42 protein-coding genes, 1 tRNA gene and 2 rRNA genes (2 of these 45 only partly in view) are annotated in these 42,500 nt (G+C 60.4%); 28 read left to right on the top strand and 17 right to left on the bottom strand.

The window, feature by feature from the left end; genetic code table 11:
- The 3 genes from I6L49_RS15280 to I6L49_RS15270 form a co-directional block, all read left to right on the top strand.
- A 23S ribosomal RNA gene (locus tag I6L49_RS15280) occupies nucleotides 1-1,515 on the top strand (it extends 1,375 nt beyond the left edge of the window).
- A 119-nt stretch (nucleotides 1,516-1,634) separates the two neighbouring features.
- Nucleotides 1,635-1,749 (top strand): 5S ribosomal RNA (gene rrf / locus I6L49_RS15275).
- Nucleotides 1,750-1,844: 95 nt separating this feature from the next.
- Nucleotides 1,845-1,921: transfer RNA gene (locus tag I6L49_RS15270), tRNA-Asp, on the top strand.
- Nucleotides 1,922-2,175: 254 nt separating this feature from the next.
- On the opposite strand, the gene I6L49_RS15265 is transcribed toward I6L49_RS15270, so the two are convergent.
- Nucleotides 2,176-4,758 carry a bifunctional acetate--CoA ligase family protein/GNAT family N-acetyltransferase gene (locus I6L49_RS15265; RefSeq protein ID WP_216949859.1) on the bottom strand — a complete coding sequence of 861 codons (2,583 nt, stop codon included), beginning with the start codon at nucleotides 4,756-4,758 and terminating at the stop codon, nucleotides 2,176-2,178.
- A gap of 73 nt (nucleotides 4,759-4,831) precedes the next feature.
- A complete protein-coding gene (locus I6L49_RS15260; protein ID WP_216949858.1) occupies nucleotides 4,832-5,023 on the bottom strand; it encodes a hypothetical protein in 192 nt (63 codons plus the stop codon).
- Between the two features lie 192 nt (nucleotides 5,024-5,215).
- On the opposite strand from I6L49_RS15260, the gene I6L49_RS15255 reads away from it, so the two are divergent.
- Nucleotides 5,216-6,076 carry a hypothetical protein gene (locus I6L49_RS15255; RefSeq protein ID WP_216949857.1) on the top strand — a complete coding sequence of 287 codons (861 nt, stop codon included), beginning with the start codon at nucleotides 5,216-5,218 and terminating at the stop codon, nucleotides 6,074-6,076.
- Here the strand turns inward: I6L49_RS15255 and ilvY are convergent.
- On the bottom strand, nucleotides 6,065-6,958 hold the full coding sequence (gene ilvY, locus I6L49_RS15250; protein WP_040069423.1) for an HTH-type transcriptional activator IlvY: 894 nt from the start codon (nucleotides 6,956-6,958) through the stop codon (nucleotides 6,065-6,067). The two genes, I6L49_RS15255 and ilvY, sit on opposite strands and share 12 nt — an antisense overlap.
- Before the next feature lie 253 nt (nucleotides 6,959-7,211).
- Here ilvY and ilvC point away from each other — a divergent pair, with 253 nt between their 5' ends.
- Complete coding sequence (gene ilvC, locus I6L49_RS15245) at nucleotides 7,212-8,693, top strand: ketol-acid reductoisomerase (protein ID WP_041210772.1); 1,482 nt, start codon at nucleotides 7,212-7,214, stop codon at nucleotides 8,691-8,693.
- A 160-nt stretch (nucleotides 8,694-8,853) separates the two neighbouring features.
- Here the strand turns inward: ilvC and pgi are convergent, their stop codons facing one another.
- The 5 genes from pgi to coaBC form a co-directional block, all read right to left on the bottom strand.
- Complete coding sequence (pgi, locus tag I6L49_RS15240) at nucleotides 8,854-10,503, bottom strand: glucose-6-phosphate isomerase (protein WP_005355982.1); 1,650 nt, start codon at nucleotides 10,501-10,503, stop codon at nucleotides 8,854-8,856.
- Nucleotides 10,504-10,842: 339 nt separating this feature from the next.
- Nucleotides 10,843-11,679 (bottom strand): mechanosensitive ion channel domain-containing protein, encoded by an 837-nt coding sequence (locus I6L49_RS15235; protein ID WP_041210774.1) that lies wholly within the window; start codon nucleotides 11,677-11,679, stop codon nucleotides 10,843-10,845.
- Nucleotides 11,680-11,844: 165 nt separating this feature from the next.
- A complete protein-coding gene (gene slmA, locus I6L49_RS15230) occupies nucleotides 11,845-12,441 on the bottom strand; it encodes a nucleoid occlusion factor SlmA (protein WP_005339495.1) in 597 nt (198 codons plus the stop codon).
- 68 nt (nucleotides 12,442-12,509) lie between these two features.
- Nucleotides 12,510-12,968: a dUTP diphosphatase gene (gene dut, locus I6L49_RS15225; RefSeq protein ID WP_005339498.1), complete on the bottom strand. Its 459-nt coding sequence runs from the start codon at nucleotides 12,966-12,968 to the stop codon at nucleotides 12,510-12,512.
- 81 nt (nucleotides 12,969-13,049) lie between these two features.
- The gene (coaBC, locus tag I6L49_RS15220) at nucleotides 13,050-14,252 is read right to left on the bottom strand and encodes a bifunctional phosphopantothenoylcysteine decarboxylase/phosphopantothenate--cysteine ligase CoaBC (RefSeq protein ID WP_216949856.1); all 1,203 of its coding nucleotides are present in this window, start codon (nucleotides 14,250-14,252) and stop codon (nucleotides 13,050-13,052) included.
- A gap of 147 nt (nucleotides 14,253-14,399) precedes the next feature.
- On the opposite strand from coaBC, the gene radC reads away from it, so the two are divergent.
- The 6 genes from radC to I6L49_RS15190 all read left to right on the top strand — a co-directional run bounded on the left by radC (nucleotide 14,400) and on the right by I6L49_RS15190 (nucleotide 18,062).
- Nucleotides 14,400-15,074: a DNA repair protein RadC gene (gene radC, locus I6L49_RS15215; RefSeq protein WP_216949855.1), complete on the top strand. Its 675-nt coding sequence runs from the start codon at nucleotides 14,400-14,402 to the stop codon at nucleotides 15,072-15,074.
- 136 nt (nucleotides 15,075-15,210) lie between these two features.
- Nucleotides 15,211-15,447: a 50S ribosomal protein L28 gene (gene rpmB / locus I6L49_RS15210; protein ID WP_005307492.1), complete on the top strand. Its 237-nt coding sequence runs from the start codon at nucleotides 15,211-15,213 to the stop codon at nucleotides 15,445-15,447.
- A gap of 11 nt (nucleotides 15,448-15,458) precedes the next feature.
- Nucleotides 15,459-15,626 carry a 50S ribosomal protein L33 gene (rpmG, locus tag I6L49_RS15205; protein ID WP_005307500.1) on the top strand — a complete coding sequence of 56 codons (168 nt, stop codon included), beginning with the start codon at nucleotides 15,459-15,461 and terminating at the stop codon, nucleotides 15,624-15,626.
- Between the two features lie 93 nt (nucleotides 15,627-15,719).
- Nucleotides 15,720-16,175 carry a hypothetical protein gene (locus I6L49_RS15200; protein WP_120415864.1) on the top strand — a complete coding sequence of 152 codons (456 nt, stop codon included), beginning with the start codon at nucleotides 15,720-15,722 and terminating at the stop codon, nucleotides 16,173-16,175.
- A gap of 24 nt (nucleotides 16,176-16,199) precedes the next feature.
- Nucleotides 16,200-17,012, top strand: a complete 813-nt coding sequence (mutM, locus tag I6L49_RS15195; RefSeq protein WP_021231536.1) for a bifunctional DNA-formamidopyrimidine glycosylase/DNA-(apurinic or apyrimidinic site) lyase — start codon at nucleotides 16,200-16,202, stop codon at nucleotides 17,010-17,012.
- 177 nt (nucleotides 17,013-17,189) lie between these two features.
- Nucleotides 17,190-18,062 (top strand): VirK/YbjX family protein, encoded by an 873-nt coding sequence (locus I6L49_RS15190; RefSeq protein WP_216951668.1) that lies wholly within the window; start codon nucleotides 17,190-17,192, stop codon nucleotides 18,060-18,062.
- 92 nt (nucleotides 18,063-18,154) lie between these two features.
- On the opposite strand, the gene coaD is transcribed toward I6L49_RS15190, so the two are convergent.
- Complete coding sequence (gene coaD / locus I6L49_RS15185; protein WP_111901322.1) at nucleotides 18,155-18,640, bottom strand: pantetheine-phosphate adenylyltransferase; 486 nt, start codon at nucleotides 18,638-18,640, stop codon at nucleotides 18,155-18,157.
- Between the two features lie 134 nt (nucleotides 18,641-18,774).
- Between coaD and I6L49_RS15180 the strand changes: the two genes are divergently transcribed.
- Nucleotides 18,775-19,812: a glycosyltransferase family 9 protein gene (locus tag I6L49_RS15180; protein ID WP_216949854.1), complete on the top strand. Its 1,038-nt coding sequence runs from the start codon at nucleotides 18,775-18,777 to the stop codon at nucleotides 19,810-19,812.
- A 51-nt stretch (nucleotides 19,813-19,863) separates the two neighbouring features.
- Here the strand turns inward: I6L49_RS15180 and I6L49_RS15175 are convergent, their stop codons facing one another.
- Nucleotides 19,864-20,640 carry a glycosyltransferase family 2 protein gene (locus I6L49_RS15175; RefSeq protein ID WP_216949853.1) on the bottom strand — a complete coding sequence of 259 codons (777 nt, stop codon included), beginning with the start codon at nucleotides 20,638-20,640 and terminating at the stop codon, nucleotides 19,864-19,866.
- Between the two features lie 276 nt (nucleotides 20,641-20,916).
- Between I6L49_RS15175 and waaF the strand changes: the two genes are divergently transcribed.
- From waaF to I6L49_RS15155, 5 genes are all read left to right on the top strand, one after another.
- Complete coding sequence (gene waaF, locus I6L49_RS15170; RefSeq protein ID WP_104016839.1) at nucleotides 20,917-21,951, top strand: lipopolysaccharide heptosyltransferase II; 1,035 nt, start codon at nucleotides 20,917-20,919, stop codon at nucleotides 21,949-21,951.
- Nucleotide 21,952: 1 nt separating this feature from the next.
- A complete protein-coding gene (gene waaA, locus I6L49_RS15165) occupies nucleotides 21,953-23,218 on the top strand; it encodes a lipid IV(A) 3-deoxy-D-manno-octulosonic acid transferase (protein ID WP_216949852.1) in 1,266 nt (421 codons plus the stop codon).
- A gap of 93 nt (nucleotides 23,219-23,311) precedes the next feature.
- On the top strand, nucleotides 23,312-24,292 hold the full coding sequence (locus I6L49_RS15160; RefSeq protein ID WP_216949851.1) for an MDR family oxidoreductase: 981 nt from the start codon (nucleotides 23,312-23,314) through the stop codon (nucleotides 24,290-24,292).
- Nucleotides 24,293-24,366: 74 nt separating this feature from the next.
- A complete protein-coding gene (locus I6L49_RS21115; RefSeq protein ID WP_005339521.1) occupies nucleotides 24,367-24,492 on the top strand; it encodes a hypothetical protein in 126 nt (41 codons plus the stop codon).
- Between the two features lie 137 nt (nucleotides 24,493-24,629).
- On the top strand, nucleotides 24,630-24,962 hold the full coding sequence (locus I6L49_RS15155; RefSeq protein ID WP_040069401.1) for a DUF2799 domain-containing protein: 333 nt from the start codon (nucleotides 24,630-24,632) through the stop codon (nucleotides 24,960-24,962).
- Nucleotides 24,963-24,982: 20 nt separating this feature from the next.
- Here the strand turns inward: I6L49_RS15155 and I6L49_RS15150 are convergent, their stop codons facing one another.
- Together I6L49_RS15150 and I6L49_RS15145 are read right to left on the bottom strand one after the other, a co-directional pair.
- On the bottom strand, nucleotides 24,983-25,147 hold the full coding sequence (locus I6L49_RS15150) for a hypothetical protein (protein ID WP_005339525.1): 165 nt from the start codon (nucleotides 25,145-25,147) through the stop codon (nucleotides 24,983-24,985).
- Between the two features lie 112 nt (nucleotides 25,148-25,259).
- On the bottom strand, nucleotides 25,260-25,694 hold the full coding sequence (locus I6L49_RS15145; protein WP_040069400.1) for a flagellar basal body-associated protein FliL: 435 nt from the start codon (nucleotides 25,692-25,694) through the stop codon (nucleotides 25,260-25,262).
- A 145-nt stretch (nucleotides 25,695-25,839) separates the two neighbouring features.
- Here I6L49_RS15145 and I6L49_RS15140 point away from each other — a divergent pair, with 145 nt between their 5' ends.
- Nucleotides 25,840-26,376 (top strand): chorismate lyase, encoded by a 537-nt coding sequence (locus I6L49_RS15140; protein WP_005357416.1) that lies wholly within the window; start codon nucleotides 25,840-25,842, stop codon nucleotides 26,374-26,376.
- Complete coding sequence (gene ubiA / locus I6L49_RS15135; protein ID WP_005356031.1) at nucleotides 26,373-27,242, top strand: 4-hydroxybenzoate octaprenyltransferase; 870 nt, start codon at nucleotides 26,373-26,375, stop codon at nucleotides 27,240-27,242. Before I6L49_RS15140 ends, ubiA begins: the two co-directional genes overlap by 4 nt.
- 69 nt (nucleotides 27,243-27,311) lie before the next feature.
- On the opposite strand, the gene plsB is transcribed toward ubiA, so the two are convergent.
- A complete protein-coding gene (gene plsB / locus I6L49_RS15130) occupies nucleotides 27,312-29,735 on the bottom strand; it encodes a glycerol-3-phosphate 1-O-acyltransferase PlsB (protein ID WP_019446525.1) in 2,424 nt (807 codons plus the stop codon).
- A 204-nt stretch (nucleotides 29,736-29,939) separates the two neighbouring features.
- On the opposite strand from plsB, the gene lexA reads away from it, so the two are divergent.
- The 4 genes from lexA (at nucleotide 29,940) to I6L49_RS15110 (ending at nucleotide 33,463) form a co-directional block, all read left to right on the top strand.
- A complete protein-coding gene (gene lexA, locus I6L49_RS15125; RefSeq protein WP_005339540.1) occupies nucleotides 29,940-30,563 on the top strand; it encodes a transcriptional repressor LexA in 624 nt (207 codons plus the stop codon).
- 483 nt (nucleotides 30,564-31,046) lie between these two features.
- The gene (locus I6L49_RS15120) at nucleotides 31,047-31,262 is read left to right on the top strand and encodes a hypothetical protein (protein ID WP_019446524.1); all 216 of its coding nucleotides are present in this window, start codon (nucleotides 31,047-31,049) and stop codon (nucleotides 31,260-31,262) included.
- A 210-nt stretch (nucleotides 31,263-31,472) separates the two neighbouring features.
- Nucleotides 31,473-32,099 (top strand): SCO family protein, encoded by a 627-nt coding sequence (locus tag I6L49_RS15115; protein WP_216949850.1) that lies wholly within the window; start codon nucleotides 31,473-31,475, stop codon nucleotides 32,097-32,099.
- A 74-nt stretch (nucleotides 32,100-32,173) separates the two neighbouring features.
- Nucleotides 32,174-33,463, top strand: coding sequence for an MATE family efflux transporter (locus I6L49_RS15110; protein WP_236767892.1), 1,290 nt, complete (start codon nucleotides 32,174-32,176; stop codon nucleotides 33,461-33,463).
- Nucleotides 33,464-33,476: 13 nt separating this feature from the next.
- Here the strand turns inward: I6L49_RS15110 and trmL are convergent, their stop codons facing one another.
- The 3 genes from trmL to I6L49_RS15095 form a co-directional block, all read right to left on the bottom strand.
- Entirely contained in the window at nucleotides 33,477-33,941 is a 465-nt protein-coding gene (gene trmL, locus I6L49_RS15105) for a tRNA (uridine(34)/cytosine(34)/5-carboxymethylaminomethyluridine(34)-2'-O)-methyltransferase TrmL (protein ID WP_005339545.1), read from the bottom strand.
- Between the two features lie 74 nt (nucleotides 33,942-34,015).
- Entirely contained in the window at nucleotides 34,016-35,386 is a 1,371-nt protein-coding gene (locus I6L49_RS15100) for an ATP-binding protein (protein WP_005357421.1), read from the bottom strand.
- Entirely contained in the window at nucleotides 35,368-36,063 is a 696-nt protein-coding gene (locus I6L49_RS15095; protein ID WP_005339549.1) for a response regulator, read from the bottom strand. The genes I6L49_RS15100 and I6L49_RS15095 overlap by 19 nt, the downstream gene beginning before the upstream one ends.
- 85 nt (nucleotides 36,064-36,148) lie before the next feature.
- Between I6L49_RS15095 and I6L49_RS15090 the strand changes: the two genes are divergently transcribed.
- From I6L49_RS15090 to I6L49_RS15075, 4 genes are all read left to right on the top strand, one after another.
- Nucleotides 36,149-37,060, top strand: a complete 912-nt coding sequence (locus I6L49_RS15090; RefSeq protein WP_042081837.1) for a cation diffusion facilitator family transporter — start codon at nucleotides 36,149-36,151, stop codon at nucleotides 37,058-37,060.
- A gap of 8 nt (nucleotides 37,061-37,068) precedes the next feature.
- Nucleotides 37,069-37,848 carry a serine O-acetyltransferase gene (gene cysE / locus I6L49_RS15085; RefSeq protein WP_005339552.1) on the top strand — a complete coding sequence of 260 codons (780 nt, stop codon included), beginning with the start codon at nucleotides 37,069-37,071 and terminating at the stop codon, nucleotides 37,846-37,848.
- A 20-nt stretch (nucleotides 37,849-37,868) separates the two neighbouring features.
- Nucleotides 37,869-39,149 carry a hypothetical protein gene (locus I6L49_RS15080; RefSeq protein WP_216949848.1) on the top strand — a complete coding sequence of 427 codons (1,281 nt, stop codon included), beginning with the start codon at nucleotides 37,869-37,871 and terminating at the stop codon, nucleotides 39,147-39,149.
- A gap of 246 nt (nucleotides 39,150-39,395) precedes the next feature.
- Nucleotides 39,396-39,605 carry a cell division protein ZapB gene (locus I6L49_RS15075; RefSeq protein ID WP_005339554.1) on the top strand — a complete coding sequence of 70 codons (210 nt, stop codon included), beginning with the start codon at nucleotides 39,396-39,398 and terminating at the stop codon, nucleotides 39,603-39,605.
- Between the two features lie 72 nt (nucleotides 39,606-39,677).
- Here I6L49_RS15075 and elbB read toward each other — a convergent pair whose 3' ends face one another.
- The gene (elbB, locus tag I6L49_RS15070; RefSeq protein WP_216949847.1) at nucleotides 39,678-40,328 is read right to left on the bottom strand and encodes an isoprenoid biosynthesis glyoxalase ElbB; all 651 of its coding nucleotides are present in this window, start codon (nucleotides 40,326-40,328) and stop codon (nucleotides 39,678-39,680) included.
- Nucleotides 40,329-40,729: 401 nt separating this feature from the next.
- Here elbB and polA point away from each other — a divergent pair, with 401 nt between their 5' ends.
- Nucleotides 40,730-42,500: the 5' portion of a DNA polymerase I gene (gene polA / locus I6L49_RS15065; protein ID WP_216949846.1), read on the top strand. It continues 995 nt past the right edge of the window; only the first 1,771 of its 2,766 coding nucleotides appear in the window; its start codon is at nucleotides 40,730-40,732; its stop codon lies beyond the right edge, outside the window.

Here is a 42,500-nt window from a genome sequence, read left to right as displayed (position 1 = left end):
GTTAATATTCCTGCACGACTTGTAATTGCGATGGGGGGACGGAGAAGGCTAGGTGGGCCAGGCGACGGTTGTCCTGGTGAAAGTGCGTAGGTGGTGTTTCTAGGCAAATCCGGAGACACAACACTGAGACACGAGACGAACGCACTACGGTGCGGAAGCCATTGATGCCCTGCTTCCAGGAAAAGCCTCTAAGCTTCAGATTACAAGTCATCGTACCCCAAACCGACACAGGTGGTCGGGTAGAGAATACCAAGGCGCTTGAGAGAACTCGGGTGAAGGAACTAGGCAAAATAGAACCGTAACTTCGGGAGAAGGTTCGCTCTTGACAGTGAAGTCCCTTGCGGATGGAGCAGTTGGGAGTCGCAGTGACCAGATGGCTGGGACTGTTTATCAAAAACACAGCACTCTGCAAACACGAAAGTGGACGTATAGGGTGTGACACCTGCCCGGTGCCGGAAGGTTAATTGATGGGGTTAGCGCAAGCGAAGCTCTTGATCGAAGCCCCGGTAAACGGCGGCCGTAACTATAACGGTCCTAAGGTAGCGAAATTCCTTGTCGGGTAAGTTCCGACCTGCACGAATGGTGTAACCATGGCCATGCTGTCTCCACCCGAGACTCAGTGAAATCGAATTCGCCGTGAAGATGCGGTGTACCCGCGGCTAGACGGAAAGACCCCGTGAACCTTTACTACAGCTTGGCACTGAACATTGAACCTACATGTGTAGGATAGGTGGGAGGCTTTGAAGGCGTGACGCCAGTTGCGCTGGAGCCGTCCTTGAAATACCACCCTTGTATGTTTGATGTTCTAACGCAGGGCCCTGAATCGGGCTCGCGGACAGTGCCTGGTGGGTAGTTTGACTGGGGCGGTCTCCTCCCAAAGAGTAACGGAGGAGCACGAAGGTTGGCTAATCCTGGTCGGACATCAGGAGGTTAGTGCAATGGCATAAGCCAGCTTAACTGCGAGACGGACAGGTCGAGCAGGTACGAAAGTAGGTCATAGTGATCCGGTGGTTCTGAATGGAAGGGCCATCGCTCAACGGATAAAAGGTACTCCGGGGATAACAGGCTGATACCGCCCAAGAGTTCATATCGACGGCGGTGTTTGGCACCTCGATGTCGGCTCATCACATCCTGGGGCTGAAGTCGGTCCCAAGGGTATGGCTGTTCGCCATTTAAAGTGGTACGCGAGCTGGGTTCAGAACGTCGTGAGACAGTTCGGTCCCTATCTGCCGTGGGCGTTGGATGATTGAAGGGAGTTGCTCCTAGTACGAGAGGACCGGAGTGAACGAACCTCTGGTGTTCGGGTTGTCACGCCAGTGGCACTGCCCGGTAGCTAAGTTCGGAATCGATAACCGCTGAAAGCATCTAAGCGGGAAGCGAGCCCTGAGATGAGTCATCCCTGACCCCTTGAGGGTCCTAAAGGGCCGTTGGAGACTACAACGTTGATAGGCGGGGTGTGTAAGTGCAGCGATGCATTGAGCTAACCCGTACTAATTACCCGTGAGGCTTAACCATACAACACCCAAGAAGTGTTCTAAGGCTTGTAGCAAACCTAAGCGAACTACGAATTCAGTGATAACGACAAGCAACGAGCAACATCGTTATTCACGTCAGCTTTCTAGATTAAGATTTTGCCTGGCGGCAATAGCGCCGTGGAACCACCTGATCCCATGCCGAACTCAGAAGTGAAACGCGGTAGCGCCGATGGTAGTGTGGCATTCGCCATGCGAGAGTAGGACACTGCCAGGCACCCAATTAAACGGTGATGTGAAAGACATAACCGGCTGCGAGGATGACACCTCATAAAGAAGCGGCAAAAGATTTAGCGCAAGCTAACCGAATGCGGAGCGGTAGTTCAGTCGGTTAGAATACCGGCCTGTCACGCCGGGGGTCGCGGGTTCGAGTCCCGTCCGCTCCGCCACTAATTTGAAGGCCTTCCCGGTTGGGAAGGCCTTTTTGCTATGGGCACTCTTTACCCAGCGACCCAAGACTTTCACACCAGAGCGAATACAAAAGCCCGGCTTCACGACCGGGCTTTTGTATTTTTAGCGCCTTAAACCACCAATATCTGGCTTTCTCTGCCAAGTAAGAGTGCCAGATAGCCGATTATTTCCACCATTTTCTGGCTATATCCGAGCCTTATCAGCCATTTGAGCGAGTTTACAGGCGGCCAAATCAGGCTTCTGTCGCTTGCTGGCTACAGAGCAGTTCCATATTGACCACCCCCTCTTCCATCTGCACGTCGATCTTGAAGCCAAGCCGTTTGGCGAGGTTGACCATGCCGCGATTGCTGGGCATGGTCATGCCGGATAACTGGCCAATCCCCTGCTCTTTGGCGTAACGGATGATCTTCTCCATCATCAATTTGCCGAGACCCACCCCTTTCAAGTCCGATCGCACCAGAATGGCAAACTCGGCATCGCTCTGGTCCGGGCTCGAAATGGCGCGTACCACGCCGAGGATCTGATCCTGCAGCTCGCCATCTTGCCCCACAGCAACGAAGGCCATCTCCCGGTCGTAATCTATCTGGGTCATGCGAGCCAGCTCTTCATGGCCCAGCTCGCCCACATCGGCAAAGAAGCGTTTGTACCTGTCTTCATCGGAGACCTGCAGCACGAACTGCTTGTGAGCCGGTTCATCTTCCGGCCGGATCGGGCGCAGCAGGATATGGCGCTGATCTTTAAGCCAGGCACCCTCCTCCAGTTCGGTAGGATAGGGGCGGATCGCCAGTCGGTTGCTGGTCGGGATGGCGGGGTCAGCCAGTGTGAGGCTGGCATCCAGCACCACCATCTCTGCACCGCACGCTTGCAGCGGATGAAGATCCAGCTCCTGAATTTGCGGGAAGGCGAGCAGCAGTTCGGATAGCTGGCAGAGCACCTGACCGAGGGCATCGATATCCAGCCGATCCGGAGTGGCATGTTCACGGATCTTGCGACTTTTGAGCGCACCGATGATCTGGTAACGGGCCAGTGCCTGATTGAGCGGCGGTAGTGCCGCGACCATCTCCTGTGGCTCCGCGCCCGATTCACCGAGCAGGATGACGGGGCCAAAGATGGCGTCTTGCTGAATACGTACCCGCAGCTCCAGACCGCCACTGCGCCGCGCCATGCGCTGTACCAGCAACCCTTCAATACGGGCGCCGGGATCGTGCTGTTTCACCCTGTCGAGAATGGCGTCGGCAGCCTGTGCTACTTCGGCCGAGGTGCGCAGATTGAGCACCACACCATGCACGGCAGATTTGTGCAGGATGTCGGGCGAACGGAGTTTGACTGCCACCGGGTAGCCGATCTGCTCGGCGGTGAGGGTCGCCTCGATGGCGTCGGTGACGATCCAGGTTGGCAGGGTCGAGAGACCGGCGGCTTGTAAAATCGGGTGTACCAGATGGGTATCCAATCTTAGCTGTTTGCGCTCCTGCGCTTGGCGGATCAGCGGCTGGCACAGCTCGACATTGAGCTGGTTGCCGTGCAGTGACGCTGGGGTTTCCATCAGTTGCTTCTGGTTGCGACGGTATTCCACCATGTGCATGAAGGCCGCCATGGCGCTTTCCGGCGTGCGGTAGGTCGGGAAGCCCGCCTCGGTAAAGAGCTTGCGCCCCTCCTGCGCCGAGTACTCGCCCGCCCAGTTGGTGAGGATATTGAAACGGCGCGCTCTGGGATGCTGTTTCAGATGGGCAATAAGATGGCTGGCCAGCGGCGCGCTCGGTGCCGTGAGCGAGGGGGCGTGGATGATCAGGATGGCGTCGATGCCATCCTCCTGCAACACGTTGTCCAGCGCCTCCTGATAAGTGGTGATGGTGGCATCGCTGCCGATATCGAGTGGCGGGCGAGCCAGCTTGCCGCCCCGCTCCAGCAGTACATCTACCGCCATATTGGCCAGCCCTCGGCCGTTGGAGATGATGGCGAGCCGCTCTCCCTTGAGGGTCATGGAGTGGCTGAGGGTTTCTACCGCGGCGAATAGTTCGTGGGTATCCCGCACCCGTAACATGCCGGCGCGGCGGATGGCGGCATCATAGACATTGTCGAGACCGTGCGCCGGTTCGTGGCGCCCGCTTTTCAGTACCAGGATCGGCTTGTTGCGCGAGGCTGCTCGCGCTGCCGAGAGAAAGTGGCGGGCGTCGTGCAACTTGTCCATATAGATCAAAATGGCGCGGGTCACGCTGTCGCGGGAAAGTTGATCCAGCAGCTGGCCGAAGTCGATATCGCAGTGATCCCCCAGGGAGATGAAGGCGGAGAAGCCCAGTTCATGCTGCTTGGCCCAATCCAGAATGGTGGTGCTGACGGCGGCGGATTGCGACAGAAAGGCGACCTGCCCCGGCTTGGCGGCAATGGGTGAAAAGCTGGCGTTAATCCCCTGGCCGGGCAGCAGCATCCCCATGCTGTTGGGGCCGAGCAGGCGAATGCCATATTGCTGGCAGACCCGTTTCAGCTCCAGCCGCTCCTCGGGGGAAAAGTCGGCGGCCAGTATGATGGCAGCCCCCGCGCCCTTTTGGCCGAGCGCTTCCAGCAACGGCAAGACTCGCTCCCGCCTGGTGCAGATGATGGCGAGATCCGGAGCCAGTGGCAGGCTGGCAATGTCGGGATAGGCCAGCACGCCAGCCACTGCCTTGCTGCGCGGGGTGACCGGCAGGATGGGCCCTTTGAACTGGCCTGCCAGCAGGTGGCGCACGATCACATGACCCGCCTTGAGCGGATCGGTCGAGGCGCCGATCACGGCGATTGATTGGGGTTTGAACAGCCGATCCAGACCGCTTGCGTTCATGGGCACTCCCGACAAAAGGGGGAAGATACCAGTCTAATACGCCTTTGCTGCAGGTTCTGTGATCGGATCCTGATCACCGTTTGTTCAGGGCATTGGCACGCAGATAAAAGCGCAGTTCGCCCTGCACCCGGCGAATGGCTCCCAGGTGGCATTCCTGAAGATAGATATCCTGCTCCCGATCGAGCGCCGTACTGGGCACGCCCATGCTTTGCAGATACTCGTCAAACAGGGTTGAACCCTTGATCTCTACCAGATGCTGTTTCATGGCTCTCCTCCCTGCGCCTTGGCGTTTGTTGATGAACGCTCAGTCTGCGATGACCTGTCGGGTTTGCCTATTGTCACTTTTGACACGAGATTTGACACGAGAGCGCTCACACATCTTTCAGAGAGGGCGCCGTTGAGACGCTGGCTGGCGTTATAGTATGGCGAGGAGCACGAGGCACGGATGGTGCACAGGATGATCAGAGTTTGGTGGTGGTGCATGGCACTGTGGACGGTTGGCGTATCGGCAACCGAGCAGCCTATCCGCGCCTGGAATCTGCTGCTGGATCACCCCAACCCCGCCGTCGTCCAGTTGTTGCGGCTCTCCCTCGATCTCACCGTGCCCGAATATGGCCCCTACCAGCTGGTTTCCAGCCCGCAAATGGAGCAGGGGCGGGCGGTGAAGGAGCTGCGTAGCGGCGAGCTGGTTCAGGTCGGTGTCTTTGCCCCGGATGGTGCGCGAGAGAGGGAGTTGCTTGCAATCCACATTCCGCTGGCCAAGGGGCTGCTGGGATGGCGGGTGTGTCTGGTTCGGCGGGGGGATGAGGGGCGTTTTGCCGCGATCGGGTCGTTGGCGGACTGGCATCGCGCCGGGCTCTCCATCGGTCAGCACAGATCCTGGCCAGACACCCAGTTGCTGCGGGCCAACGGTCTCAAGGTGACGGTGGGCAATCTTTATGAGGCGCTCTTCAACATGCTGCGCAAGAAGCGCTTTGACTGCTTCCTGCGATCGGTCATCGAGGTCGAGGATGAGCTAAGGCAGCATCCGGATCTCGCCATCGAGCCCCGTCTGGTGTTTCGCTATCCGCTGGCACTGCTCTTCTTTGTCTCGCCAAAATATCCGGAGCTGGCCCAGCGCATCGAGCTCGGCCTGCTGCGGGCGCGGCAGTCTGGTGCTTTTGACCGGGTCTTTGAAGAGGGATTCGGCAGTACCATTCGGCGGTTGAAACTGGATGAGCGGGTGCGTCTCGAGCTGCACAACCCCGACTTGCCGCTGCCCAGTCGCATCATGATGGCCGATCCGGCCCTTATCTATAATCCGGTGTCAGCGCAGTGAGCCCTGATTCTGCGCAGTATCCCAGAAGGCGCGGATCAGCGGCTCTTCCAGCCGCTTCTTGAGCACCCCGATCCCCACATCAAATGGCTTGAAGGCTGGTTTGAGGTCGATGATCCGCACCTTGTCACCGAGCGGGCTGTGGTCGATTACCGCCGCAGGCACCAATCCTACGCCACAGCCGAGCGCCACCATGGCGACGATTCCCTCGTTACCCGCCACTTCGGCGTAGATGTTGGGCGCTATCCCCTTGTTGCGAAACCACTGATCGCTGCGTTTGCGGGCCAAGCCCTGCTCGGAGAGGATGACTGGCAGCTGCTCCCAATCAGGTTCTCCCTGACGGAACCACTGGTTCAGTTGCGGGGCGTTGCGCGGCGCGATAAAGACCAGCGGCACCTGCTGCAGGCTGGCGAACTCCAGCTTGGCGGGCAGGGCGTCGGGGCGGGCAGCGATGGCGAGATCTGCCTCGTCGGCCAGGATCTTGTCCACCGCCAGCGCCGGGTCACCGGTCTCCAGCTTGATCTCCAGCTGGGGGTAGCGGCGGCGAAAGCGCTCCAGTACCTCGGGCAGCAGAAAGTAACTGGCAGTGACCGAGCAGAACACCCGCAGCCGCCCCTGCAGCGGTTCATCGCTGCGTTTGAGCTCCTGCTTGAGCTGGCGCCACTCCTGCAACAGGCCGCCACCAAACTCCCGCAGTTTCTCGCCAGCAGGGGTGAGCCGTACCGAGCGGTTGTCCCGCTCGAACAGGATGCAGCCGGTCTCCTGCTCCAGCCGCTGGATGGCGCGGCTCAGGGTGGAAGGGCTGACCGCCATAGCATCGGCGCTTTTGCCGAAATGAAGGGAGTCGGCGAGGTGGAGAAACAGCTCGAGATTGCGAAGGTCCATTGATCACTTCCTGCTGCAGTCAGGGCATAAATTCATGCCGAACCGTCCGGCTCTGGCAACCGCATCCCCGCACAATTCAGCGGCCACATTGTCGAAACGGGGGCACATTTAGGGATAAATTGCCAAGAATCATCTTTCAATTCTTGCAACGTACTGTTTCGAATATATCAGTTCAGGCAATAAGTGTCCCGCGCTATAGTGGTTTAGACAACGCCGCTATCCGGCATGGAATCAATCGAACGGAGCAATCACCATGGCTAACTATTTCAACACCTTGAACCTGCGTCAGCAGTTGGCCCAACTGGGCAAGTGTCGTTTCATGCAGCGCGAAGAGTTCGCGGACGGCTGCAACGTGCTGAAGGGCAAGAAGGTGGTGATTGTGGGCTGTGGTGCCCAGGGTCTGAACCAGGGTCTGAACATGCGTGACTCCGGGCTGGATATCTCCTACGCCCTGCGCAAGGCCGCCATCACCGAGAAGCGCGCCTCCTGGCAGAAAGCCACCGACAACGGCTTCGCGGTCGGTACCTATGAAGAGCTGATCCCGACCGCCGATCTGGTGCTGAACCTGACTCCGGACAAACAGCACTCCGACGTGGTGAAAACCGTGATGCCGCTGATGAAGCAGGGCGCTGCGCTGGGCTACTCCCACGGCTTCAACGTGGTGGAAGAGGGTCAGCAGATCCGCTCCGACATCACAGTTGTTATGGTGGCGCCGAAGTGCCCGGGTACCGAAGTGCGTGAAGAGTACAAGCGCGGTTTCGGCGTACCGACTCTGATCGCTGTTCACCCGGAAAATGACCCGAAAGGTGAAGGCATGGCCATCGCCAAGGCGTGGGCCTCTGCCACCGGCGGCGACCGTGCCGGGGTGCTGGAGTCCTCCTTCGTGGCGGAAGTGAAATCCGACCTGATGGGCGAGCAGACCATCCTCTGCGGCATGCTGCAGGCCGGTTCCCTGCTCTGCTACGACAAGCTGGTTGCCGAAGGCACAGACCCGGCCTACGCCGGCAAGCTGATCCAGTTCGGCTGGGAGACCATCACCGAAGCCCTGAAACAGGGTGGTATCAGCCTGATGATGGACCGCCTCTCCAACCCTGCCAAGCTGCGCGCCTTCGAGCTCTCCGAGCAGCTCAAGACCCTGATGCGCCCGCTGTTCGAGAAGCATATGGACGACATCATTGCCGGTGAGTTCTCTCGCGGCATGATGGCCGACTGGGCCGAAGACGATGCCAAGCTGTTCGGCTGGCGCGAAGAGACCGGTAAATCCGCCTTCGAAAACGCCCCGGCGTTTGCAGGCAAGATTGCCGAGCAGGAGTACTTCGACAATGGCGTGGTGATGGTGGCCATGGTCAAGGCGGGTGTCGAGCTGGCATTCGAGACCATGGTGGCTTCCGGTATCTACGAGGAGTCCGCCTACTACGAATCCCTGCACGAGTTGCCGCTGATCGCCAACACCGTTGCCCGCAAGCGTCTGTACGAGATGAACGTGGTCATCTCCGATACCGCCGAGTACGGCAACTACCTGTTCGCCAACGCCGCCGTGCCCTTGCTGCGCGAGCACTTCATGCCGACCCTGAAAGCGGGCGATCTGGGTGCCAGCAAGGCGGAAGGGCAGAGCGTGGATAACCTGGCGCTGCTGGCGGCCAACGAAGCGACCCGCAACCACCCGATCGAAAAAATCGGCCAGGTACTGCGCGGTTACATGAAGGACATGAAACGCATCGCCGTTGGCGGTTAAGTCAGCATCGGACTGGAGGATGAAGGGGCGGGGATGACGATCCCCGTCGCCGGTCGGACTGGACACCCGACCGGCCCGCCAGAAAACCCAGCCCGACAGCCATAAATAAAAAAGCCCCGCTCATCGAGCGGGGCTTTTGCATTCAGAAAGGCCGGATAAATCAGGCTTTCCACGCTTTCCAGGTGTTGATCAGACCGTTGGTGGAGCAGTCGTGGCTGGTGACAGCCTCGTTGTTGCCCAGCTCCGGCAGGATCTTGTTGGCCAGCTGTTTGCCCAGCTCCACGCCCCACTGGTCGAAGCTGAAGATGTTCCAGATTGCGCCCTGTACGAAGATCTTGTGCTCGTACATGGCGATCAGGGCACCCAGGGTTTTCGGGGTCAGGCTCTTGAACAGGATGGAGTTGGTCGGGCGGTTGCCTTCGAACACCTTGAACGGCACCAGATCCTTGACCTGCTCCAGGGTTTTGCCAGCCGCCAGGAACTCGGCTTCAACCTCTTCCTTGCTCTTGCCGAAGGCCAGCGCCTCGGTCTGGGCGAAGAAGTTGGCCAGCAGTTTCGGGTGATGGTCACCGATCGGGTTGTGGCTGATGGCCGGCGCCAGGAAGTCACAGGGGATCAGCTTGGTGCCTTGATGGATCAGCTGGTAGAAGGCGTGCTGGCCGTTGGTACCCGGCTCACCCCAGATGATGGGGCCAGTCTGGTAGTCAACCGGCTTGCCGTTGCGATCCACGTACTTGCCGTTGGACTCCATGTTGCCCTGCTGGAAGTAGGCAGGGAAGCGGTGCATGTACTGATCGTACGGCAGGATGGCTTCGGACTCGGCACCGTAGAAGTTGTTGTACCACAGGCCGATCAGCGCCAGCAGCACCGGCACGTTCTGCTCATAGGAGGCAGTGGCGAAGTGCATGTCCATCTCGAAAGCGCCTTGCAGCAGGGCTTCGAAGTTTTCGAAACCGACAGACAGGGCGATGGGCATGCCGATGGCAGACCAGGAGGAGTAGCGGCCGCCAACCCAGTCCCAGAACTCGAACATGTTGTTGGTGTCGATGCCGAACTCGGCCACGGCCTTGCCGTTGGTGGAGAGCGCGGCGAAGTGCTTGGCAACGTGGGCCTTGTCACCGGCGATCTTGATGAACCAGTCGCGGGCGGTCAGGGCGTTGGTCATGGTCTCCTGGGTGGTGAAGGTCTTGGAGGCCACCAGGAACAGGGTGGTTTCCGGATCGATCTTCTTCAGGGTCTCGGCGATATGGGTGCCATCGACGTTGGAGACGAAGTGCATCTGCAGGTGGTTTTTGTAGGGACGCAGTGCCTCGGTGATCATCACCGGGCCGAGATCGGAGCCACCGATACCGATGTTGACCACGTGCTGGATCGCTTTGCCGGTGTAGCCTTTCCACTCGCCGGAGATGATCTTCTCGCAGAAGCCTTTCATCTTGGCCAGGACGGCATTCACTTCCGGCATAACATCCTTGCCATCGCACTCGATGGGGCGGTCGGAGCGGTTGCGCAGGGCCACGTGCAGTACGGAGCGCCCTTCGGTCATGTTGATCTTGTCGCCATTGAACATGGCATCGATCGCGCTGCGAAGATCGGTCTCTTTGGCCAGATCAACCAGCAACTTGAGGGTTTCTTCGGTGATCAGGTTCTTCGAGTAATCAACCAGGATGTCGCCGCCGAAGGTGAGGGAAAACTTGTCAAAGCGCTTCGGGTCCTGCGCGAACAGATCCTTGAGTCGGGTCTCTTTGTTTGCTGCAAAGTGGGCTTCCAGTGCCTGCCAGGCCTGGGTTTGGGTTGGATTGATGTTTTTCATAGGATTCCTGAAATGCCAAGTTGTGTTTGAACCTTGCAGGCAAGGTCCCGCCAAACCTTATTATCCGAGCATTATAGCGAGCCGGCCGGGCGGCCCGTGTAACAGAGTTTTACCGATTGTCTTTTACCGCAATGGGGCAACCGTCGGGAGTATACAACCAGAACATCGGGATTATGAGTCACGAAAGCAAGGGGGATCTTGCGCTCGCTCATGATTGGGGCTGGCCCGCTGCTCTGAAATTGTTTTCATTCCGCCGGCCTGATTATGCAGCGGATGGCGCGCCAGAAATGACAATGCCAGCCCGAAGGCTGGCATTGTTGATTGCTGCTTTTACCGCGATTACGCCTGCGGTTTTTGCATGTGCATCACCATCTGCGGGAAGGGAATTTCGATCCCTTCGGCATCAAAGGTCAGTTTCACCTTCTCGTGGAAGTCGAACCAGACACCCCAGTAGTCGCCGGTCTTGACCCACGGGCGCACCACGATATTGACCGAGGAGTCGGCCAGCGCGGCTACGGCGATGGTGGCAGCCGGATCTTTCAGGATGCGCGGCTCTTCGTTCACCAGACGCTCAAGGATCTGCTTGGCCTTGCGCAGGTCGGAGCCGTAGCCGATACCAAAGGTCATATCGACGCGGCGGGTATCCATGCGCGAGTAGTTGACGATGGTGCCGTTGAGGATAGCGGAGTTCGGTACTACCACCATCTTGTTGTCACCGGAGGTGAGGGTGGTGGTGAACAGCTGAACGGATTGCACCACGCCAGACGTGCCTGCCACTTCGATAAACTCGCCCGCCTTGATGGGGCGGAAGATAATCAGCAGAAAGCCGGCGGCAAAGTTGGAGAGCGAGCCTTGCAGCGCCAGACCGATGGCCAGACCGGCAGCACCGATGATGGCGACGAAGGAGGCGGTCTGCACCCCGACCCGGCCCAGCGCGGCGATCACCACGAACACCAGAATGGCGTATTTGAGGATGCTGCCGACGAAGTGGGTGACTGTGGTGTCGAGCTTGCGCGCCTGCATCACTTTTACCACGCCACCGCTGAGCAGATTGGCGGCGATATAGCCGACCAGCAGGGTGAGCAGGGCGGCCGCGATGTTGACGGCATACTCGATCAGCAGGCCCTGGTTATTGACCAGCCAGGTCTGTGCTTCGGTAATGATTTCGGGTTCCATAGGATGTCCTTTCGGGTGCTAAAGGTTTATGGCGCATGAATCTAACATCGCAGCGCGACAGTCCGGGTCGCATCTGGTGCTTATTTTACTGCCATAAAAAGCTGCCACAAAAAAGAAGGGAGGCCAAGGCCTCCCTTCTTCATGCTCGGTGAAAAGCGCTGCCGCTCAGCTCTGCAGCAGCTGGCTGCGGATAAACTGCCACTGATCCTCGAAGCCAGCGGTGGGCTTGAGCTTGAACTCGGAACGGACAAACTGGCTGATGCGGCCCTCGGTATAGGCCAGCAGCAGATTGGCCAGCATGGTTTCGTCGAGTTGGAAGCCCTGACCCTCGCGCAGCCGTTTCTCGCGCAGTACCTGCTTGATCTGGGTCTCCAGCTTGTCAAACAGGATGCTGATGCGATCCCGCAACCGGTCATGCTCGCCCAGCAGGGCATCACCGTTGAGGATGCGGGTGATGCCGGGATTGCGCTCGGCGAACACCAGCAGCAGCTGCAGGATGTGGTGGCAGCGCGCCATGGTGTCTTTCTCTTCCGCCATGATCAGATTGACCCGTGACAGCAGGGAATCCTCGATAAAGTCGATCAGCCCTTCGAACATCCGCGCTTTGCTTGGAAAGTGTCGATAGAGGGCTGCTTCAGAGACGCCGACCTCGGCCGCCAGACGGGCCGTGGTGATGCGCTGGCCGGGACTGGTTTCCAGCATATGGGCGAGCGCCTGCAGGATCTGATCGCGCCGACTCTGTTTCTGATTACTGCTTGCCATGGATTCCCCTAAAAAAACAATGGCTTGATTCTGTTATTAGGCACCGCCCATCAGGCTGGTGTGGTCTGTTATTGGCGACCAGAAGAACCAAAACCGCCTTCACCCCGTTCGCTCTGGTTGAACTCATCGACCAGTTGGAAGCTGGCCTGAACTACCGGCATGATCACCAGCTGGGCGATGCGCTCGCCGGGTTGCATGGTGAACTCATCCTTGCCGCGGTTCCAGACCGAGACCATCAGCTGACCCTGGTAATCGGAATCGATAAGACCGACCAGGTTGCCCAGCACGATGCCGTGCTTATGGCCGAGGCCGGAGCGGGGCAGGATGGTGGCACACAGACCCGGATCCTGGATGTGAATGGCCAGACCGGTCGGCACCAGGGTGGTATCACCCGGAGCCAGAGTCAGCGGCGCATCCAGCAGTGCGCGCAGATCCATGCCGGCAGAGCCCGGTGTGGCGTAGGCGGGCAGCGGGTACTCGGTACCGATACGGGCATCCAGAATCTTCAGTTCAATTTGTGTAGTCATGAATCGCTTTTTCAGTTGGATCTTGTATTGGCGCCCCTCTTGGCAAGGCGGGGCGCCGTGAGTCTTGTTCTTTCGGGACGCTCAGTGCCGGTAGTGGCGCGCAATCAGGGCGATCAGGTGACGGGCCAGCGTCAGCTTGTCGGCCAGCGGCAGCGGGGCCTGGCCCCCTTGCCAGAACACGGTCAGGGCGTTGTCATCGGCGTTGAAGCCTTGCCCCTCGCGGGACACATCGTTGGCGGCGATCATGTCCAGCCGCTTACGCTGCAACTTGTCGAGGGCGTATTGTTCCACATCCACGGTTTCGGCGGCAAATCCGACGGTGAAGGGTTTGTCTGAAAGGGCACCAACGGCCGCGATGATGTCGGGATTCTTCACCAGCGTCACCACCATCTGGTCGTTGTCGCCGGTCTTCTTGATCTTCTGACTGGCGACCTGCTCGGGGCGATAGTCGGCCACCGCCGCGCAGCCGATGAAGAGGTCGCACTCGCCGACCCGGTTCATCACCGCCTGATGCATCTGCTCGGCGCTCTCCACATCGATGCGGGTGACGCCAGCTGGTGTAGCCAGCGTTACCGGGCCGCTCACCAGCGTCACTTCGGCGCCCGCTTCACGGGCAGCACGAGCGATGGCGTAACCCATCTTGCCGGAGCTGTGGTTGCTGATGTAGCGCACAGGATCCAGCGCCTCGCGGGTTGGACCGGCGGTGAGCAGCAGCTTGACTCCTGCCAGCAAGGGCTCGGCGGCCAGCTGCTGGCAGCAGCGATCCACCAGTTCGAGGGGCTCCAGCATCCGGCCCGGGCCCACATCGCCACAGGCCTGGCTGCCGGCATCCGGCCCCCACAGCAGAATGCCGCGGCTGGCCAGGGTCTTGAGGTTGGCCTGGGTGGCGGCGTTGAGATACATCTGCTGATTCATTGCCGGTGCCAGCGCGATGGGCGCCGGCGTGGCCAGACAGAGGGTGGTCAGCAGTTCGTCGGCCATGCCTGCAGCCATCCGCGCCATCAGGTTGGCGCTGGCGGGGGCGATCAGTACCAGATCGGCCCACTTGGCCAGCTCGATATGACCCATGCCAGCCTCGGCAGAGGGGTCCAGCAGGCTGTAGGCCACCGGATGACCGGAGACCGCCTGCAGGGTCAGCGGGGTGATGAACTCCTTGGCGGAGCGGGTCATCACCACCCGCACTTCGGCGCCCTGATCTTTCAGGCGGCGTACCAGCTCGGCACTCTTGTAGGCGGCGATCCCGCCACTGACACCCAACAGGATGCGTTTATCGGCCAATCTCATCTGCTGTTTCTCTATCCGGCTCATTCTGACTGGTCGGCTAAGATACCACAGGCAATGGATGACGACAGGGGTTGGCATCAAGGGGGGTGGTCGGGCGCGCGCAATTTTTTGCTATGTTTTTTCTCAGCAGGGATGAGGGAGAGACAAATGAGCATCAAAGAGTGGCCGGAAGATGAACGCCCCAGAGAGAAGTTGCTGCGTCAGGGGCCCGCGGCGCTCTCCGATGCCGAGCTGCTCGCCATCTTTTTGCGCACCGGCGTGAATGGCCTGAGTGCAGTGGATCTTTCACGTAATCTATTGAATCAATTCGGCTCTTTGCGCAGCTTGCTGGGCGCGGATCAACGGGCATTCTGCGAGGCGCACGGCCTTGGCCCGGCCAAATATGCCCAGTTGCAGGCGGTGCTGGAGATGGCCAGACGCCATCTGGCCGAGCAGCTGCAACGGGGCGATGCGCTCACCTCGTCCCAGCTGACCCGCGACTATCTGCAGGCCCAGCTACGGGATCGGCCGCGCGAGGTGTTTGCCCTGCTGTTGCTCGATAATCAGCACAGAGTCATTCAATTTGTTGAGCTTTTTTTCGGCACAATCGATTCGGCAAGTGTCTGGCCAAGAGAAATCGTGCAGATCGCGCTCAAACATAATGCAGCCGCGGTGATTCTGGCGCATAATCACCCGTCCGGCGTCGCCGAGCCCAGCAGGGCCGACCGCCAGATCACGGATCGGATCACGGCCGCTTTGGCCCTGATCGATATCAGAGTGCTGGATCACTTGGTGATCGGTGATGGCATCACGGTTTCTTTTGCCGAGCGCGGTTGGCTATAACTGTGCTCTGGCACCGTATTAGTTGATCTTTGATCACGGATGCTGTATAAAATGCCGCCTTCTGTTTGCCCCGCAATCGAAGGCCAGCGGGGCAGATATTTGCTCGAGCAATGAAGTAAGATTTGGAGAGACTGACATGTCTAGAGTATGCCAAGTAACCGGCAAGCGCCCGGCAGTTGGTAACAACCGTTCGCACGCTAACAACGCCACCAAGCGTCGTTTCCTGCCGAACCTGCACACTCACCGTTTCTGGGTTGAGAGTGAAAAACGCTTCGTAAGCCTGCGCGTATCCGCAAAAGGCATGCGTATCATCGACAAGCGTGGCGTTGAAGTGGTTCTGGCTGAACTGCGCGCCAGCGGTGTTAAGGTATAAGGAATTAGATCATGGCTAAAGGTATTCGCGAGAAAATTCGCCTGAACTCCAGCGCCGGTACTGGTCACTTCTATACCACTACCAAAAACAAGCGCACCATGCCCGAAAAAATGGAGATCAAAAAGTTTGATCCCGTTGTTCGTCAGCATGTGATCTACAAGGAAGGCAAAATCAAGTAATTACTTGATGCTGCATTCCCAAAAACCCGGCTTCGTGCCGGGTTTTTTTATGCGCCGAATTCAGTACACTGCCGGTTCAAAGGGAGGCTTGCCATGTTCAAATTGAGCCGCAAAGGCTGGAATAACGTGATCATTGTGGTGGTGCTGATCGTGATCACCCTGTTGCATCGTATGGAGACTGCCCAGCAGGAGAACAGCGCCAAGCGGGCTCGCCCCTTGCTGCCGGATGCGTCTGTGGTGCTCACTTGGCAGGGACCGAGCTGGCAGATTGAGCGGATCGGTCAGGGCTGGCGCAGCATGCCGGATCTGGGGCTCGACACTGCTCAGCTGGATGCCCGTCTGGCACGCTGGCAGAGCTGGTTGCTGCCCCCCGGCGAGGTGGTGCGCGGTACCCCGGTGACCATCAAGGTGTGGATTGCCGGCCAGAACGATCCGGTCGAGATCGGCCTCTATCAGAACAGCGGCCAATATGGCGCCCAGCTGCCCTCCGGTCTCTGGCTCGCCCTCACTGCCGAGCAGTATCGCGATCTGCTGCGTCCTGCTCCCTGAGTTCCTTTTCCTTGCGAGGTGCCCATGCCCGAATTGCCAGAAGTAGAAGTCAGCCGGCAGGGGATCTCCCCCTGGCTAACCGGTATCAAGGTGACGCGTGTGGTGGTGCGGGATGGCCGCCTGCGCTGGCCGATCCCCGGTGAGATTCAGGAGCTGGTGGACCTCACCATCCATCGGGTGCGTCGCCGTGCCAAATACCTGCTGCTGGAGACCGATTTCGGCACCGCCATCCTTCATCTGGGGATGTCCGGCAGCCTGCGGGTGCTGGATATCGGCACGCCAGCCGAGAAGCACGACCACGTGGATATCGAGCTGGAGAATGGCAAGCTGCTGCGGCTCAACGATCCGCGCCGTTTCGGCGCCCTGCTCTGGACTCGCGAACCGGCCGAAGCCCATGCGCTGCTCGCCAAGCTGGGGCCCGAGCCGCTCACCGATGCCTTCAGTGCTGATTACCTGCGTGAGCGCGCCAAGGGACGCAGCACCGCCATCAAACAGTTCCTGATGGACAATCAGGTGGTGGTCGGGGTGGGCAACATCTACGCCAACGAGGCGCTCTATGCTGCCGGCATTCACCCCAAACGGGCGGCGGGCAATATCAGTGCCGAGCGGCTGGGAACCCTGGTGGCCGAGATCAAGCGGGTGTTGGCCGAGGCGATTCGCCAGGGCGGCACTACTCTCAAGGATTTCACCAGCGCCGATGGCAAGCCGGGCTATTTCGTGCAGCAGTTGCAGGTTTATGGCCGTGGCGGTCAGCCCTGTTTCCACTGTCACACCCTGCTGACCGAGACAAGAATGGGCCAGCGCACCACGGTTTTTTGCAGTCATTGCCAGCGCTGAGCGCACTTTTTGCCCCGATCCGGGGGAAGTTGTAACAGCGTATTTCCACTCTGTTGAAGATTTGCACAGCTGTCACTAGTATCCCGACCGTTCAGGCGGTTTGAGAATATAAAAATGACAGTTAAATCAATAGACTGGGAATATTTATCCCGGCAGGAGCGCTATTGCGCAAAATCCATGGCCCGCTTCCTCTACCCCGAGGGATGTGACCGGAAAACCTTCAATCGCGGCAAGTTCGTGCTGCGCAGCCTGCTCTATCGCAAGTCGCTGAGCCGGGTCTTCAGCCTGTTTCAGTGCGACTCGCTCAAGGCGCTGCCAGCGGTCTATCCCGAGCTGCTCGACAAGCCGATGCGCCCCTATCGCTTCGCCTGTGCCAGCGCCCGTGAGCGGGCCGAGATGCTGGAAAATCACTACCGTTTGCTGCTGGAGTGCTACCCGCAGCTGATCGACCCCCTCTATCTGGGCGAGGGGATCGAACTTGGGCACTATCCCCAGAGCGGCTGCCGCATTCTGTTGCGTCACGATGGCACCTTCCGCCGCGAGGCCGAGCTGGCGCTCTCCATCGTCAACGGCGAGGGACAGCGCCTCTACAGCTGCGCCTTTTCGCTGGCGGGCAGCGTGGATCGTTTGATTCTGATGATCGGCTCCATGCAGGGGCCGGAGCCTGCGGTCGACAATGCCCAGGATCGGGTGCGCGAGCTGACCAAAGAGGGACACGGCCTACGGCCCAAATCCCTGCTGGTGCAACTGGTGCTGCAACTGGCACAGAGCATGGGGGCGGCGGAGGTGCTGGCGGTGCGCAAGCGGGCCCACGTGTTTCAGGCCAAGCGCTACAGCAGCAAGCAGAAAGCCAACCTGCAGGCCGATTACGACGAGCTGTGGCAGGAGTTCGGCGCGCAGGATGTGGATGCCAACTTCGTCGCTCTGCAAGCCCAGCCGCGCAAGCCGTTGGAGGAGATCGCCTCCAAGAAGCGGGCCATGTATCGGCGCCGCTACGAGTGGCTCGATCTGCTGGTGCAGGAGATGAATGAGCGGTTTGCCCGTCAGTAACCGGCAGGGCAGGCTGACCTCTCTATAACGAGACAGATACAACAAGGGCTACCCGTGGGTAGCCCTTGTTGTATCTGCCATCAGGGGAGGAATTAGCGCTGTTGCTGTTTGGCTGCGATGGCCTGGGCCACCACGGGATCGACAAACTGACGAATGTCGCCACCGTGCAGCGCCACCTCTTTCACCAGGGTGGAGGAGATAAAGGAGTTCTCCTCGGCTGGGGTGAGGAAGACGCTCTCCAGCTCCGGCATCAGGCGGCGGTTCATGTTGGCCAGCTGGAACTCGTACTCGAAGTCGGAGACGGCGCGCAGGCCGCGGATCAGCACGTTGGCCTGATGCTCTTTGGCAAAATCGACCAGCAGCCCGGAGAAGCCCACCACCTTGACGTTGGGAAGCGTGCTGGTCACTTGCTGGACAAGCTGGACACGTTCTGCCAGATCGAACAGCGGGCGCTTGCTCGGGCTGTTGGCGACCCCGACCACCACCTCGTCAAACAGCTTGGCGGCGCGGCCGATGAGATCGGCGTGGCCATTGGTAACGGGATCAAAAGTCCCGGGATAAATTACCCTGGTAGTCATCTTTGCGGTCCTGCAACCTGGAAATTTGGTCGCATTATAAGGTCGTCGCTTGAGAATAGCAGTGCATCAGGCAAGAATACGCCATCGCGCATCAAGCCTCCTTGCATTGGTGACAGGGAGCAAAGGGATTTTTTATGAAACGTATTCTGGTCGTTCGCAATGACAAGATTGGTGACTTCATGCTGGCGTGGCCTAGCTTCGCCATGCTCAAAGGCTCCATGGAGTGTCATGTGACTGCCCTGGTTCCGGCCTACACGGCGCCGCTGGCCCGGCTCTGCCCCTGGATTGACGAGGTGATCATCGATCCGGGCGTGCGGGCCGACAAGGAGCAACAGCGGGCACTGCTGGCGCGGATCAAGGCGGCGGCGTTCGACGCGTCCATCTGCCTCTTCTCCAACTCCCGCAACGCCATGCTGGTGTGGAAGGCGCACATCCCTTACCGGTTGGCCCCGGCGACCAAGCTGGCGCAGGTGCTCTACAACCAGCGACTGGTGCAGCGTCGCTCCCGCTCCCAGAAACCGGAGTCCGAGTACAACCTGGAGCTGATCCGCCGCTTCCTGGCCGATCAGCAGGTGGCCGTGGTGGAGCCCAAGACCCCCTTCCTGCAGTTCGATGACGAGACCCTGCAACAGGTGCGCGAGCAGTTGGCACTCAAGCTCAAGCTCGATGCCAGCCGCCCCTGGCTGATGGTGCATGCCGGTAGCGGCGGTTCGGCCAACAACCTCTCCATCGAGCAGTATGCCCGTATCATCATCAAGCTCAATCAGGCCTGCCCCGAGCTGCAGTGCGTGCTGACCGCAGGCCCGGGCGAGGAGAAGATGGCCGAACAGCTGGCGGCCGAGTTGCTGGCCCACGGTGGCAACGGCTGGATCTACCGCTCCAGCGATGGTCTGCCGATGTTCTGTCAGGTGCTGGCCAACGCAGCCCTGTTTATCGCCGGCAGCACCGGCCCGCTCCATATCGCCGGTGCGCTCGATGTGCCGACCATCGGTTTCTTCCCGATGCGCCGCTCCGCTACTCCGCTGCGCTGGAAGCCCCTCAACAGCGAAGGGCGTCACCTCGCCTTCAGCCCTCCGGAGGACAGCGATCACCCGGAGGATATGAGCCAGCTCGATCCCAAGGCCATGGTGCCGGAGATGGCCCGCTGGGCGGCGCCTTTCTGGCGCAAATAACGTATGCAGCAATGCAAACAGGGCCCCGCGGGGCCCTGTTTAGTATGACGGTTATTCCGGCTGCTGCGGCTGCTGGCGCACCCAGAGGTCGGCGTATTTGACGAAGGTGGAGTGGGCGGAGAGGATCGCCAGCAGCAACCCCTGCTTGCCATCGAGGAAGCCCGCCTTGAGCAGGTACATCTTGATGAAGCAGCCGACGGCGTGCATCAGCCCCTGACTGAGGGAGCCCTTCTTGCCGCGAGCGGTGCGCTGGTCGGCCCAGGCGCGGGCATAACCGGCGGATTTGACCAGATAGTGCTCCAGATCCCGATAGGTGAAGTGGAGCAGGTCGCCATGAATATTGACGATCTTCATGTTGGCCCGTACTTCCACCTTTTCGTGCACCAGCGCCTCGTTGTAGCTGGTGAGCGCCTTGGGATAGAGGCGCAGCACCCGATCCGGATACCAGCCGCTGTGGCGGATAAAGCGGCCAAAGACCCAGGAGAGGCGCGGCAGCGAGTAGATGGTGTCGCTGGCCGGATTGGCCATCACGTTAGCGATGGCGGTTTTCAGCTCGGGGGTGAGTCGCTCGTCGGCATCCAGCCACAGCACCCAGTCGGACTGCACATGGGACTGGGCCAGTCTGCGCTGTTTGCCAAAGCCGGGCCACTTGGCATTGACGAAGAAACGGGCACCAAATTCGGCGGCGATGGCCGGGGTTTCGTCCTGACTGCCAGAGTCCAGAATGACGATCTCGTCCACCAGTCCGTCGAGGGAGGCGAGGCACTTGCGCAGGTTGTCGGCTTCATTCTTGACGATAAGAACGGCAGCCAGAGTCGGTTTTTTCACGAATGTGGGCTCACGGTTATTGCCCGGCTGGCGGGTCGAATGCGTATTGATGGGCCATTCTAACGGAAAAACGGGTCAAAGAGAGAGCCGCCATTGCCCGTTTCTATCAGCTGTTTGCCTGTCTCGTCTCGTCCGGTTGGAAGCGGGCCACTGCTGGAAAAATGGGGTGACGGCAGCGTTTGCCAAGGATCTTCTGTTATTTATCCGACCATTCTTGGGGCATAATCTCGCCCAGTGATGATTAACCGCCGGGCCAGACCCGAGAGAAGACGCGTAATGAAAATATTGGTGATCGGCCCCTCCTGGGTCGGCGATATGGTGATGTCCCAGAGTCTCTACAAGGCGATCAAGGCCAACCATCCCGAGAGCGAGCTGCACGTGATGGCCCCCGCCTGGTGCTGCGCCCTGCTGGAGCGGATGCCGGAGGTGGACAAGGCGATCACCATGCCCCTCGGCCACGGTGACTTCAAGCTGGTGGCGCGCCGCCGCCTCGGCAAACAACTGGCGGCCGAGAAGTACGATCAGGCCATCGTTCAACCCAACTCCATGAAGTCGGCGCTGATCCCCTGGTTTGCCCGCATTCCGGTGCGTACCGGCTGGAAAGGGGAGCACCGCTTCGGCCTGCTCAACGATATGCGCAGCAACAAATCCGCCTTCCCGCTGATGGTGGAGGGCTATCTGGCGCTCGCTTATCCCAAAGCGCAGATGAAGAGTCGGGCCGATATTCCGACCATTCCGCACCCGGCTCTCCACGTCGATTTGATCAACCAGAGCAAGGCGCTGGAGCGGCTGGGACTGGATCGCGCCCGTCCGGTGCTGGTGCTCTGCCCCGGTGCCGAGTTCGGCCCGGCCAAGCGCTGGCCGGAAGGGCACTATGCCGTGGTGGCCCAGCAGCATCTGGACGAGGGATGGCAGGTGTGGATCTTCGGTTCCAACAAGGATGTGCCGGTGGCCAATACCATCCGGGATCGGGTCAATCTGCTGACTCGCCCCAACTGCCACGTGCTGGCGGGCAAGACCAGCCTGCACGAGGCGATCGATCTGATGGCGCTGGCCAGCCGGGTCATCTCCAACGACTCCGGCCTGATGCACATCGCCGCCGCCCTCAACCGGCCGCTGGTGGGCGTCTATGGCTCCACCTCGCCGCTCTACACCCCGCCGCTGGCAGATCGGGTCGAGATCGTTCACACCGACATCGAGTGCCGCCCCTGCTTCAAGCGCACCTGCAAGTTCGGCCATCTCAAGTGCCTGATCGACCTGGCGCCGGAGCAGGTGGTCGATGCCTGCAAGAAGCTGGAGCAGAGTCAGTAAGATGCCCTACCGTCTGCTCTACAACCTGCTGATCCATCTGGGATTGCCGCTGGCGCTGCTGGCCCTCTACAAGCCGAAAAAAGGCAAGCCCGGTTTTGGCAAGCGCTGGGCCGAGCATCTCGGGCGGCTGCCCGCCACCGGACAGGAGGCGCCGCTCTGGATCCATGCGGTGAGCGTGGGGGAGACGCTGGCCATCACGCCGCTCATTCGTGCCCTCAAGGCGGAGCGGCCCGATCTGCCGATCCTGCTCACCACCACCACCCGCACCGGCGCCGATCAGGCTGCCAAGCTGGGGGATCTGGTGATCCATCGCTACGCGCCGCTCGACTACCCCTGGGCCATTGCCGCCTTTCTCGACACCTTCAAGCCGCGCGCGCTCTGGGTGATGGAGACCGAGTTGTGGCCGAACTGGCTGGCCGCCTGCGAGGCGCGCCACCTGCCGGTGACCATCATCAACGCCCGTCTTTCCGAGCGTTCCTGCCAGCGTTATGCCCGCTTCCACGGCGCCTTCGATGCCCTGAGCCGGCCGCTGACCCATCTGCTCTGTCAGCATCAGGATGACGCAGACCGCTTCGCCCGCCTCGGCATCGCGCGTTCGCGGCTGGCGGTGACCGGCTCCATCAAGTTCGATATCCAGTTTGGTGACGAGGTGCAGGCCAAGGGGCGTGCCCTGCGCCAGCAGCTGGGGGCGGATCGGCCGGTCTGGATCGCCGCCAGCACCCATCAGGGTGAGGACGAGCAGGTGCTGGCCGCCTTCGATCTGCTGCTCAAACGCCATCCCGACGCGCTGCTCATTCTGGTGCCACGCCACCCCGAGCGGTTCGACCGGGTGGCCGAACTGTGTGCCCCTTATGGCTGCGTGCGTCGCACTGATGGTGCTGCGGTGAGTGCCGGGGATAAGGTCTATCTCGGCGATACCATGGGTGAGCTGCCGCTGATGCTGGCGGCGGCCGATGTGGCCTTCGTCGGCGGCAGCCTGGTGAAGATCGGCGGTCACAACCTGCTGGAGCCGGCGGCGCTCGGCAAGCCCTGCCTGACCGGCCCTGCCTACTTCAACTTCAGCGACATTACCCGCCAGCTGGTGGCTCAGGGGGGCGCCGCCATCGTGGCCGATGCCGCCGAGCTGGGCGAGCGGGTGAGCCAGCTGTTTGCCGACGGCAACGCCCGCCGCGAGATGGGCGAGCAGGCCCGCGCCGTGGTGCTGCGCAATCAGGGAGCCCTGGCATGCACCCTCTCTCATTGTCTCACCGCGCTGGAGAACGACTGAACCCATGATGGGCACCGCGCTGGCTCTCGATTTTCAACTGCAAAAGCGTCAAAGCAGCTGATCCCCGTTTCACACGTCATCAAAGAGGCAACCATGTTCAAGGCTCTGTTACTGGAAAACCAAGACGGCAAGACTGTTCCGACTCTGACCCGGCTGGCCGAGAGCCAGTTGCCGGAAGGTGAGGTGCGGGTGGCGGTCGCTTACAGCTCCATCAACTACAAGGACGGGCTGGCCATCACCGGCAAGGGCAAGATAGTGCGCCAGTGGCCGCTGGTGCCCGGCATCGACTTTGCCGGTACCGTGCTCGAATCTGCCGACAGCCGCTATCAGCCCGGCGACAAGGTGGTGCTGACCGGTTGGGGTGTGGGTGAAGGGCACTGGGGCGGTATGGCCGAACAGGCGCGGGTCAAAGGGGACTGGCTGGTGCCGTTGCCCGCCGGGCTGGATGAACGGCAGGCCATGTGCATCGGTACCGCCGGTCTCACCGCCATGCTCTGCGTGCTGGCACTGGAAGAGGCGGGCATTACTCCCGAAAGCGGCGAGGTGCTGGTCACCGGCGCGGCTGGCGGCGTGGGTGCCACCTCGGTTGCCCTGCTGGCAGCCCTTGGCTATCAGGTGGCGGCGCTGACCGGTCGTCCCGAAGAGCAGGGGGCCATGCTGACCGCACTGGGTGCCAGCCGCATCGTGCCGCGTAGTGAGCTGCTGGTGCCTGCCAAACCGCTGGAAAAACAGCTGTGGGCTGGCGCCATCGATACCGTCGGCAGTCAGGTGCTGGCCAAGCTGCTGGCCCAGATGAACTATGGCGGCGCCGTGGCGGCCTGCGGGCTGGCGGGCGGCTTCGATCTGCCGACCAGTGTGATGCCCTTTATCCTGCGCAACGTGCGGTTGCAGGGGGTCGATTCGGTGATGTGCCCGTTTGAACGTCGTCAACTGGCGTGGCAGCGACTGGCACGGGATCTTCCCGCCAGCTTCTTTGAACAGGCGGTTACCGAGATTGGGCTGGAGCAGGTAGTGGAGGCCGCCGAGGCCATCACGCAAGGCCAGATCGCCGGTCGGACTCTGGTCAAACTTTGAACTCTCTCTGACTGGCGAGCCCGACAATTCCGGATAAAATTGGAGTGCGGGTGAACTATCCAAGGAGAGTGAAGATGGGTGGACACAAGCCGGATTACGACTCCTCTGATGATGATTGGGAGCCGGATTCCTGGGAAGAAGAGCTGGATCAGTGGGAAGATGAAAGCTGGCAGGATGATGACACTTTCGATGACCAGTGAACCACGGCATTGAACGAACAGGCGGGCTTTGGGCCCGCCTGATTTTTTTGCCGCGCTCACACGGCTGAGCGTTCGTCCTTGGTCAGGGGCGGGGCGCTGGGTAGAATGAACTGCCCAAATGACGCTCAAGGATGACTATGCGACTCACCATCATATTGTTGGCTGCCCTGCTGGGTGGCTGTGTCTCCAACGATGATCCCTGCGAGAAGGTGTGGAGTGAGGTGGGGGAGGCGGATGGCAAGCTGGGCTTCACCACCGAGCGGATAGAGTTCCATCAGGGGCAATGTGGCAAGAAGGTGGATCCTGAACTGTGGAAGCAGGGACATCAGAAGGGATTGGCATGGTATTGCCGCCCCGAGCACCTCTATCTGGCTGGCCGCTCAGGCGAGGAGTATCGCGGCGTTTGCCCGAATGATACCCAGGCACGCAGATTGTTCGAGCAGGGGCGTCAGGGGTGGACCGATCAATAACGCCCTGACAGGGAGGGGCGTTACTCCTCTTTCAAACGCAGCGGTTGGCAGAGGTAACCCTTGTCATTGGCACTGCGGGCGCACTTGCTGCAGACGAACTTGGGTTTGCGCACGATTTTTCTCAGCGCCTTGAGATCGGTGGGGATCTCGTGACGGCGCCATTCACACAGGGTTTTGCTGCCCATAACGATTACCTCTACGACTTGACGGCCGTATTGTAATCGATTTTCATTTCGAATAAACCGGCAAAGCTCGCTTATTGGCCGATATGCCAATAAGCGATTGTTTCGGGAAGGATTACTGGTAGAGGAACTTGGTGAAGATAAGCTCGCGCACCGCTTTCTTGCCGGTCTCTTTCACCAGCAGTTCGTTGACGGTTGTCTCGCACTCCTTGCGCAGCTCTTCTCGGTTGGTCAGGGACTTCACTTGATCGGCATTTTTGCTGCCAATCAGGCGGATGATGGCATCGCGGATCAGCGGGTCATGCTGCTCCAGCAGCTTGAGATCGGCCTCGTTTTCCGCCATCAGCTCCACCGTGACCCGGATATAACCGAGGGTTTTGCTATCACTCAGGTAGTTGGTGATGATGTCGGGATCGAGCGCGTGGTAGGAGAAACCAGGCTTGGCAGCCCCCTCTGTGCCCTCGGCGGGCGGTTCATCTTCAGCCAGAGCTTGCTGCTGCAGGGCGCCACAGCTCAGTAACAACACCAGCAGAATTTTGAATATCTTCATATAGATGGCTCATCAGCAAGAGATAACCCATTTTTGATGTTGCCATCGGGGCCGTCAAGCACGGATGTTCTTACATTTCGCTATTGATTTACGGATAATAAACCGGATTTTAACCTGAACACGGAAATCTCTGGATGGTGAAGCTGTGAAGTCCGAGTTGACTGTTCCCCTCACGCCGTTAAGCGGGTGGCTGGCCCCCGAATGTTGCGAATTGCCCGCCAGCTTGCGCCCCTGGCTGCTGGAGCCCGGCTCCATGACCCGGCGGCTGCGTCAGCACAATCGCCACTTTTCGGTGGAGTGGCTGGGCAATCACCCGGTCGCCCTTACTGCCGATGAGCAGTGGCTGGTGGATTCGGCCTCGCCGGCCGGTACCTGCCGCGAGGTGATCTTGCACGGAGATCGTGGACCCGCCGTGCTGGGCTGGACCCTGTTTGCCGATGGTGCACTGCAAGGGAGCGGCATTGCCGAGCTTGGCGAGCAGCCGCTGGGTGAGCGGGTATTTGGCCATGAGCCTGCCCGCCGCGATCATCTGCAGTTGGCCCGTTTCGATATTGCCGCCAATCCCCGTTGCCCGGCCGCCACTGTCTGGGGGCGTCGTTCCCGTCTGTTTCTGGGGCAGTGGCCACTGCTGGTGCACGAGCTGTTTCTGCCCTCTCTCGTCTGTGACAAGGAGCTGGAGTGAATTTGTTAACCAAGGAGCGGGGACTTGCCTATATGCAGTTGGCCCGCGTCGACAAACCCATAGGTACTCTGCTGCTGCTATGGCCAACCCTGTGGGCGCTCTGGCTGGCCGCTGGTGGCCTGCCCAATCTCTGGGTGCTGACCGTGTTTGTGGTCGGCGTCTTTCTGATGCGCTCGGCAGGGTGCGTGATCAACGACTATGCGGATCGCAACTTCGACGGCCACGTCAAACGCACCGCTGGTCGCCCCTTGCCCACGGGCAGAGTCAAGCCGTGGGAGGTGCTGGCGCTCTTCTTCGTGCTGGCGCTCATTTCGTTTGGTCTGGTGCTGACCATGAATCCGCTCACCATCGGTCTGTCGTTTGTCGCCCTGCTGCTGGCGGTGAGTTACCCCTTCATGAAGCGCTTTATCTCGAACCCTCAGCTGGTGCTCGGGATGGCCTTCTCCTGGTCGATCCCGATGGCCTATGCGGCCCAGGCGGATGCCCTGCCGCTGGTGGCCTGGCTGCTCTTCTTTGCCAATCTGCTCTGGACGGTGGCTTACGACACCCAGTACGCCATGGTGGATCGGGATGACGACCTCAAGATCGGCCTCAAATCCAGCGCCATCCTGTTTGGTCGTTACGACAAACGGATCATCGGCGTACTGCAACTCTCGACGCTGCTGCTGTTGCTGGCGGTCGGGCAGCTGATGACGCTGGGGGGCTGGTATTACTGGGGATTGCTGGGGGCGGCGGTGCTGTTTGTCTATCAGCAGCGGCTCATTCGCGAGCGGCAGCGGGAAGCCTGCTTCCAGGCGTTTCTCAACAACAACTATGTGGGGGCGCTGGTGTTTGCCGGTCTGGTGCTCGATTACCTGCTGGCGTGACCTGTTCCCGCGCAGACTCCGATAAAAAAGAAGGCCGCATCATGCGGCCTTCTTTGTTTGCGTTGCAGATCAGAGCTGATTGCCCGCCTGAATGGTACGGCGGATCTTGTTGCTCAGCAGCGGCACTATGTTGTCGGCCAGCGCCTGGAAGCGGCCGAGATCCGGCTTGCACTCGGGAGAGAGGTAGCCCTCCTTGCGCAGTGTGTGGATCAGGGTGCTAAACAGCTTCTGGTCGAAGAACTCGGGGGCGTTGATGCCGTGCAGGGTGCCGAGGCGCTCTGCCATCATCAGGCCGTCCGCCTCGAGCTGCTCCGCCTCGATATGGGGTTGGGCCAGCACCCGGGTCAGCACGATGGCGTAGCGTTGCAGGGTCTCCTGAATGCTCTCCGCCAGCAGCAGCAGGCGCATCTGGTTGGCCGGATTGACCCAGTAGCCGTCATCGCGGGTCTCGATCAGTTGCTGGGTCTGCAGCGCGTCGAGCAGGCTGTCGACCAGCGCCGGCAACTCCTCCTCTTCATAACGCAGGAACAGCTCGGTCTTGAGCAGCGGATAGATGTCGATGCAACGGGCCATGATCTCGCTGCGGGAGATCCCTTCGCACCGTTCGATCAATGCCGCCACCAGAGAGGGCATGGCAAACAGGTGGAGGATGTTGTTGCGGTAGTAGGTCAGCAGGATCGCCTGATAGCGGTCCAGACTGATGATCTGCCCCAGTTTGTCCTCGCTCACCTCGAACTTGTTGAGCTCCATCGCCTGATCCAGCAGGGTCTTGGCATCCTCATCCGGAATGGTACTCTGCGGGCTGTAGGGCACCGCCTTGAGCAGATCCAGATAGGTGTTGAGCTGGGCCTGCAACTCGTCGCGGGTCAGGGCGTGGCGCTCGGCGGCCAGCAGCGCCAGCGCGCTCAGGGTCAGGCCGTTGACCGCAGCAGCGCCGTTGATGCGGGTCATCAGCAGTTCGGCCAGATTGTTGACAGTGCCCGCCATCCACTCCGGACGCTCCTCTTCCCCGATGTGCTTTTTCCAGTCGGGGATATGTTCGCTCAGGTAGCTGTTGAGGGTCAGCGGTTCGCCGAAGTTGACGAAACCACGGCCGTAGTTGCGCAGCTTGCGCAGGATGCCGAGCACCTGCAGGAAGCTCTCTTTCTCCTTGCGGCTGCCCTTGAGCTCGTTGTGGTAGGTGTTCACCTCCATCACGTGCTCGTAACCCAGATAGACCGGCACCAGAGTGACCGGCCTGTCCAGCCCGCGCATCATTGCCTGCAGGGTCATCGCCAGCATGCCGGTCTTGGGCGGCAGCAGACGGCCGGTACGGGAGCGACCACCTTCGGTGAAGAACTCTACCGAGTAACCCTTGGCAAACAGCAGGTTGAGGTATTCCCGGAATACCGTGCTGTAGAGCGGGTTGCCCTTGAAGGTGCGGCGAATGAAGAAGGCGCCGCCGTGGCGGAATATGGGGCCCGCCGGCCAGAAGTTGAGGTTGATGCCTGCCGCGATATGGGGCGGCACCATCCCCTGGTGGTAGATGACGTAGGAGAGCAGCAGGTAGTCCATGTGGCTGCGGTGGCAGGGAACGTAGACGATCTCGTGCCCTTCCTGCGCCAGCTGGCGCACCTTCTCGGCGCCATTGACCGACAAACCGCGGTAGAGCTTGTTCCACAGCCAGCCGAGGAAGCTCTCGCCCAGGCGGATCAGCCGGTAGGAGAAGTTGGAGGCGATCTCGTCCATGTAGCCATGGGCACGCTTTTGCGCCTTCTCGAGGCTGATCCCTTCGCGCTGGGCCTCCTCTTCAATCGCCTGCTGGATCACCGCGGAGTCGAGCAGCTGCTTGAACAGCAGGTTGCGGTTCGGCAGTTTCGGGCCGGTGGCAGCCAGCTGCTGACGGCTGAAGTGGGTACGGGCCACTCGTGCCAGCTTGTGGGCGATGGCCTCGTCAGTGCCGTGCTTGTCCGCCATATAGCGCAGGGAGAGCGGCGGCGAGAAGCGCACCAGATTCTCGCGACCCTTGAGGATCACGATAAGCGCCTTCTTCAGCCGGTTCGGCGCCAGGCTGCTGATGATGTTGAGGCCGGAGGCTTCTTCCCCTTCCCGACCCGGAGCGCGGCCCCAGAACAGGGTGACGGGCACCACCTGGATATCCAGCTCGGGATCCTGCTTGTGCAGATCCAGCAGCTGGTGGAACTCCTGCAGGAAGGGGAGCGGTTTGCTGCGTTTGCCAAACAGGGGAGGCGGACGGTCCAGACAGACATAGCGCGGCAGCAGCTGGCCGTTCAGTTCCAGCGGCGTGAAGGGGCCGGGCAGACCGAGATCCTCGCAGCACTGCTGCAGGGTCATCAGGTCGGTGATCGAACTGGTTTTCAGGGCATAGACGATGGGTCTGGCCGGATCCAGATTGAGTTCTGTGATGGGATTTTCCGGCAGGCTCTTGTGATTGACCAAGCCGCTGACCGGCCATTGCAAGATGGCTCTGGAAATCTTCTGTCCTAGGGACATGTGCGTCTGCTCTCCAAAAAAATGCGGCGTGAGCATAGCAAATCGACAGCCCCTTGTCGCCGAGAGGTACGATGAGTCGGCTGCGCAGGATCAAAACAGTAGTAAATGAGGGGTTGGTCGCGACAAATGTCAGCTGCGCCTTGCCTTGGCCACTGCACTGTATATACTGCCAGTGTGCTGTATAAAAAGACAGGTGCCAATTCTATGAAACCCCTTACCCCCCGCCAGGCCGAAGTGCTGGAGCTGATCAAGGTGAACATGAGCGAGACCGGCATGCCGCCGACTCGTGCCGAGATTGCCCAGAAGCTTGGTTTCAAGTCGGCCAATGCGGCCGAAGAACATCTGAAGGCCCTGGCCAAAAAAGGGGTCATCGAGATCATGCCGGGCACGTCCCGCGGCATTCGCCTGTTGCTCGAAGAGGAAGAGGTGCTGGAAGAGAGCGGTTTGCCGCTCATCGGCAAGGTTGCCGCCGGTGAACCTATCCTGGCTCAGGAGCACATCGAGAGCCACTATCAGGTTGATCCCGCCCTGTTCCATCCGCGCGCAGATTTTCTGCTGCGGGTGCAGGGGATGAGCATGAAGAACATCGGCATTCTGGATGGCGATCTGCTGGCGGTGCACAAGACCCAGGAGGTGCGCAACGGTCAGGTGGTGGTCGCCCGTCTCGATGAGGATGTCACCGTCAAGCGCTTCCAGCGCAAGGGCAGTCAGGTATGGCTGCTGCCGGAGAATGAAGAGCTCTCCCCCATCGAGGTGGACCTCTCTTGCCAGCAGCTCACCATCGAGGGGCTGGCGGTCGGGGTGATCCGCAACGCCGACTGGATGTAATCATCCCCGCCAACTGCGTTTGCCACACGGCCTCCTTCGGGAAGCCGTGCTGTTTCTGGCGCACTTTCCCTGTCATATCAAACAAATCATCGGCGGCGGCATTTTTGTCCTGCGCGACCGGCTACCAATCATCCATTTCAGATATATGCTCAGATCAGTGCCCTGTCGCCGAGATAGGGCTTGGCGCCTCCCTCTGACCATCGCAATGCGCAGGACGGGAGGGCCGGTAACAACGAGAATCGGGCAGTACACCTTCACGGGATATGAAGGGGGAGTGGGGAGATCCCGAGCCTTGTCGGGCAAAGGGGACCACTCGTAATGGTTGCAGATAGTCGTGACGGGCCTGTTCCCAGTTCAGGCCGACGAAGCAACATGACCTGTCGGTCAAGGAGGACTGGTATGGCATCAAGATCGCCATGGGATTCAGAGGCTGGGGCTGCGCCAGCGGAATCGTCAATCACCCGTTTCGTCAAAGGTAGCCGGATGACCTGGTTTTACGGTCTCTGGCTGCACCATCGTGGTTCGCACTGGACGCTCTGGCTGGGATGCCCGAAAGAGAAGGTGGTGCGTCTGGTGCTGCTGTTCAAGCGTGGTCACGGTGATCGCCAGGGGGAAGAGGGCTGGCTGGCCCCCGTGATTCCCATCGGCGTGCGGGCCATCGGCAAGATGTTGCAGCAGGGGCGTAACGCTCGCCCCTGAGCAGAAGAGACAAACAAATCCATCCATAACCGGCACCCAAGGGGGCCGGTTTTTTTATGGCTGAAATTGGCGATTAATTATGCCAAATGGTCGACTCCTGACAGGGCGTTGCACAAGGTTGAACCACCTTGGCGGCTCGCTGGGGTACAATGCCCCCTTCTTGTCCGGTCACTGCTGGCCATCTGCCTCGAACTGAAAGGGTCTCTTGTTATGATGAAGCTCCGCTATCCCTTGCTCTTTCTGCTGCTGACAGCCTGCCTGCTCCTGGTGTTTTACGCCACACAGCCAGAGCAGCCGGAACAGGCCGATTATTATCCGGCGGGGCGGGATATCAATGATTTCGCCTTTACCGATGCGGACAACCAGCCGTTCACCCCTGCCAGCCTGAAAGGGCACTGGACCTTCCTGTTCGTCGGCTACACCTTCTGCCCCGATATCTGCCCCACCACCCTGGCAGATATGCGCTCCGTCTATGACCAGCTGAAGAAGATGGCGCCCGACAGTCAGGTGGTGTTTATCTCGGCGGATCCCCAGCGTGACGATATTCCACGCCTCAAGACCTATACCGCCTTCTTCAATCCCGAGTTCAAGGCGGCCACTGCCCCCCACGACAAGCTGTTCCCGTTCGTGCGCAATCTGGGGCTCATCTACTCCATCGCCAATCAGGGGGAGAAGGATTATCTGATCGATCACTCCGCTTCCATCGTGCTCATCAATCCCAAGGGCAAGCTGCAGGCGGTGTTCCGCCCGCAGGTGGCGCCGGGTCAGGTGCCCAGGGTGCAGATGGCCACCATGCTCTCTGACTTCGCCCGCATCCTGAAGCTGACAGGCGACTGAGCGTGACCCCAGCTGTTGCCCCCTGGTGGCGAGATCCCTCTCGCCACCGCGCTGTTTTTGCGCTCGCCCTGCCCATGGTTTTCTCCAATATCACCACCCCCTTGCTGGGGCTGGTGGACACCTGGGTGATCGGTCATCTCGGTCAGGCCTGGTTTCTGGGGGGCGTTTCGGTCGGCGCGACCCTGATCAACCTCATCTTCTGGTTGCTCGGTTTTTTGCGGATGTCGACCACCGGACTGACGGCGCAGGCGCACGGCGCCGCCGACGGTCGTGCCCAGCTCGATACCCTGCTGCGGGCGCTGGGGCTGGCCATTGCTCTCGGTCTTGCGCTGCTGTTGTTGCTCTTCCCCCTGTTGCCACGGTTGATCGCCCTGAGTGGCGGCTCGCCCGAGGTGCAGCTTTATGCGGGCCAATATGTGGCGGTGCGGATCTGGAGCGCCCCGGCGGCGCTCTGCAATCTGGTGGTCATGGGCTGGCTGTTGGGGATGCAGGATGCCCGCAGCCCCATGGTGATGTTGATCCTCACCAATCTGGTCAATATGGCGCTCGATGCCCTGTTTGTGCTGGGGCTCGGCTGGCAGGTGCGGGGTGTGGCGGCGGCCTCTGTCATGGCGGACTACTGCGCGCTGGCCGTCGGCATCTGGCTGGTACGCCGTCAGCTGCGGCAACTGGCGCCGACGGTGTGGCAGGATGGTTGGCAGCGCTGGCGGCAGCTTGCGCCTATGGTGCGGCTGCTCGGCCTCAACCGCGATATCTTCCTGCGCTCCCTCTGTTTGCAGCTCTGTTTCGCCTTCATGACTCTGCAAGGGGCACGACTGGGGGATGTGGCGGTGGCCGCCAATGCGGTGCTGCTCAACTTCCTGATGCTCATCTCCTACGGACTCGATGGTTTTGCCTATGCGGTGGAGGCCATGGTAGGACGAGCCATCGGTCAGCGGGATCGGCAGAAACTGCGGGAGGCCATCGTGCTCAATCTGGGCTGGGCCGCCCTCATTGCCAGTGGTTTTACCCTGGTGTTTGCCCTCTTCGGTGCCCACCTTATCGGCTATATCACCGACATTCCGGCCGTGGTGGCGGAGGCAAATCGTCAGCTTCCCTGGCTGATCGCCATGCCCTTGCTGGCGGTCTGGTGCTTCCTGCTGGATGGCGTATTTATCGGGGCGACCCGGGCGCGGGAGATGCGCAACAGCATGTTGCTGGCCGCGTTTGGCGGCTTCTTCCCGATCTGGTGGCTCTGTCAGTCGTGGGGCGTGGCCGCGTTATGGGCGGCGATGGCAGCGTTGATGGTGGGGCGCGGTCTGTCGCTGGGGGTAACTTGCTGGCGGCTGGAGCGCAGCGGGCATCTGCTCGACGCCCGCCACTGATCATCGGTGGCGCTTACATGGCACCGTCGTAGCCGAGCTGGCGCCAGCTCTCGTAGACGAAGACTGACACCGCGTTGGAGAGGTTCATGCTGCGGCTCTGGGGCACCATAGGGATGCGCAGCCGCTGCTCGAATGGCAGACTCTCGATGATCTCGATGGGCAGGCCGCGACTCTCCGGGCCAAACAGCAGGGCATCGCCAAGGGCATATTGTGCTGCTGAGTGCGCGGTGCGGCCCTTGGTGGTGCAGGCAAACACCCGCTTGGGCGCCACGGCGGCCAGAAAAGCCTCATAGCTTGGCCAGCGCTTCACCTCGGCAAACTCGTGATAGTCGAGTCCCGCCCGCTTTACCCGTTTGTCATCCCACTCAAATCCCAGCGGCTCGATCAGATGGAGCCGGTAACCGGTATTGGCGCAAAGCCGGATGATATTGCCGGTGTTGGGCGGAATTTCCGGCTGGTAGAGGACGATATCGAGCATGACGAGCTCCTGCAAAGAGATGTAAAGCCAAGAAGGGGCGCCAGCATACCCAGCGCCCGTCCGGATGAAAAGGATCAGGCGATGGGCAAGCGGATGGTGATGGTCAGCCCGGTGGGATGATTGTTGCTGGCCGCAATGGTGCCGCCGTGGCGCTGGATCGCCTCCGAGGCTATGGCCAGCCCCAGCCCGGTGCCGCCAGTCTTGGCGTTGCGGGCATCATCGACCCGGAAGAAGGGCTGGAACAGCAGCGCCTGTTGCTCGTCAGGCACCCCGGGGCCGTCATCCCGAATGGTCATCACCCACTCCAGTCCTTCCCGATACCAGTCCACCTTGATGAACTCGCGGGCATATTTGAGGGCGTTGCGCAGGGGGTTCTCCACCGCCCGGGCCAGCAGCTCTGGCCACATCTGGATCGACTCTGCGGGCAGTGGCGGCAGTCTGAGCTGTTTGCCGCTCTGGTTTGCCTCGAACATGGCATCTTCGAGGATGGGCTCCAGCAGGTCGGCCAGCGGCTGCACGATGGGAGCCTCCACATGCTGCTGCACCCGCGACAGATCCAGCAGATCGCCGATCAGCTTGTCCAGCCGCCCGATCTCCGATTCGATCCGCGCCAACTCGGCGCTGTCACCCTGCTTGCGGCGGATCAGCGCCTGCGCCAGTTGCATCCGGGTGAGGGGGCTGCGCAGCTCGTGGGAGATATCGGAAAGCAGCTGCTTCTGCTTCTGGATCATGCTCTTGAGCGTCTCCACCATGCGGCTGACGTTATCCGCCAGCTGGCCGATCTCGTCGCCCCGTCCCAGGTTGGGGATTTGTACCTCCAGATTGCCGGCCGCCAGTTGGGAGACCGATTTCTGCAACTGCAGGATGGGGCGGGTCAGCCGCCAGGCGAGCAGCAGGCAGAGCGGGGTGCTGACCAGCATCGAGATGCCCAGAATGCGGATCGGGTGATCCAGCACCTGAATAAACAGGAACAGGTAGGGATTCTCGGCATTGAGGCCGAAATAGACGTGATAGCGATGACCGTGGTGCTCCATCAGGAAGGGGCCGGCGATCGCCTTGCGATCCTCGTTGCCCAGCATGGGATTGGCCGGGTCATCGGCGTCCACCATAAAGCGCACCACGAACTTGCGCGGATGGGTGGTGGACTGGATCTGCCCCTTCTCGTCGCGCAGGTAGACGTTGTCCACCGGCAGCATGGCGATCTTGTCCATCGCCTTGGCCAGATCAAAATCCTGATCCGGCTCGGCGGCGTTGAGCAGGGCCTGCACGTTGTTCTGCATCCGCGCGACTTCGTGGGTCGGCAGCGGGATCTGGTTACGGGGATCCAGGGTCGGCAGGCTGATCACGGCGGCCAGCATCACCAGCAGCATGAACCAGAACCAGAGGAAGATGTGGGTCGAGATCCCGTTGAGGGAGTTGATGCGCTCTATTCTTGCTCTAGCCACAGGTACCCGCGCCCCCGTACGGTTTTGAAGCGTGGCTGGCCATCGGTGCGGTCCGGCAGCTTCTTGCGCAGGTTGCTCAGGTGCATGTCGATGGCCCGATCGAAGGGTTCCAGCTTCTTGCCCAGCACCTGCTCGGAGAGGTGGCTCTTGCTGACGATCTGGCCGGGATTACGCAGCAGGCACTCCAGCAGCCCGAATTCGGTGGCGGTCAGCTCCAGCAGCTGTTCGCCGCAGCGGGCCTGCTGCAGGCCGGGTTGCAGCACGATATCCATGAAGTGCACTTCGTCGGAGGAGTTGCCGCGCTGGGGTGGGGCGCTCTGGGTGCGGCGCAGGATGGCGCGTACCCGGGCCAGCAGCTCCCTGTCATCGAATGGCTTGGCCAGATAGTCGTCGGCGCCCGCTTCCAGACCGTTGACCCGATCCTGGCTGTCACCGCGGGCGGTCAGCATCAGCACCGGGGTGTCGTGGGTCTTGCGCAGCTTGGTCAGCATGGCAAAGCCGTTGAGCTTGGGCATCATCACATCCAGCAGCACCAGATCGAAGCTCTGCTCCGCCAGCCGTTGTAGCCCCTCTTCACCATCCTCGGCGACCGTGACCTGAAATCCCTCCAGGGTCAGAATTTCGGTGAGCAGTTGGGTCAATTCAAGATCGTCGTCGACCAGGAGTATTCTGTTCATCTGGTGTTATTCCGCAGATTTTCGCGCCAAACTGACGCCGGGGTCAGGGTATAATAAGTTTTTCATCGCCAGAGGAAAGCCGGTTTTGAGCCATCAACAATATTCTCGTTGGGTGACCTTTGCCAGCATAGCGGCGGTCACCACCGCTACCTTGCTGATCATCGGCAAACTGATCGCCTGGCTGATGACCGACTCGTCGACCCTGCTGGCGTCGCTCACCGACTCCTTCATGGATGTGAGTGCCTCCATCATCAACCTGCTGGCCATTCGCTATGCGCTGGCCCCCGCCGATGACGAGCACCGCTTCGGTCACGGCAAGGCGGAGTCGCTGGCGGGCCTCATCCAGTCGGCCTTTATCTCCGGCTCTGCCCTGCTGCTGGTGATGCACGGAATTTCATCCCTGCTCAATCAGGCGCCTATCCTGCGGCTGGAGGCGGGTCTCTGGGTCAGTGGAGGCTCCATCGTGCTGACCCTGCTGCTGGTCAGCTTCCAGAGCGTTGTCATTCGCAAGACCAACAGTGTGGCCATCAAGGCCGACATGCTGCACTACCGTTCCGATCTGCTGCTCAATGCCGGTGTCTTGCTGGCGCTGGTGCTGGCGGGGCAGGGGTGGTACTGGGCCGACGGCCTGTTTGCCATCCTGATCGGGCTGTTCCTGTTGTGGGGGGCCGGGCACATCGGCTACGAGTCGGTGCAGGCCCTGCTCGATCGTCAGTTGCCAGCGGAAGAACAAGCGAGAATAATGGCGCTCTGCTGTGCCGTAGAAGGTGTACACGGCGTACATGACCTGCGCACCCGTCAATCCGGGCCGACCCGATTCGTACAGTTGCATCTTGAACTGGATGATCAGATCCCCCTGGTCAAGGCCCATCAGATCGCCGATGAAGCCGAACTGGCGGTCCGCCAGGCATTCGAGCGGATGGATGTCATCATCCACATGGACCCCATCTCGGTGCTGACAAAAGAACAACAGAGCCCTCACCCAGAACAACAGTAGGCTGCAACATGGATGAACTGGTTGCCAAAACCTGGCACAAAATTCAGCAAGAAGCGGAGTGCATGGCGGCCCAAGAGCCGATGCTGGCCAGCTTCTTCCACTCCACCATTCTCAATCACAAGAACCTGCGTTCGGCCCTCAGCTTCCAGCTGGCCAACAAACTCGACAGCGCCACCATGCCCGCCATCGCCCTGCGCGAGGTGATCGAGCTGGCCCTGCGCAGCGAGCCCGAGCTGCTGACGGTAGTGGCGGCCGACATCTGCGCCGTGCAGGAGCGGGATCCTGCGGTCGATCTCTTCTCCACCCCGCTGCTCTATCTCAAGGGGTTCCATGCCCTGCAGGGGTATCGGGTCGCCAACTGGCTGTGGCGTCAGGGGCGCCGCTCGCTGGCCCTTTATCTGCAAAACCAGATCTCGGTGGTGTTCGGGGTGGATGTGCATCCGGCCGCCCGCATCGGCAAGGGGATCATGTTTGACCATGCCACCGGCATAGTGGTGGGCGAGACAGCGGTGATTGAAGATGATGTCTCCATCCTGCAGAGCGTGACCCTCGGTGGTACCGGCAAGGAGAGCGGCGATCGCCATCCCAAGATCCGCGAAGGGGTGATGATAGGGGCGGGCGCCAAGGTGCTCGGCAATATCGAAGTGGGCGTGGGCGCCAAAATTGGCGCGGGCAGCGTGGTGATCAACCCGGTGCCGCCGCATACCACGGTCGCTGGCGTACCCGCCAAGATCGTCGGCCGTCCGGAGTGCGACAAGCCTTCACTGGATATGGATCAGTGTCTCTGATCTCCCGGCCGGAGTAGTCGATGGCCAAACGTTGGTCGGGTTATCTGATTTTGGGGATGTGGCTGCTCAACCTGCTCCATCTCTATCTGGGACTCTCCCCCTGGCCCGCGGCCATTGCGGCTTGGGGGGCATCACTGCTCACCTGGCCCTGGCTGGTGGGGGCGGCCAAGCGGCAGGCGCTGGCCCTGTATGGCGCCGCCCTGCTGTTGTTGATCTTCTCCTGGTGGCGGGGAGCGACCCTCACCGCCGGTGACTGGCTGCTGCCCAACATCAATATGCTCACCATGTTTGCCGCGGTGAGCACCCTCAACCTTGCCACATCAGGTCTCTTGACCGGCACCACCTCCTGGACCGGGCGCAAGGGGCTGTGGAGCACCATGGCCAGCCTCAATCTGCTGGGGGCGGTCATCAACCTCTCGGTGCTCTTTATCATCGGCGATCGACTGGAGCGCAATGGCACCCTGGAGCGGCGTCAGGTGATGGTACTGAGCCGGATCTTCTGTGCCGCCGCCTTCTGGTCGCCCTTCTTTGTCGCCATGGCGGTAGCACTGACCTATGCGCCGGGTTTGCAGCTCTCCCATATTCTGCCGTTCGGGATCCTCGCCGCCTTGCTGGCGATGGGGCTGACCGCCTGGCAGGTGGAACGGATCGGGGTGGCCGACTTTGCCGGTTATCCGCTGCGGTTGCAGACTCTGGGGTTGCCGGTCACGCTGGCGTTGCTGGTACTGCTCATCAAGCAGATCTGGCCCCAGCTCGGCATTCTGGCGGTGATCGCGCTGGTGGCCCCGCTGCTGGCGCTGCTCTTTATGCCGAGGGTCGGGCGCAAGGCGGCCCTCAAGCGGCAGGTGGTGGAGCGCTTCCCCGCCATCGGTGGTCAGCTGGTGCTGTTTCTGGGGGCCGGTTTGCTGGCGGCAGGCATCAACAGTGCGTTGTCGGTCATCGATCTCGGTGCTGGTCACGGCCTGCCGCTGTTCAACCACTTTGGCTGGCTTGAGGCATCCCTCACCCTGCTATTGATTCTGCTGGTGGCCATCGTCGGGGTACATCCGCTCATCAGCATCTCCGGGTTGGCGCCGCTGCTCTGGCCGCTGGCGCCGGATCCCAGCCTGCTCGGCATGTGTTTCCTGCTGGGGTGGGGGCTTGCCACCGGCACCAGTCCGCTCTCCGGATCCAATCTGGCGCTGGCCTCCCGCTACAACCTCAGTGCCGGGTTGATCCTGCGCTGGAACCTGCTCTACGGCCTGCTGATGTATGTCGTCGCCTCTCTGTTGCTAGGGGCTTATATCGCCTTGCATGGATAACGGCGATTCCGTCGAGAGGGTGCAAATGATGCGCGGGTGGCGGTGCCTTTTACGTACTGTTCCGAGTGTTGTCGCGGCTCTGGCGCAGGATGCGAGAAAAATAGACGCATATTTAGACAATACATCTATGGAAGGCGCATTTTACAGCGCACTGGCTTGTTTGTGCCGATGCGCTCGGGGTATGCTGGCTTCACGCGCTTGAATCGCCCTCTGTGGGGCATCGCAATTGAACAAACAGGTATGCATATGTCACTAGAAGTCCTTGAGCAACTCGAATCCAAAGTACAATCCGCTGTCGACAACATCTCCCTGCTGAAGATGGAGCTGGACGAGCTGAAAGAGCAGAACAGCAAGCTGCAAGACGAGAACCATCAGCTGCGCAACGAGCACACTGCATGGCAGGAGCGTCTGCGTGCCCTGCTGGGTAAAATGGATCAGATGGGCGAAACCATCTAATTCATCGCCTTCAGGCAGAATTGAAAACGGGCCGCTCCATGAGCGGCCCGTCTGTTTTTGGCGGGATGGGAATTACAGCGCCAGCAGTTGCTTGACTGTCTTCTCGATGCCGTCTGCCGCTTCGACTATGTTGTTGGCCAGCATGTAGGCGGGGGTGGAGATCACCTTGCGCTCCTGATCCACCACGAATTCGTTGACCGGGCAGTTGAGATGGCTGCCACCCATCGTCTCGATGGCGTTGGCGGTGTCTTCGTCATGGCCGATGGTCGCCAGCGTCCCGGCACCATAGATCAGCGGGATCATGGCGGGTGCGATGCAGATATAGGCGGCCGGTTTGTTGGCGTTGGCAAAGCTCTGGCACGCTTTCAGCACATCGGGCTGGATCTGGCACTCGGCCCCCTTGATAGCGAAGTCGCACAGGTTCTTGGCCGCGCCAAAGCCGCCGGGTACCAGCAGCGCATCGTAATCGGCCGCATCCAGCTCGGCCACATCCTTTATCTGGCCACGGCAGATGCGGGCCGCTTCGACCAGCACGTTGCGGCTCTCTCCCTCGCTCACTTCACCGGTCAGGTGGTTGATGACATGGAGCTGCGCCACGTTCGGGGCGAAGCACTGGACGGCGGCTCCCTGACGGGCCAACGCCAGCAGGCTGATGACGGCCTCGTGGATTTCGGCCCCGTCAAAGACACCGCAGCCACTCAAAATCACGGCCACTTTTTTCATGGCAAACTCCTCATTGTTGAAAATGTGAGCCAGGATGGATTGTTGTACTTTTGTATGGTTATCGCTCGCCCTCCGCTGGTCAAGTCATCTTGCTGTGCTAGGATTGTTTCGTTTTGGATCCTGCCGTACCTACTCCCTTAAATCTTTTTCCACATTGATCGAGATCATTCTAACTGTCTCGCGATCGGTTTTTACGATCTCAATGTATTGTTTTTAATGGGTTTTTATATTCTTATGCACAGTTTTGTCACTGTGCGCTCTGATGCGTCCCATTTTTGAACACAGAGTTATCCACAGACTGAGTCCCTTAATCAGGCACTGTGTGCTGTTGCTGCGCCCCTTGGTGTGAGGGGGGCCCTGTGGCATCCTAGCGGCTGTTTATCTCTGGCAGGACGATTTTCATGGCCTCTAGCAATCCTCTTATTCTGGTCGACGGCTCTTCATATCTTTACCGCGCCTTCTTTGCCTCGCAGCAGGCCGATCTGCGCACCTCGACCGGCTTGCCTAGCGGCGCCGTCCGTGTCATGGCCAACATGATGCGCAGCCTTCGCAAGCAGTACCCCGACTGCCACGTGGCCGTGGTGTTCGACGCCAAGGGCAAGACCTTCCGTGACGACATCTATCCCGAATACAAGGCAACACGCGCCAGCATGCCGGACGATCTGCGCAGCCAGGTCGCTCCTATCCACCAGATGATCAAGGCGATGGGTTTCCCCTTCCTGATGGTCGAAGGGGTGGAGGCCGACGACGTGATCGGCACCCTGGCCCGTCAGGCGACCGAGAAACAGCTGCCTGTGCTCATCAGCACCGGCGACAAGGACATGGCGCAGCTGGTCTCCGACCATGTCACCCTGATCGACACCATGAAGGATGTGAAGACCGATCGGGAAGGGGTGATCGAGAAGTTCGGCGTACCGCCCGAGCTCATCATCGATTACCTGGCGCTGATGGGGGACAAGGTGGACAACATTCCCGGCATGACCGGTGTCGGCGAGAAGACCGCACTGGCTCTGCTGCAGGGGATTGGCAGCATCGACGAGATTGCCGCCAACCTCGACAAGGTAGCCGCGCTCGGCTTCCGAGGCTCCAAGGCGTTCGCCGACAAGTTCCGCGAGCAGGAGGAGCTGGTTCGTCTCTCCTATCGACTGGCGACCATCAAGACTGACGTCGAACTGGAACAGAGTCTGGAAGAGCTGTTGCTCAAACCGGTCGACAAGGAGTCCCTGCTGGCGGTCTATCGCGAATACGAGCTGCGCAACCTGATCAAGGAGCTGGAATCCGGTGGTGAAGAGGGGAGCGAAAGCGCCGGACAAGACGAGGCTGGCGATGAGAGCGCCGCTCCGGTTGCCGCCATCGAAACCGACTACCGCTGCATTCTGGACGAAGCCGAGTTTGACGGCTGGCTGGAACAGCTGAAAGCGGCACCGTTGTTTGCCTTCGATACCGAAACCACCAGTCTCGACTATATGGAAGCGCGGATCGTCGGCGTCTCCTTCGCGGTTGAGCCGGGCAAGGCTGCTTATGTGCCGTTTGGCCACGACTATCTGGGGGCACCGGTACAGCTGAGCGAGGCCGTGGTGTTGGGCAAGCTCAAGCCGCTGTTGGAAGATCCGACCCGTCTCAAGGTGGGGCAGAACCTCAAGTACGACCGCAACGTGCTGCTCAACCATGACATCGACCTGCAGGGTATCGCCTACGACACCATGCTCGAGTCCTACGTGCTCAACTCCACCGCCAGCCGTCACGATATGGATTCGCTGGCCAAGCGTTACCTCGGGGTTGAGACTACCTCCTTTGAAGATATTGCGGGCAAAGGGGTGAAACAGCTCACCTTCAACCAGATCGAGCTGGAGCAGGCCGCCCCTTATGCGGCGGAAGATGCCGATATCACCCTGCGTCTGCACCAGACCCTGTGGGGTCAGCTGGAGGCCGTGCCGGGCCTTGCCAAGGTATTCAGCGAGATCGAACTGCCGCTGTTACCGGTGCTAGCGCGGATGGAGTTGCTCGGCACCACCATCGATCCCAAGCTGCTGCACCAGCAGAGTCAGGAGATCGAGCTGCGGTTGGCGGAGCTGGAGAAGCAGGCTCACGAGCTGGCTGGGCAGGAGTTCAACCTCTCCTCGCCCAAGCAGCTTGGGGAGATCCTCTTCACCAAGCTGGGCCTGCCGATCA

This window comes from Aeromonas sp. FDAARGOS 1419 (assembly GCF_019047045.1).
GTDB classification, from domain to species: Bacteria; Pseudomonadota; Gammaproteobacteria; order Enterobacterales; family Aeromonadaceae; genus Aeromonas; species Aeromonas veronii.
This window is presented reverse-complemented; position numbering and strand designations above follow the sequence as displayed.

Coding starts and splice junctions, on each gene's coding strand:
- I6L49_RS15260 (WP_216949858.1), bottom strand. CDS start 5,023: ATGAAACAGCATCTGGTAGAGATCAAGGGTTCAACCCTGTTTGACGAG.
- radC (WP_216949855.1), top strand. CDS start 14,400: ATGAGCATCAAAGAGTGGCCGGAAGATGAACGCCCCAGAGAGAAGTTG.
- waaF (WP_104016839.1), top strand. CDS start 20,917: ATGAAAATATTGGTGATCGGCCCCTCCTGGGTCGGCGATATGGTGATG.
- I6L49_RS15235 (WP_041210774.1), bottom strand. CDS start 11,679: ATGGAACCCGAAATCATTACCGAAGCACAGACCTGGCTGGTCAATAAC.
- I6L49_RS15095 (WP_005339549.1), bottom strand. CDS start 36,063: ATGAACAGAATACTCCTGGTCGACGACGATCTTGAATTGACCCAACTG.
- I6L49_RS15155 (WP_040069401.1), top strand. CDS start 24,630: ATGCGACTCACCATCATATTGTTGGCTGCCCTGCTGGGTGGCTGTGTC.
- pgi (WP_005355982.1), bottom strand. CDS start 10,503: ATGAAAAACATCAATCCAACCCAAACCCAGGCCTGGCAGGCACTGGAA.
- I6L49_RS21115 (WP_005339521.1), top strand. CDS start 24,367: ATGGGTGGACACAAGCCGGATTACGACTCCTCTGATGATGATTGGGAG.
- ilvY (WP_040069423.1), bottom strand. CDS start 6,958: ATGGACCTTCGCAATCTCGAGCTGTTTCTCCACCTCGCCGACTCCCTT.
- rpmG (WP_005307500.1), top strand. CDS start 15,459: ATGGCTAAAGGTATTCGCGAGAAAATTCGCCTGAACTCCAGCGCCGGT.
- I6L49_RS15255 (WP_216949857.1), top strand. CDS start 5,216: ATGATCAGAGTTTGGTGGTGGTGCATGGCACTGTGGACGGTTGGCGTA.
- I6L49_RS15190 (WP_216951668.1), top strand. CDS start 17,190: ATGGCCCGCTTCCTCTACCCCGAGGGATGTGACCGGAAAACCTTCAAT.
- ilvC (WP_041210772.1), top strand. CDS start 7,212: ATGGCTAACTATTTCAACACCTTGAACCTGCGTCAGCAGTTGGCCCAA.
- waaA (WP_216949852.1), top strand. CDS start 21,953: ATGCCCTACCGTCTGCTCTACAACCTGCTGATCCATCTGGGATTGCCG.
- coaD (WP_111901322.1), bottom strand. CDS start 18,640: ATGACTACCAGGGTAATTTATCCCGGGACTTTTGATCCCGTTACCAAT.
- I6L49_RS15120 (WP_019446524.1), top strand. CDS start 31,047: ATGACCTGGTTTTACGGTCTCTGGCTGCACCATCGTGGTTCGCACTGG.
- I6L49_RS15145 (WP_040069400.1), bottom strand. CDS start 25,694: ATGAAGATATTCAAAATTCTGCTGGTGTTGTTACTGAGCTGTGGCGCC.
- slmA (WP_005339495.1), bottom strand. CDS start 12,441: ATGGCAAGCAGTAATCAGAAACAGAGTCGGCGCGATCAGATCCTGCAG.
- I6L49_RS15080 (WP_216949848.1), top strand. CDS start 37,869: ATGGCCAAACGTTGGTCGGGTTATCTGATTTTGGGGATGTGGCTGCTC.
- mutM (WP_021231536.1), top strand. CDS start 16,200: ATGCCCGAATTGCCAGAAGTAGAAGTCAGCCGGCAGGGGATCTCCCCC.
- cysE (WP_005339552.1), top strand. CDS start 37,069: ATGGATGAACTGGTTGCCAAAACCTGGCACAAAATTCAGCAAGAAGCG.
- I6L49_RS15150 (WP_005339525.1), bottom strand. CDS start 25,147: ATGGGCAGCAAAACCCTGTGTGAATGGCGCCGTCACGAGATCCCCACC.
- coaBC (WP_216949856.1), bottom strand. CDS start 14,252: ATGAGATTGGCCGATAAACGCATCCTGTTGGGTGTCAGTGGCGGGATC.
- plsB (WP_019446525.1), bottom strand. CDS start 29,735: ATGTCCCTAGGACAGAAGATTTCCAGAGCCATCTTGCAATGGCCGGTC.
- dut (WP_005339498.1), bottom strand. CDS start 12,968: ATGACTACACAAATTGAACTGAAGATTCTGGATGCCCGTATCGGTACC.
- I6L49_RS15160 (WP_216949851.1), top strand. CDS start 23,312: ATGTTCAAGGCTCTGTTACTGGAAAACCAAGACGGCAAGACTGTTCCG.
- I6L49_RS15115 (WP_216949850.1), top strand. CDS start 31,473: ATGATGAAGCTCCGCTATCCCTTGCTCTTTCTGCTGCTGACAGCCTGC.
- I6L49_RS15265 (WP_216949859.1), bottom strand. CDS start 4,758: ATGAACGCAAGCGGTCTGGATCGGCTGTTCAAACCCCAATCAATCGCC.
- I6L49_RS15180 (WP_216949854.1), top strand. CDS start 18,775: ATGAAACGTATTCTGGTCGTTCGCAATGACAAGATTGGTGACTTCATG.
- I6L49_RS15110 (WP_236767892.1), top strand. CDS start 32,174: ATGGTTTTCTCCAATATCACCACCCCCTTGCTGGGGCTGGTGGACACC.
- lexA (WP_005339540.1), top strand. CDS start 29,940: ATGAAACCCCTTACCCCCCGCCAGGCCGAAGTGCTGGAGCTGATCAAG.
- rpmB (WP_005307492.1), top strand. CDS start 15,211: ATGTCTAGAGTATGCCAAGTAACCGGCAAGCGCCCGGCAGTTGGTAAC.
- elbB (WP_216949847.1), bottom strand. CDS start 40,328: ATGAAAAAAGTGGCCGTGATTTTGAGTGGCTGCGGTGTCTTTGACGGG.
- trmL (WP_005339545.1), bottom strand. CDS start 33,941: ATGCTCGATATCGTCCTCTACCAGCCGGAAATTCCGCCCAACACCGGC.
- I6L49_RS15075 (WP_005339554.1), top strand. CDS start 39,396: ATGTCACTAGAAGTCCTTGAGCAACTCGAATCCAAAGTACAATCCGCT.
- I6L49_RS15200 (WP_120415864.1), top strand. CDS start 15,720: ATGTTCAAATTGAGCCGCAAAGGCTGGAATAACGTGATCATTGTGGTG.